Annotated in this window: 51 protein-coding genes (1 of these 51 only partly in view); 20 read left to right on the forward strand and 31 right to left on the reverse strand. The window is 64.7% G+C overall.

What is annotated here, in order from left to right; translation table 11 throughout:
• Positions 1 to 89 precede the first annotated feature (89 nt).
• The 4 genes from JQ592_RS17330 to neuB are packed head-to-tail and all read left to right on the forward strand — an operon-like array spanning position 90 to position 4572.
• Complete coding sequence (locus JQ592_RS17330; protein ID WP_211404024.1) at positions 90 to 1109, forward strand: NAD-dependent 4,6-dehydratase LegB; 1020 nt, start codon at positions 90 to 92, stop codon at positions 1107 to 1109.
• Positions 1102 to 2331: a LegC family aminotransferase gene (locus tag JQ592_RS17335; RefSeq protein ID WP_211404025.1), complete on the forward strand. Its 1230-nt coding sequence runs from the start codon at positions 1102 to 1104 to the stop codon at positions 2329 to 2331. Before JQ592_RS17330 ends, JQ592_RS17335 begins: the two co-directional genes overlap by 8 nt.
• Positions 2324 to 3502 (forward strand): UDP-N-acetylglucosamine 2-epimerase, encoded by a 1179-nt coding sequence (gene neuC / locus JQ592_RS17340; protein ID WP_211404026.1) that lies wholly within the window; start codon positions 2324 to 2326, stop codon positions 3500 to 3502. Before JQ592_RS17335 ends, neuC begins: the two co-directional genes overlap by 8 nt.
• A complete protein-coding gene (gene neuB, locus JQ592_RS17345) occupies positions 3499 to 4572 on the forward strand; it encodes an N-acetylneuraminate synthase (RefSeq protein ID WP_211404027.1) in 1074 nt (357 codons plus the stop codon). Before neuC ends, neuB begins: the two co-directional genes overlap by 4 nt.
• A gap of 68 nt (positions 4573 to 4640) precedes the next feature.
• On the opposite strand, the gene JQ592_RS17350 is transcribed toward neuB, so the two are convergent.
• Entirely contained in the window at positions 4641 to 5504 is an 864-nt protein-coding gene (locus JQ592_RS17350) for a class I SAM-dependent methyltransferase (RefSeq protein ID WP_211404028.1), read from the reverse strand.
• A 461-nt stretch (positions 5505 to 5965) separates the two neighbouring features.
• On the opposite strand from JQ592_RS17350, the gene JQ592_RS17355 reads away from it, so the two are divergent.
• From JQ592_RS17355 to JQ592_RS17400, 10 genes are all read left to right on the forward strand, one after another.
• On the forward strand, positions 5966 to 7015 hold the full coding sequence (locus JQ592_RS17355) for a nucleotidyltransferase family protein (protein WP_211404029.1): 1050 nt from the start codon (positions 5966 to 5968) through the stop codon (positions 7013 to 7015).
• A gap of 14 nt (positions 7016 to 7029) precedes the next feature.
• Positions 7030 to 7920, forward strand: a complete 891-nt coding sequence (locus tag JQ592_RS17360) for a Gfo/Idh/MocA family protein (RefSeq protein ID WP_246820471.1) — start codon at positions 7030 to 7032, stop codon at positions 7918 to 7920.
• On the forward strand, positions 7917 to 8633 hold the full coding sequence (locus tag JQ592_RS17365; RefSeq protein WP_211404031.1) for an acylneuraminate cytidylyltransferase family protein: 717 nt from the start codon (positions 7917 to 7919) through the stop codon (positions 8631 to 8633). Before JQ592_RS17360 ends, JQ592_RS17365 begins: the two co-directional genes overlap by 4 nt.
• Positions 8630 to 9451: an SDR family oxidoreductase gene (locus JQ592_RS17370; protein WP_211404032.1), complete on the forward strand. Its 822-nt coding sequence runs from the start codon at positions 8630 to 8632 to the stop codon at positions 9449 to 9451. The genes JQ592_RS17365 and JQ592_RS17370 overlap by 4 nt, the downstream gene beginning before the upstream one ends.
• Positions 9452 to 9464: 13 nt before the next feature.
• Positions 9465 to 10979, forward strand: coding sequence for a hypothetical protein (locus JQ592_RS17375; RefSeq protein ID WP_211404033.1), 1515 nt, complete (start codon positions 9465 to 9467; stop codon positions 10977 to 10979).
• 69 nt (positions 10980 to 11048) lie between these two features.
• Entirely contained in the window at positions 11049 to 12437 is a 1389-nt protein-coding gene (locus JQ592_RS17380; RefSeq protein ID WP_211404034.1) for a surface carbohydrate biosynthesis protein, read from the forward strand.
• Positions 12438 to 12440: 3 nt separating this feature from the next.
• The gene (locus tag JQ592_RS17385; RefSeq protein ID WP_211404035.1) at positions 12441 to 13844 is read left to right on the forward strand and encodes a capsule biosynthesis protein; all 1404 of its coding nucleotides are present in this window, start codon (positions 12441 to 12443) and stop codon (positions 13842 to 13844) included.
• Between the two features lie 11 nt (positions 13845 to 13855).
• Positions 13856 to 14605 carry a glycosyltransferase family 2 protein gene (locus JQ592_RS17390; RefSeq protein WP_211404036.1) on the forward strand — a complete coding sequence of 250 codons (750 nt, stop codon included), beginning with the start codon at positions 13856 to 13858 and terminating at the stop codon, positions 14603 to 14605.
• A gap of 158 nt (positions 14606 to 14763) precedes the next feature.
• Positions 14764 to 15726, forward strand: a complete 963-nt coding sequence (locus JQ592_RS17395) for a UDP-glucuronic acid decarboxylase family protein (RefSeq protein WP_211404037.1) — start codon at positions 14764 to 14766, stop codon at positions 15724 to 15726.
• Positions 15727 to 15768: 42 nt separating this feature from the next.
• A complete protein-coding gene (locus JQ592_RS17400) occupies positions 15769 to 17073 on the forward strand; it encodes a hypothetical protein (RefSeq protein WP_211404038.1) in 1305 nt (434 codons plus the stop codon).
• A gap of 115 nt (positions 17074 to 17188) precedes the next feature.
• On the opposite strand, the gene JQ592_RS17405 is transcribed toward JQ592_RS17400, so the two are convergent.
• From JQ592_RS17405 to JQ592_RS17485, 17 genes are all read right to left on the reverse strand, one after another.
• Entirely contained in the window at positions 17189 to 18382 is a 1194-nt protein-coding gene (locus tag JQ592_RS17405; RefSeq protein ID WP_211404039.1) for a glycosyltransferase family 4 protein, read from the reverse strand.
• Positions 18375 to 19307, reverse strand: coding sequence for an NAD-dependent epimerase/dehydratase family protein (locus JQ592_RS17410; protein WP_211404040.1), 933 nt, complete (start codon positions 19305 to 19307; stop codon positions 18375 to 18377). The genes JQ592_RS17405 and JQ592_RS17410 overlap by 8 nt, the downstream gene beginning before the upstream one ends.
• Before the next feature lie 18 nt (positions 19308 to 19325).
• Positions 19326 to 19889 (reverse strand): acyltransferase, encoded by a 564-nt coding sequence (locus JQ592_RS17415; RefSeq protein WP_211404041.1) that lies wholly within the window; start codon positions 19887 to 19889, stop codon positions 19326 to 19328.
• The gene (locus tag JQ592_RS17420) at positions 19886 to 20740 is read right to left on the reverse strand and encodes a methyltransferase domain-containing protein (RefSeq protein ID WP_211404042.1); all 855 of its coding nucleotides are present in this window, start codon (positions 20738 to 20740) and stop codon (positions 19886 to 19888) included. The genes JQ592_RS17415 and JQ592_RS17420 overlap by 4 nt, the downstream gene beginning before the upstream one ends.
• Before the next feature lie 8 nt (positions 20741 to 20748).
• A complete protein-coding gene (locus JQ592_RS17425; RefSeq protein ID WP_211404043.1) occupies positions 20749 to 21837 on the reverse strand; it encodes a glycosyltransferase in 1089 nt (362 codons plus the stop codon).
• Between the two features lie 3 nt (positions 21838 to 21840).
• Entirely contained in the window at positions 21841 to 23679 is a 1839-nt protein-coding gene (asnB, locus tag JQ592_RS17430) for an asparagine synthase (glutamine-hydrolyzing) (RefSeq protein WP_211404044.1), read from the reverse strand.
• Between the two features lie 3 nt (positions 23680 to 23682).
• Positions 23683 to 25236: a lipopolysaccharide biosynthesis protein gene (locus JQ592_RS17435; RefSeq protein ID WP_246820487.1), complete on the reverse strand. Its 1554-nt coding sequence runs from the start codon at positions 25234 to 25236 to the stop codon at positions 23683 to 23685.
• Positions 25237 to 25356: 120 nt separating this feature from the next.
• Entirely contained in the window at positions 25357 to 25956 is a 600-nt protein-coding gene (locus JQ592_RS17440) for a hypothetical protein (protein ID WP_246820472.1), read from the reverse strand.
• 233 nt (positions 25957 to 26189) lie between these two features.
• Positions 26190 to 26852, reverse strand: a complete 663-nt coding sequence (gene gspM, locus JQ592_RS17445) for a type II secretion system protein GspM (protein ID WP_246820473.1) — start codon at positions 26850 to 26852, stop codon at positions 26190 to 26192.
• Positions 26849 to 27886: a PilN domain-containing protein gene (locus JQ592_RS17450; protein ID WP_211404046.1), complete on the reverse strand. Its 1038-nt coding sequence runs from the start codon at positions 27884 to 27886 to the stop codon at positions 26849 to 26851. The genes gspM and JQ592_RS17450 overlap by 4 nt, the downstream gene beginning before the upstream one ends.
• Before the next feature lies 1 nt (position 27887).
• Entirely contained in the window at positions 27888 to 28802 is a 915-nt protein-coding gene (locus JQ592_RS17455; protein ID WP_211404047.1) for a general secretion pathway protein GspK, read from the reverse strand.
• Positions 28799 to 29503: a general secretion pathway protein GspJ gene (locus JQ592_RS17460; RefSeq protein ID WP_211404048.1), complete on the reverse strand. Its 705-nt coding sequence runs from the start codon at positions 29501 to 29503 to the stop codon at positions 28799 to 28801. The genes JQ592_RS17455 and JQ592_RS17460 overlap by 4 nt, the downstream gene beginning before the upstream one ends.
• Positions 29500 to 29895, reverse strand: a complete 396-nt coding sequence (locus JQ592_RS17465; protein ID WP_211404049.1) for a type IV pilus modification PilV family protein — start codon at positions 29893 to 29895, stop codon at positions 29500 to 29502. The genes JQ592_RS17460 and JQ592_RS17465 overlap by 4 nt, the downstream gene beginning before the upstream one ends.
• Positions 29873 to 30367 (reverse strand): prepilin-type N-terminal cleavage/methylation domain-containing protein, encoded by a 495-nt coding sequence (locus tag JQ592_RS17470; protein WP_211404050.1) that lies wholly within the window; start codon positions 30365 to 30367, stop codon positions 29873 to 29875. The genes JQ592_RS17465 and JQ592_RS17470 overlap by 23 nt, the downstream gene beginning before the upstream one ends.
• Positions 30330 to 30785: a type II secretion system major pseudopilin GspG gene (gene gspG, locus JQ592_RS17475; RefSeq protein ID WP_211404051.1), complete on the reverse strand. Its 456-nt coding sequence runs from the start codon at positions 30783 to 30785 to the stop codon at positions 30330 to 30332. Before gspG ends, JQ592_RS17470 begins: the two co-directional genes overlap by 38 nt.
• Before the next feature lie 23 nt (positions 30786 to 30808).
• Positions 30809 to 32020: a type II secretion system F family protein gene (locus JQ592_RS17480; RefSeq protein WP_211404052.1), complete on the reverse strand. Its 1212-nt coding sequence runs from the start codon at positions 32018 to 32020 to the stop codon at positions 30809 to 30811.
• A 5-nt stretch (positions 32021 to 32025) separates the two neighbouring features.
• Entirely contained in the window at positions 32026 to 33711 is a 1686-nt protein-coding gene (locus JQ592_RS17485; RefSeq protein ID WP_211404185.1) for a GspE/PulE family protein, read from the reverse strand.
• A gap of 123 nt (positions 33712 to 33834) precedes the next feature.
• On the opposite strand from JQ592_RS17485, the gene gspD reads away from it, so the two are divergent.
• A complete protein-coding gene (gene gspD / locus JQ592_RS17490; RefSeq protein ID WP_211404186.1) occupies positions 33835 to 36228 on the forward strand; it encodes a type II secretion system secretin GspD in 2394 nt (797 codons plus the stop codon).
• Positions 36229 to 36232: 4 nt separating this feature from the next.
• Complete coding sequence (locus JQ592_RS17495; RefSeq protein WP_211404053.1) at positions 36233 to 36820, forward strand: prepilin peptidase; 588 nt, start codon at positions 36233 to 36235, stop codon at positions 36818 to 36820.
• A gap of 166 nt (positions 36821 to 36986) precedes the next feature.
• Here the strand turns inward: JQ592_RS17495 and JQ592_RS17500 are convergent, their stop codons facing one another.
• Entirely contained in the window at positions 36987 to 37553 is a 567-nt protein-coding gene (locus JQ592_RS17500) for a tetratricopeptide repeat protein (protein WP_211404054.1), read from the reverse strand.
• Positions 37554 to 37695: 142 nt separating this feature from the next.
• A complete protein-coding gene (locus JQ592_RS17505) occupies positions 37696 to 41037 on the reverse strand; it encodes a M10 family metallopeptidase C-terminal domain-containing protein (protein ID WP_211404055.1) in 3342 nt (1113 codons plus the stop codon).
• A gap of 197 nt (positions 41038 to 41234) precedes the next feature.
• On the opposite strand from JQ592_RS17505, the gene JQ592_RS17510 reads away from it, so the two are divergent.
• Positions 41235 to 41549, forward strand: coding sequence for a hypothetical protein (locus JQ592_RS17510; RefSeq protein ID WP_211404056.1), 315 nt, complete (start codon positions 41235 to 41237; stop codon positions 41547 to 41549).
• Positions 41550 to 41687: 138 nt separating this feature from the next.
• Entirely contained in the window at positions 41688 to 42881 is a 1194-nt protein-coding gene (locus tag JQ592_RS17515) for a CaiB/BaiF CoA transferase family protein (protein ID WP_211404057.1), read from the forward strand.
• A 29-nt stretch (positions 42882 to 42910) separates the two neighbouring features.
• Here JQ592_RS17515 and JQ592_RS17520 read toward each other — a convergent pair whose 3' ends face one another.
• From JQ592_RS17520 to JQ592_RS17570, 11 genes are all read right to left on the reverse strand, one after another.
• The gene (locus tag JQ592_RS17520) at positions 42911 to 43183 is read right to left on the reverse strand and encodes a hypothetical protein (protein ID WP_246820475.1); all 273 of its coding nucleotides are present in this window, start codon (positions 43181 to 43183) and stop codon (positions 42911 to 42913) included.
• Positions 43184 to 43250: 67 nt separating this feature from the next.
• The gene (locus tag JQ592_RS17525) at positions 43251 to 44102 is read right to left on the reverse strand and encodes a leishmanolysin-related zinc metalloendopeptidase (RefSeq protein ID WP_211404059.1); all 852 of its coding nucleotides are present in this window, start codon (positions 44100 to 44102) and stop codon (positions 43251 to 43253) included.
• A 327-nt stretch (positions 44103 to 44429) separates the two neighbouring features.
• A complete protein-coding gene (locus JQ592_RS17530) occupies positions 44430 to 45299 on the reverse strand; it encodes an outer membrane protein (RefSeq protein WP_211404060.1) in 870 nt (289 codons plus the stop codon).
• Positions 45300 to 45707: 408 nt separating this feature from the next.
• Positions 45708 to 46532, reverse strand: coding sequence for an outer membrane protein (locus tag JQ592_RS17535; RefSeq protein WP_211404061.1), 825 nt, complete (start codon positions 46530 to 46532; stop codon positions 45708 to 45710).
• 168 nt (positions 46533 to 46700) lie between these two features.
• Positions 46701 to 48218, reverse strand: coding sequence for a tripartite tricarboxylate transporter permease (locus JQ592_RS17540; RefSeq protein ID WP_211404062.1), 1518 nt, complete (start codon positions 48216 to 48218; stop codon positions 46701 to 46703).
• An 11-nt stretch (positions 48219 to 48229) separates the two neighbouring features.
• On the reverse strand, positions 48230 to 48772 hold the full coding sequence (locus JQ592_RS17545; RefSeq protein WP_211404063.1) for a tripartite tricarboxylate transporter TctB family protein: 543 nt from the start codon (positions 48770 to 48772) through the stop codon (positions 48230 to 48232).
• A 164-nt stretch (positions 48773 to 48936) separates the two neighbouring features.
• A complete protein-coding gene (locus JQ592_RS17550; RefSeq protein WP_433996422.1) occupies positions 48937 to 49911 on the reverse strand; it encodes a Bug family tripartite tricarboxylate transporter substrate binding protein in 975 nt (324 codons plus the stop codon).
• Between the two features lie 143 nt (positions 49912 to 50054).
• Complete coding sequence (locus JQ592_RS17555; RefSeq protein ID WP_211404065.1) at positions 50055 to 50852, reverse strand: enoyl-CoA hydratase/isomerase family protein; 798 nt, start codon at positions 50850 to 50852, stop codon at positions 50055 to 50057.
• 57 nt (positions 50853 to 50909) lie between these two features.
• Positions 50910 to 52109 carry a pyridoxal-phosphate-dependent aminotransferase family protein gene (locus JQ592_RS17560; RefSeq protein ID WP_211404066.1) on the reverse strand — a complete coding sequence of 400 codons (1200 nt, stop codon included), beginning with the start codon at positions 52107 to 52109 and terminating at the stop codon, positions 50910 to 50912.
• Between the two features lie 115 nt (positions 52110 to 52224).
• Complete coding sequence (locus tag JQ592_RS17565) at positions 52225 to 53508, reverse strand: MFS transporter (protein ID WP_211404067.1); 1284 nt, start codon at positions 53506 to 53508, stop codon at positions 52225 to 52227.
• Positions 53509 to 53564: 56 nt separating this feature from the next.
• Positions 53565 to 54767 carry a pyridoxal-phosphate-dependent aminotransferase family protein gene (locus JQ592_RS17570; RefSeq protein ID WP_211404068.1) on the reverse strand — a complete coding sequence of 401 codons (1203 nt, stop codon included), beginning with the start codon at positions 54765 to 54767 and terminating at the stop codon, positions 53565 to 53567.
• Between the two features lie 133 nt (positions 54768 to 54900).
• On the opposite strand from JQ592_RS17570, the gene JQ592_RS17575 reads away from it, so the two are divergent.
• Both JQ592_RS17575 and JQ592_RS17580 read left to right on the forward strand, forming a co-directional pair.
• Positions 54901 to 55650 carry a GntR family transcriptional regulator gene (locus JQ592_RS17575; RefSeq protein ID WP_211404187.1) on the forward strand — a complete coding sequence of 250 codons (750 nt, stop codon included), beginning with the start codon at positions 54901 to 54903 and terminating at the stop codon, positions 55648 to 55650.
• Positions 55651 to 55753: 103 nt separating this feature from the next.
• Positions 55754 to 57671, forward strand: partial view of an FAD-binding and (Fe-S)-binding domain-containing protein gene (locus JQ592_RS17580; protein WP_211404069.1) — the 5' portion only. Its footprint extends 1058 nt past the window's final position; only the first 1918 of its 2976 coding nucleotides appear in the window; its start codon is at positions 55754 to 55756; its stop codon lies off the right edge, out of view.

Here is a 57671-nt window from a genome sequence, read left to right on the forward strand (position 1 = left end):
TCGGGTGCGGCTCTGTTGCGCGCGACCGCCAGTGTGCTATAGCGCCATCTTGTTGCGAATACTGGCTTAATCGCCTTCTGGGGTCCGGCATGGCAGATCTGAGGGACGCCCGCGTCCTCGTAACCGGCAGCGACGGCTTCATCGGTTCGCATGTCGTCGAGGAGCTGGTGAAGGCCGGGGCCCGCGTCAAGGCGGTCGTCTACTACAACTCCTTCAATTCCTGGGGCTGGCTGGACACGGTTCCCGCCGACATCATGAAGTCCGTGGAGGTGGTCGCCGGCGACATCCGCGATCCGCATTTCATGATCGCGGCCGCCAGCGGCTGCACCGACGTGCTGCATTTGGCAGCACTGATCGCGATCCCCTTCTCCTATGACGCACCCGATTCCTACGTCGAGACCAATGTGCGCGGCACCGTCAACGTGCTCCAGGCGGCGCGCATGGCCGGCGTGCGGCGCTTCGTGCAGACCTCGACCAGCGAGGTCTATGGCACGGCGCAGGTCGTGCCGATCAAGGAGAACCATCCGCTGGTCGGCCAATCGCCCTACTCGGCCTCGAAGATCGCCTCCGACCAGATGGCGCTGTCGTTCCAGGCCTCGTTCGACATGCCGGTCGTCGTCATCAGGCCGTTCAACACCTATGGACCGCGGCAATCGGCCCGCGCGGTGATCCCGACCATCATCAGCCAGATCGCGACCGGCAAGCGCAGGATCCGTCTCGGCGCGGTCAGTCCGACGCGGGACTTCTCCTTCGTCACCGACACCGCGCGCGGCCTGATCGCGGGCCTCACCGCGCCGGCCGAACAATGCGTCGGCCAGACCATCAATCTCGGCAGCGGTTTCGAGATCTCCGTCGGCGCGACCGTCGAGATGATCGCCGACGTGATGGGCGTGACGATCGAGATCGAGACCGACGAAGCTCGCCTGCGGCCGGCCAACAGCGAGGTCGAGCGGCTCTGGGCCGACAATTCCAAGGCACGCCAGCAGCTCGGCTGGGCGCCGGAATTTGGCGGGATCGACGGCATGCGCCAGGGCATCGAGAAGACGGTGAACTGGTTCACCAACCCGACCAATCTCAACCGCTACAAGGCTGACGTCTACAATGTCTGAGGCGACGGTGAAACCGGCCGTGACCAAAGCGCTCGCCTTCGATCCCAAGGGCTTCGATCCAAAGGCCGTGGTCGATGCCGTCCGGCGCGCCGCGGGCACGCCCAACGGCATCCTCGGTCTGCACGAGCCGGTGTTCGCCGGCAACGAGGTCTCCTATCTCGAAGAGTGCATCAAGAGCACCTTCGTCTCCTCGGTCGGCCCGTTCGTCGACCGCTTCGAGCGCATGCTGGAGGAGGTGACGGGCGCCAGGCGCGCGATCGCCGTCGTCAACGGCACGGCGGCGCTGCATGCCTGCTTCAGGCTCGCCGGCGTCGAGCCGGGCGCCGAGGTGATGTCGCCGGCGCTGACCTTCATCGCGACCACCAACGCGATCGCCTATTGCGGGGCGGTGCCGCATTTCATCGACAGCTCGTTTGTCACCCTCGGCATGGACCCGCGCGCCCTCGCCGCACGGCTCGAGGCGATTGCGGAGCGAACGCCTAAGGGCACGATCAATCGCGAGACCGGACGCCGCATCGCCGCGATATCACCGATGCACACGTTCGGGCATCCCGTCGAGCTCGACGACATCGCCGCGATCGCGCAAAGCTGGGGCATCGCGCTGGTCGAGGATGCCGCGGAATCGCTGGGCTCGACCTACAAGGGCCACGCCGTCGGATCGCAGGCGCGGCTCGCAGCGCTGAGCTTCAACGGCAACAAGATCGTCACCACCGGCGGCGGCGGCGCCATCCTCACCAATGACGAGGAACTGGGACGCCGCGCCAAGCATCTCACCACCACCGCGAAGCTGCCGCACAAATGGGCCTTCGTGCACGACGAGATCGGCTTCAACTACCGCCTGCCCAACCTGAACGCCGCGCTCGGCTGCGCCCAGCTCGAGCAGCTCGAGGGCTTCCTGGCGAGCAAGCGCCGGTTGGCTGCGGCCTATGAGCGCGCCTTTGCGGACGTGCCCGGCGTGCGCTTCTCGCGCGAGCCCGAGGGCACCACGAGCAATTACTGGCTGAACGCGATCCTGCTCGACGAGGCGTATGCCGGGCTGCGCGACGACGTGCTCACGGCGCTGAACGAAGCCGGCTTCGGCGCGCGCCCGGCCTGGACCCTGATGCACCGCCTGCCGATGTTCGCGCAGAGCCCGCGCGGCGATCTCGTTACCGCCGAATCGATCGAGCGGCGGCTGATCAACCTCCCCTCCAGCGCCAGCATCCAGGCCCGCGATGAGTGAACCAAGCCGCAAGATCTGCTTCGTCACCGGCAGCCGCGCCGATTTTGGCCTGATCATCTGGCCGATGCGGGCGATCCGCGAGACGCCCGGTTTGACGCTTCAGCTCGTCGCCACCGGCATGCATCTGTCGCCCGAGTTCGGATACACCATCGACAACATCCGCGCCGAAGGGTTCGACGTCGACGAGAACGTCGAGACGCTGCTCTCGAGCGATTCTGGTGTCGGCGTCTCCAAGTCGGTCGGGCTCGGCGTGATCGGATTTGCCGACGCATTCGCCCGGCTGAAGCCGGATCTCGTCGTCGTGCTCGGCGACCGCTACGAGACCTTTGCGGCGGCGCAGGCGGCGATGTTCATGCGACTGCCGATGGCGCATCTGTTCGGCGGCGACGTCACCGAAGGCGCGATCGACGAATCCATTCGGCACGCCATCAGCAAAATGGCGCATCTGCATTTTACTTCCAATGCCGATTCCTCGCGGCGATTGACGCAGCTCGGCGAAGATCCCGGCCGTGTCTTTACCGTCGGTTCGACCGGCATCGATTCGATCAAGCGGATGAAGCTGATGGACCGGGACACCCTGGGGCGTGAAGTCGGGATGTCGCTTGGCGCCCACAATATCCTCGTTACCTTCCATCCGGTAACCGTCGAGGCGGACGGCTCTGTAGAATCGCTGGATGAATTGCTTGCGGCACTTTCCGCCGTCGATCCGGACGTCCGCCTATTCTTCACGCTGGCCAATGCCGACGCCGAGGGCCGCGCGTTGAACGAGCGTATCAAGGCATTTGTATCGGACCGACCGCACGCGATCGCAGCGGCCTCACTGGGTCAGCTGCGCTACCTCAGCCTGATGAACCAAGTCGATGCTGTGGTTGGCAATTCCTCCAGCGGGGTCTATGAGGCGCCCTCGCTCAACACCCCGAGCGTCGATATCGGCGACCGCCAGAAAGGCCGCGAGCGCGCAGCTTCGGTATTCCACGCTGCGCCCGAACGGAATGCCATCGGTGCGGCCATCGCCCAGGCGCTGCAACGTGGACGACAGCCGACGGTCAATCCCTATGGCGACGGCGACGCGAGTCGCCGCATTGCCGACCGCATCGCCGCCATTCCGGATTTTCGCGTGCTGCTTAAGAAGGCCTTTCATAATATCCAAAGCCGCGAGGCGGTCCAATGACAGCGACACGCACCCTCATTATCGCCGAAGCCGGCGTTAATCATTCCGGCAGCCTCGATACTGCGTTGGCGCTAGTCGACGCGGCTGCGGATGCTGGCGCAGACGTCGTCAAATTCCAGACGTTTACCGCCGACGCGGTGGCCGGCCGTTCGGCCAGCAAGGCGCGCTACCAGCAACGCACGACCGGGGCCGGCGAGAGCCAGCACGCCATGCTGCAGCGGCTCGAGCTGCCGCATGCCGCGCACCACACGCTGGTCGCCCGGGCTACGCAGCGCGGCATCGAATTTCTCTCGACTCCGTTCGATCCGGTCTCGCTCAGCTTCCTGTTGTCGCTCAATCTACCGCGCATCAAGTTCAGTTCGGGCGACCTCACCAACGCGCCACTGCTGCATTCGGCGGCCCGAGCCGGGTCGAGGCTGATCGTGTCGACCGGAATGGCGACCTTGGGTGAAGTCGAAGAAGCATTGGGCGTGCTGGCCCACGGCTATTCCAATAGCGATGAGCCGCCCGGCATCCCCGCCTTCCGCGCGGCATGGCGCGATCCGGCCGCACGCACGCAACTGTCGCAACGCGTCAGCCTCCTGCATTGCACGACTGAATATCCCTGCCCGCCGGATGATGTGAATCTTGCGGCCATGGCGGCGATGCGTGCTGCATTTCAGATTCCGGTTGGTTACTCCGATCACACCGAAGGCATTGAGATATCCCTCGCGGCAGTCGCGCTCGGTGCCAGCATCATCGAGAAACATTTGACGCTCGATCGCAAAGCCGAGGGGCCCGATCACGCGGCGTCGCTGGAGCCCGACGATTTTGCGCGCATGGTAAGGGCGATCCGCCGCATCGAGGGCGCAATTGGCGATGGCGTCAAGACGCCAAGACCCTCCGAAATCGGCAATATTCCTATCGCGCGCAAGAGCCTTGTCGCGGCTCGCGCGCTGCAGGTTGGCGACGTGCTCGGGCCGGACGATGTCGCCAGCAAGCGTCCCGGTTCCGGTCGCTCGCCGATCGAATACTGGTCGCTGCTCGGCACCAAGGTCTCTCATCCCCATGATGAGGAAGACCCGCTATGAAGCCCGAATGATCCGGCCGTGGCCCGCGGGCAGAACACGTACTCTTGTGGCGTCCTCCGGACGCGGGGTCACGTTCCCTCGGATTTCCGGAACGCCATCACCTTGAGCGGCGCGTAATCGCCGATTCCGGACGGCAATGCTTGCGACATGAAACGGACGAAATGCGAGTTGCGACGGAATTCCGCACCGCAGGCGTTCAACGCAATGTCGTGAAGAACGCGCGACGTGAAATAATGCGTCGAAAAATGCTGCGGGGTGATTTCCCAAAACGGTTCACGGAGCGGCAACAGGCGTTTCGTTTCGAAGAAATCGTCCGGTAGATACAGATTGTGTTCCGCCGGCGGAATGAGGCTAAAGCCAAATTCCTGCCGCGCAGCATTCAGATTCGCCAGTGCCAACTCGAAGCACTCGATGAAAATCAGGTAGCCACCCGGCCGGACGATATCAATGATGTTTGCCAGCGCGGCTTGCTGGTCGCGCAGGTCAAGCAGGTTTATCAGGACACGTTGACAGACCACGATATCGGCCAAGTCGTCGTAAAATCGCGGCTGCCGAACATCTCCGGCACGAATCTCGACGCCGGGTCGTTGCGAGGCGAGCATTCGTTGCGAGTCGTTTTGCTCTATGCCGACGAGCTGGGACAGGCCCCGCTTTTCGGCCAAGGTCGACAGCGTGTAGCCGTTGCCGCAACCAACGTCGACAAGGCGCACCCCTTCCAGAGGCGGCGTGCGAGCAAGCAAGGCGCGCGCGGCAGCTTCGACGAACCCGTGAATGGCTTCCGTTTCAAGTGCGCGCAGCCGCTCATCTTCCATCGTCGACTGCGGCGACAGCCCGGCCTTGCCCGCGACGCTGTCGTAATGCGCTCGAATGGCCTGGTCATAGCTCGTGGTGTCCGCTCCACCGGTCGCGCCGGACTCGACACTTCGCGTCATCTTTCACCACCCTCAGATTTTCCGGCTTGGGCTTATAGCCTGCCGGGGGCGGGGGCAACCCCCGGCCGCGGCGTGCAGCTCATTTCGGGGGCGGAAATGCTCGTCCTCGCCATCCGCAGGTTCCACCTGTCGGCGACATCGGGGCAACGCGTATGAAGGCCCCCGTAGATATCCGTGACGCCGCTCATCAGAACCTCGAAATCCTCGATTTGCCGAAGTCGCCAGTGCGCTCACTCGCCACCTCATTGCCGAAAGAATGTTACGGCAGCCGGTGGCGCGCGACGGCGATCGAAGGGCGCGGCGCCGCGCGAGAGGCAAATCGGTTAAACAGAAATCGCGCGCCTTTATGGACCAATTGGCCGCCGTGCCGGCAGGGATTGACGTCCGGGCTGGCAGCCGCGATAAAACCGCCTTTCACGGAGCGGGCGCTGGATAAGCAACCTCTGTAAGGTCTCTCAAGCATGAAATCCTGGCGCAAAGCCATCATTGGACCGGAAGCGACGATCAACGAGGCAATTGCCGCGATCGAACGTGGCAGTATTCAAGTGGCGTTGGTGCTCGATGCGGCCAGCCGTCTCGTCGGAATTGTCACCGATGGCGACGTGCGACGCGGCCTGCTGCGCGGCCTTCCGCTCAGTGGTCAGGCGGCCGACGTCATGAATCGCGCCCCGATCTCCGCGCCCGCGAGCTTGTCCCGGGACGAACGTGTGCACCTGATGCGTCAGAAATTCATCAAGCAGCTGCCGCTGCTCGATGCTGGCGGTCAATTGCTCGGCGTCGAGACCCTCGATGAATTGCTCGAGACCGCACGCTACCCGAATCCGGTGCTGATCATGGCCGGCGGACTGGGCGAGCGCCTCGGAGCGCTGACCCGGGACCTTCCCAAACCGATGCTCAACGTCGGCGGACGGCCGCTGCTCGAAACCATTATCGGCAACATCGTGCAGCAGGGGTTCCGAAACATCTTCATTTCGGTGAACTACAAGGCCGAATTGATCGAGAAGCACTTTGGAGATGGCGCCTCGTTCGGCGCAACCATCCAGTATGTCCGCGAAACCGAGCGGCTCGGCACCGCCGGCGCGCTCGGTTTGTTGGAATCTCCGCCGGATATGCCCATCGTCGTGATGAACGGCGATATTCTCACCACCATCAATTTCGGCGCACTGGTCGACTTCCATAACAACTCGACGGCAGAAGCAACCATGGCCGTGCGCGAACACAAGGTGCATGTGCCCTACGGCGTCGTGACCTCATCCGACGGCTTTCTTCAAGCTATCCGCGAAAAGCCGACCGAGTCCTGGCACGTTGCCGCCGGCATCTACGTGATCGGACCTCGCGTTTTCTCTTACGTCGAACGCGGTGCGCGGATCGACATGCCCGCGGTGCTGGAACGCGTCATCGCCAAGAAAGGCCACGTCGCGATCTATCCGATCCGGGAATACTGGCTCGACATCGGCCGCCTGGAGGATTTCGAACAGGCGCATGCCGAATTTCCAGAGGTCTTCCAGTGATGTCTCCGCGCGCGATGGTCATCGGCCTCGGTTCGATCGGGCTGCGGCACGCGCGCATACTGAACGATCTCGGCTGCCAGGTCACGACAGTTAGCCGTCGCGGCGGCGGCGACCACGTGTCGATTGCCAGTGCAGTCGCCGCGGCGCATCCGGAGTATGCCGTCGTCGCCACGGAGACCGCAGGCCATCGCGCTTCCCTCGGCGAACTCGCCGATATCGGCTTTCGCGGATCGGTGCTGGTCGAGAAACCGCTGTTTGCAAACACAGGCTCTGCGCCCGACTATCCTTTTGCGGACCTGATGGTCGCCTACAATCTGCGCTTTCATCCTGTCATGACGGCGTTGGCCAATCAGCTTGCCGGGCGGAACGCAATCACGGTCTCGGCCTATGTCGGGCAGGATATCAGGGATTGGCGGCCCGGCCGCGATCATCGCACCACGGCTTCCGCCACGATCGAGGCCGGTGGCGGCGTACTGCGCGACCTCAGCCATGAGCTGGATTATCTACTATGGTTGTTCGGCCCGTGGCAGCGCGTGGCGGCATTGGGCGGAGCGTCCGGGGCGCGCCAAATCGAGGTGGACGATCACATCGACCTTCTGCTGGAGATGCAGGGGGCGCGAGCCGTGCAGGTGCACATGGACTATCTCGACCGGTCGGGAATCCGCAAGATCCGGATCAACTTGGCTGACGAGACCATCGAGGCCGACATTGTCGGTGGGCGTCTCACGGTGAATGGCAAGGCCACCGATTATGCGTGCGAGCGCGACGCGAGTTACAGGGCCATGCATCTTGCCGCCATCCACGGCGACAAGCCGATCTGCTCGCTGTCGGAGGGACTTGCCGTGATGGACTTGATCGATGCCAGCGAACGCGCGTTACAGTCCAAAGACTGGGTGTCCGCATGACGATGCTCTGCACCATCTGCGCACGCGGCGGCTCCAAGGGAGTCGTCGGCAAGAATGTCCGCGAGGTGCTGGGAAGGCCCTTGCTGGCCTGGACCATCGACCAAGCGCGCCAGACCGGCCTGTTCGAAGCCATCGCCTTCAGCAGCGATTCAGATCAACTGCTCGAAGCCGCATTGAAGGCGGGGGCCGACATTGCCGTCAAACGCCCAGACGCCATGGCGACCGACAACGCCCCTAAGCTTCCCGCGATACGTCACTGCCTTGAGCAGGCGATCGAACGGACTGGAGATATCCCAGATATCTTCGTCGATCTCGACGTCACTTCGCCGCTGCGGCTGCCCTCGGATATTGCCGGCGCGGTAAAACTGCTGCAACAGTCAGGCGCCCGTAACGTGATCACCGGTGCGCCGGCGCGCCGCTCGCCTTATTTCAATCTGGTCGAAGCAAGGGTCGACGGTACTGTCGGCGTTGCCAAGGCAGTTGATCCGCCGATCACGCGCCGTCAGGACGCGCCGCGTTGCTTCGACATGAACGCATCGATCTACGTATGGAGCGTCGCGGCGTTCCTCGAGCACCCTGCGGTGTTTTATCCGGATACCCGGCTGTTCGAAATGCCGGAGGAACGATCCATCGATATCGATTCCGATCTCGATCTCTTGCTGGTGGAACTGTTGCTTCGAAAGCGCCAGGAAACCACAGGGAGTAATCCATGACGACAAGTTTCAAGACCCTTTACGACCTCACCGGGCGGACCGCCGTGATCACCGGCGGCTGCGGCATATTGGGAAGCCGCTTTGCCGACGGTCTCGCCGAGTTCGGCGCCAACGTCGCGATTATCGATCTGGACCACAAGGCCACCGAAACCGCCGCATCCGAGCTGAGCGCGCGCCACAGCATTCGTGCCAAAGGCTATGCCTGCGACATCACGCAACCCGATGCCGTGCGCGAGGTGGCGAAGGCCGTCGAAACCGATCTCGGCCCGTTCTCGATCCTGCTCAACAACGCCGCCAGTAAGACCCGCGACATCGATGCGTTCTTTGCACCGATCGCGACGTTTTCGCTTGAGACATGGCGCGAGGCCATGGCCGTGAATCTCGACGGCATGTTCACGGTCGCGCAGGTGTTCGGCGGTCGGATGGCCGAACTCGGCTATGGCGCCATCGTGCAGACCGCCTCGATCTATGGCTTGATGGCCCCGGACCAGCGCATCTATGAGGGCTCCGAATATCTCGGCCGCGCCATCAACACGCCTGCGGTCTACACGGCGTCCAAGGCCGGGGTCATCGGCCTGACCAAGCACCTCGCGACCTACTGGGCGGCGAAGGGCGTTCGCGTCAACACGCTGACCCCGGGGGGCGTCGAGAGCGGACAGAACGAGACCTTCAAGCAGCGTTACGGCGCTCGCATTCCGCTCGGCCGCATGGCCCGTGCCGACGAGATGGTCGGCGCGATGCTGTTCCTGGTGTCCGATGCAGCGTCCTACGTGACCGGCCAGAACATCGCCGTCGATGGCGGGCTGAGCGCATGGTGAGCCGAGCCATGCCATGTTGAAGCAGTTGATCCGGAACACGGTCATTTCCAGCGCGGCCTTCGGAATAGCAGCCGTGCTTGGCCTGATCGTCATTCCGGTCATCATCCGAACCTGGGGCGTAACCGAATTCGGCCTCATCGTGCTGGCCCGCATCCTGCTGCCGAGCGGCATGATGGGGCTGCTCGATCTCGGCCTCTCTGAAGTCACGACGCAAGCGGTCGCGCGGGCGCGCGAGCATCGCAATTGGCGCGTTGCAGGCCAGCAACTCGCGCTTCTCACCGTGATGGCCGCTGTCCTCGCAGGACTGCTCGCGGTCGCGGTCTGGATCAGCGCACCCTATCTGACCATCGCGCTCCGCGTCGATACCGCTCACGCCGACAGGTTTTCGCAGATCTTGCGCTACACCGCGCTTGCCAACCTGGTGCTGATCCCCGCGCTGGTCTGGGAAGGCATCGTCAAGGGCTTTGAGCGCTACAACGTCCTGCGGCTGGCCGAGGTGAGCTCCACGATCGTCTATGTTGCCTGTACGATCTGGGCGGCCAACGCCGCAGCCTCGTTCGAGCTGGTGGCCTATATCTATCTCGCCAGCACCTTGATGCGTGCATGCCTGGTGTTCACCGCGGCCTTCGTCGCTGCCGTGCGCAAGATCAGGCTCGCGATGTGGGACGCGCCGATCCGGCGCGAGCTGTTCCACCGCTGTGCGCTGTTCGCACAGGGCAAGCTGACGAGCGGCCTGGCGCAGCCGCTTCAGCCTTTCCTGGTCGGCCTCCTGTTCGGGCCCAAGGGTGTCGGAGTGTACGATACGCTGGTGCGGCTGCCTCGGGTTTCCAAGATCGTCGTCAGCCTCCTGACGTCCGCCTTGCTGCCGGTGGCAAGCCGCCTGGACGAGCGCGGCAATGCTGCAGCGTTCCAGCGCCTCGGTGAATTCGGCCTCATCATCCTGCCCATGTTCACGGTGCCGCCGCTGATGGCGGCCGCCATGCTGTCGCGCGAGATCATGCAGGTATGGATCGGACCACAGATGGCCCCCTACGCCTTCTGGATGGGTCTGAGCTTCGTGGTGCCGATCTGCGTTCAATACATCGCCTTCGGCAACGTCATATTCCTGACCCGCACAGACGTACAGTCGCGCTTGAACCGGCTCTTGATCTATCAATTGGCGGTGTGGGCCGTGGTGACGGTTGCGACGCTGCACCTGTTCGACGAGCGGGCGCTGATCCTTGGCCAGGTGGTTGGGAACGCCGTCATTCTACCGTTGCAGATCGGGGCCGTGAGCCGCGGGTTGCAGCTTGACTCGTACCGCCTCCTTAGAGCACTCCTCGTCCAGGCCGTCATTCTCGTGGTCTTGGGCCTGCTGCTACTCGAGCTTGCAGACCATTTGGCAATCGACGGCTTCTGGGGCCTCGGGCTTGCGATCGCCTCGTTCTGCGTGGCGAGCTGGGCCATACAATATTTTCTCGTTCTCGAAGACCGCCAGCGGGCGATCTTCGCGGAATTGGGCCATCGCTTCGGCTGGGCGTCGACCTAGCTTGTTAACTTGCACCAGCATGTTCGGCAGATTGATGAACGCCTGGGTCGACACGAGGAGACGTAAACGTTGCGCATAGGCCTGGTGGTCGATCACCCCAAGCGTGACCTGCCGGGTGCAGTCATGCTCGGCTATCAACTCGCGCGGCGCGGCGTCTCGGTCGTGCTGGTGCCGATGTACGAGCAGGCCGTCGATGTCCCGCGGCTCGGGCTCGACGCGCTGGTCGTCAACTATGTGCGCCCGGTCAATCTCGACCTGATGCGCAACTTCGCCAAGGCGGGCCTTGCGCTCTACGTGCTCGACACCGAAGGCGGCGTGCTCGCCGAGAAGGGCGGCAATTCGCCGCCGGCGATGGCCGCACACGTCAAGGGCAGCGGCTACGCCGACATCCTGGCCGGCTATTTCTTCTGGGGCAGCCGGCTCCACGACGCCTTCCTGGCGGCAGGAACCATGAAGCCGGAGCAGCTTCACCTCACCGGATGCCCGCGTTTCGATTTTGCGGCGCCACGCTGGCGCGCGCTGCTTGACGGCGAGCCGCGCGGTTATCTGCTCGTCAACGCCAACTTCCCGCTGGTCAATTCGCGCTTCACCGGCAAGCCGGGCGGCGAGCGCGAGGCGATGGTGCGGGCCGGCTGGGACGGCGCCTATGTCGACCGCTTCATCGCGGACCTGAAGCAGGTGTTCACCAACTACCTCGCCGAGATCGACCGGCTCGCCGGCGCGCGGCCCGACCGCACCGTTCTCGTGCGTCCGCATCCGTTCGAAAGCGAGGATGTCTATCGCAACGCGCTCGCGCGCCACGCCAACGTCCTGATCGACGGCACCGGCAGCGTGCTCGACCGCATCCGCAACGCGGCCGCGGTCGTGCATCTCAACTGCGGCACGGCCGTCGAATCCGTCCTGCTCGGAAAGCTGCCGCTGCAGCTCGAATATCTGAACACGCCGACCACCGCCGGCCATGCTGCGCTGCCCGCGCGCGTGAGCCGTTCGGTCAATTCGTTCGACGAGCTGCTTGGCGCGATCGACCATATCGAGCGCGAGACCGAGACCTTCGATTTCGCGCGCGTTCACGCCGCCGATATCGCGGCGTTCTTTCATCTCAACGACGGACAGGCCGCCGAACGGGTCGCCGATGTCCTGACTGCTGCAGGCAGCTCGCGCCGGCCTTACGTCTCGTTGCTGGCGACCGTGAAGGGCACGCGCGACAAGCCGAGCCTCTGCCAAATCGTCAAGGGCGCCGCGAGCGCCGTGCTCGGATCGGCAGTCACCGAGCGGCTGCGCAGCCGGTTCAATCGCGCCCGGCGCGACAAGCGGATCGAGCCGGTCTTCGTCGGGACCCTGCTGCAGCGCATCGCAACGCATGACGGCGCGAGCCCGTCGCAGTTCACCGCACGGCGCGCGCGCTGCGCGACCACGGGCTTGCCGCTCGCGAGCATTGCCATCGAACCCGCCCGATAGACCATGGCCACATCTGCAAGAACCATCCTCATCACCACGCTCGCCGAATACCAGACCCGGTTCTGGATTCCGGTCGCGCAGCGGCTGCGCGCGGCCGGCGATGAGGTCGAGCTGCTCGCCTTCGACGATCGCAGCGCCGAGATGTCGGCGACCGCGGGCGTGCCGGTCACGAACATGTACCGCGAGGGTCTGAAGACCGGTCCCTCGCCCGACGATCGCGGCGCGTTCGATGCGCGCGTCGCCGCCTACGGGCTGGACGGGACCAATTTCCTGTTCAGCCATGAGCGCTTCACCTTCGGCATCCGCGATACCGCCGCGCTGCGCCGGCGCTTCATGATCTATGCCAATGCGATGGAGACGGTGCTCGACCGGCTGGAGCGGCAAGGCAAGCGCGCCGAGCTGGTGCAGGAGCTGGGCGGCTTTCTCTCGGTGATCGCGAGCTTCTACGCCGCCCGGCGCCGCAGCATCCGCAACTGGTTCATCGAGCCTTCGTTCTTTCGCGGCCGCATGTACTTCACGCCCGACAGTCTCGGCGCGCCCGACGTGATGCCGACGCCGGCGGACACGGTGTCATCGGAGGTGCGGGCCTATCTCGACGATACGCTGACGCAACGCGCGATCGTCATCCCCAAGAAGGACCAGCATCATTATTCGGCGGCCTTCAAGAAGGTCGTGAACCTGCGCAACGCCCGCCGCCTCACCGAGAAGCTGTGGGACCAGTTCGCGCTCGGCAAGCATCAGGAGTTCGGGCACAATCTGCGCCACGCCCGCGTGCACGCCGCGATGGCGCTCAATGCGACGCGGCTGCGCAAGCTCTACAAGCCGATCCCTGAGGCACCCTTCGTCTACTATCCGTTCCATGTCCCGGCCGACATGGCGCTGACGCTGCGCTCGCCCGACTATCTCGACCAGGTCGCGACCGTCGACTTCCTGCTGCGGACCATCCCGGACTCGCATGTGCTGGTGGTGAAAGAACACCCCGCCCAGATCGGCGCGATCTCTGCCGACCGCCTGTTCGAGCTGGCGCGCCGGTTCGACAATTTCGTGCTGCTGGCGCCGCAGACCAACAATTACACCGTGCTCAACCGCGCCGATGCCGTCATCTCCGTCAACAGCAAGTCGGGCGCCGAAGCCTTGCTGCTCGGCAAGCCGGTGGTGGTGATGGGCGATGCGTTCTATCGCTCCTGCCCGCTGGTCTACGCGGTCGATCGTCTCGCGGACGTGCCCGCGCGGCTGCGCGAGGCGCTCTCCGCCGGGCCGTTTGATCCGGCCAGAGGCGCACCCTATTTCGAAGCGGCCTGGCGCAGGTCTTATCCAGGCGAGCTCTACATCAGCGATCCCAAGCTGCTCGATACGTTTGCGGCCTCCTTGCGTGCCGCGATCGCTGAGCCCGCCCGCGCGAATTGAACGGACCCGACATGCCGCTCGTCTCGATCATCACCCCATCCTGGAACGTCGAAGGCCTGATCGAGGAGACCATCCGCTCGGTGCAGAGCCAGACCTTTGCCGATTGGGAGCTCCTGATCGCCGACGACTGCTCGACCGACAGGACGCCTGAGATCATCGCCGACATCGGCGAGCGCGACCCGCGCGTCAAGCTGATCCGGCAGGCCAAGAACGGCGGGCCCGCGCTGGCGCGCCAGGCCGCGATCGACCGGGCGCAAGGCCGCTACCTCGCCTTCCTCGACAGTGACGATCTGTGGCTGCCCGAGAAGCTCGAGCGGCAGCTCGCCTTCGCGAAGGCGAAGCAGGCCGCGCTCAGCTACACCGCTTTCCGCCGCATCAACGAGACCAACACGGTCACGGGGCGGCTGATCGAGGTGCCGGCCTCGCTCAGCTATGGGCAGCTCCTGAAGAACACCGCGATCGCGACCCTGACTGCGATGGTCGACCGCGAGATCGCAGGTCCCATTGCGATGAAGAACGAGGGCTACGACGATTTCTGCCTGTGGCTCTCGATCCTCGTGCGCGGCCACACCGCATACGGCCTCAACGAGGACCTCGCCCGCTACCGCGTCAGGGGCTCCTCGGTCTCCAGCCGCCCCGTGCGCTCGGCCAAATGGGTCTGGCAGATCTACCGCAATGTCGAGCACCTCTCCCTGATCCGGTCGGCTTGGTGCTTCGCCCATTGGGGCGCACGGGCCTGGTTGAAGCGGCGGGAGTTCTAGACGCATCGCCCCCCCCCGGCTGGAAAAAATGCGAAAACAACCCCATGCACAAAAGAGGTAATTAAATACCTCTATGCAAGCCCACTTGACTATTGGCGAGTCCAGCCGTTGCCGATACCACTCAGCCCGCTCCCGCCGCGGACAATCTGGAACCGATCATGCCGTTTGAAAGCTACAAGAACAGCCGCGTCCTCGTAACCGGGGGCGCCGGCTTCATCGGATCGCACATCTGCGAGCGACTGCTCGATGCCGGCGCCGAGGTGGTGTCGGCGGACAATTATTTCACCGGCAGCCGGCGCAATATCGCCCATCTGATCGCAAATCCGCTGTTCGAGGCGGTCAGGCACGACATCACCTTCCCGCTCTACATCGAGGTCGACGCGATCTTCAACCTGGCCTGCCCGGCCTCGCCGATCCACTACCAGCGCGACCCCGTGCAGACCACCAAGACCTCGGTGCACGGAGCCATCAACATGCTGGGCCTTGCCAAGCGGCTGAAGGCACGCATCTTCCAGGCCTCGACCAGCGAGGTCTACGGCGATCCGCTGATCCATCCCCAGACCGAGGACTATTGGGGCAACGTCAACCCGATCGGCATCCGCTCCTGCTACGACGAGGGCAAGCGCTGCGCCGAGACGCTGTTCTTCGACTATTGGCGCCAGCACGGCCTGCCGATCAAGGTCGCGCGCATCTTCAACACCTACGGCCCGCGCATGCAGCCCAATGACGGCCGTGTGGTGTCCTCCTTCATCGTCCAGGCGCTGAAGGGCGAGCCGATCAGCGTGTTCGGCGACGGCGGGCAGACCCGCTCGTTCTGCTATGTCGACGATCTCGTCGAGGCGATCGTGCGGCTGATGGTGACGAGCGAAGACATGACCGGTCCGATCAACATCGGCAACAATTCCGAGTTCACCATCCGCGAGCTCGCCGAGAAGGTCATCGAGCTCACGGGATCGCGCTCCAGGCTGGTGTTCAAGCCGTTGCCGCAGGACGATCCCCGCCAGCGCCAGCCCGACCTCACCAAGGCAAAGGCGCTGCTGAACTGGGAGCCGAAGATCGCGCTCGAGGACGGCTTGAAGGAGACGATCGCCTATTTCAAGCACTCGCTCGAAATCGCCTGAACCCGCTCGCAAATCCCCTCGTCCGCAGCGAGCCTGTCCACCATGAGCGCACCGTCCGACCTCATCAGCGACTTTCGGAGTCGCCTGGATTCGAAAGCCGCACTGACCGCATTGGTGCTACTGCACAGTGCCGTCATCTGCCTGTCACTGATCAAGGTGGCGACCTTTCAGTCCTACATCGAATTCGACCCGACGCGCTTGTGGATCGCGGCTATCGTCGCAATCGGCTTTTCCGTCGTCTCGCTGCTATTCGTCTTCGCCCGTTTCTCCTTCGGCTATTTCGTCGGATATTACTTCTATACGATGATCCTGGGCTTCCTGTGGATCGACGTCTTCTCCGAGTACAGCTACCCGCGACTACATGCCGGACTTTCGGCAGCCTTGGCGCTGCTGCTCTTCCTGCTGCCCATGCTGTTCATCAAGGCCCCGATGCGGCAGTTGGTGGTCCTGTCCAACGCTCGTTTCGAGCATCTGCTCACGCTGATCCTGGCGATCTCGGTGGTCACCATTGCGGTGGCATCGACCTACAACTTCCGCCTGGTATCGATGGCGCGCATCTACGACTACCGGGACACGATCGAATTTCCGGCAGCGCTGCGATATCTCACTGGCTGGGTCTCCAGCACGTTATTGCCATTCGCCTTCGCCTGCTTCTGGCTGCTCGGCCACCGCTGGCGTGCCGGCCTGGTGCTGGTCCTGCTCCTGTTCTTCTATCCCATCACGCTGACGAAGTTTGCGTTCTTCACGCCGGTCTGGCTGATCGTGCTGACCGTCCTGTCCCGGCTTCTGAAGGAGAGAGCATCCGTCATCGCGTCGATTTTCGGGCCGATGCTGATCGGACTGCTCGCGATCTGGCTGACGGACGCCAACCTGAACAGCCTGCCCGGCAAATATTTCGACATCGTCAACATCCGGATGATCGCGACGGCATCGAGCGCACTCGACATCTACAATCACTTCTTCGCCAGCCATCCGCTGACCTGGTTCTGCCAGATATCCGTCGTCAAGCCGCTGGTACATTGCCCCTACCAGCAGCAGCTGTCCGTCGTGATGCAGGAGACCTATGGCTTCGGCAATTTGAATGCGTCACTGTTCGCGACCGAGGGCATCGCCTCCGTCGGCCTCTATCTCGCACCGTTGAGCGCGCTCGTATCGGGCTTCGTGCTGGCGCTCGGCAACCGTGCGTCTGCGGGACTGCCGCCTCGCTTCGTGCTGATATCCGCCGGAACGCTACCTCACGTCCTGCTCAACGTGCCGCTCACGGTCGCGCTTGTCACGCACGGCACGGCCCTTCTCTTCTTGCTCTGGTATGTCATTCCTCGAAGCGTCTTTGCACAAGAACGCTAAAGCATGATCCGGAAAAGTGCGAAGCGGTTTTCCGAAAAGATCATGCGTCAACAACAACCTAAAGCGCGATGACGATTCTTAGATCTCATCGCGCTCTAGTCGCGCCGCCCACATCCTAGGCGGCCCGTGACGCCATCACATCCTGGGTCAGCCGGATGAAATCCGCCACGAACGCCTCAACGCGCTGCTCGAGATTCGGCAACAGATTGCGGACGGTCGCAGGCCCGGCCGCCTGCGCAACCTCAGACATTTGATCGGCCAGCGTCTCGGCATCGCGGATGCCGAAATATCGCGCGCGTCCCCCGGTCTGTTCGCGATGAACGTCGATATCGGACAGGATCATCGGGACGCCGAACGACTTGGCTTCCTCGACCGTCGTGCTCCACCCCTCACACTCCGAAGGATTGATGAGAGCGATCGACGCGCGCAGGAGGGCATAGACGTGATCCAGCGGAATCATTCCGAGGTGCCTGAAATTCGCCTCGAGACCGCGCGACCTGACTTGCCTCATGGTCGTTTCGAAGAGATCGGGCTCACGGGAGTCCTGCGTATTGCCGGATGCGGCGACGACGACGTCCAGCCCGCGGCGTTTCAAGAGATCAAGCGCATCGACGACGATCCGGTGATTCTTGTGCCGCCAGAACTGGTTCGGCAGATAGAAATAGCGTGGCGGCAGGCCGTGGCTTGCGATGACGTCGGACGGATTCGTGGTCAGGAGGCTGGCTGGCGGCTCGGTCGCAAACCGGACCACGGAGACGCCGTTCGACAAGCCCGGATAAAATCTCTTGAGATCAGCAAGCGCGCTCTCGCTGCTCAGCATGATGTGCCGGCCGGACGCGATCTGGATACGAAAGCCGAGATCGCGCCGCCAATAGGCACTGCTGGAGAAAAGCTGCGGGAGCAGGCGGTGCTGGAAATCCGGGAACCAGGCGATCGCCGGGAACGGCAGGCGCCAGCCAAAGAAGCGCGCGGATTCGAACACCACGTCGATCTTGCGAAGCTCGAATTCGGCGACGGCGGGTCCGTCCAGACCAAAGGCGATCGCGCGGGCAAGATTCGTCGCACGGGCAAGACCGGTCGCGGCGTGATCGAATACCGGCGAGCGCACGACCTCGACGCCGGGAATGCCGCCCAGCGCTGCAATCTCTTCAGGCTCGTCAGCCGTTCCGGCAAACAGCACGGGCGTCACCGCCCCCGGCGCGTATCTGTTGAGCGCCGCGAACAGATTGCGTTGATAGTTGTAGCCTCCCGCCCACAGGCGACGCGGAATGTTGGTGAATGCGATCCGCAGCGGCGCACGCTCAGGCACGAGCTTGGCCCTTGAACCATGCGACGTAGTCGGCGAGACCCCGTTCCAGCGGAATGCGCCAATCGAAATTCATGCCGAGCACGCGCGCGTTGTCGGCCAGCAGGCTGGTCGGATCGCCCGGCCGCGCGACGCCGGAAAACTGCACGGCCGTTTTGCTGCCCCAATGCCCGATCAGTCCTTCGGCAATGCCGGCCACGCTCACGCCGCGTCCCGAACCGCCATTGATCACGTCAAAATCGGCCTGCCACGTCCCCTCCGCGACGCGCGCGAGCAGGCGAACGACGTCGCGAACGTCGGTCCAGTCCCTGATCTCGGCGCCTGTCCCTCCGAGATTCAGCGTGCGCTGCTCGTTGCGCAGCCGCGAGCAGATGTCCCAGAGAAGCTGCTTGCGAAGGCTCGGACCATAGACCGAAAACAATCGCACGACGGCGCAGCGAATGCCGAAGCTCTGGGCGTAGCTTTGACACAGCTGCTCCATCATCAGCTTGTGGTGGCCGTAGGGCGACATCGGCGCCAGTGCCGCGCTTTCGGGGATCGGCCCGGCGTGATCGGCCCCGTAGACGGCAGCGCTCGATACGACGATCAGCCGGCTCTTAGGCGCAAAGCTTCGGAGCCATTCCAGCAAACGCGCCGTGCTGGCCACGGTCCGCGAAAAGTCTTCGAACGGGCGCTCTATCGACAGCCCCACGGACGACCCGCCGGCCAAATGTAGGACGTGCGACGGCAGTCCGTGCGCGGCGGCAAGCGCGTTCAGATTGGCGGCGTCGACTTCGCCGTTGATCCAGGTCTGCAAGCCGAGCGCGCGCGCATCGGCCGGATCGAGGGCTCCATGGCCAACGCCATGGACGGCATGCCCTCCGCCCGCCAACTCACGGACGAGATGGCGGCCGATGAACCCGTTCGCGCCGGTGACCCACATGTTCATGCGCCCGATCCAGACAATTTAGGCATCGAGGATCGATCTTATCACGCGCGCCGGATTGCCGGCGACAACCGTGCCTTCGGCAACATCCTTGGTGACGACCGCACCGGCAGCCACAATGGCGCGCGCGCCAACCTGCACGCCGCGCATGAGAAACGCGCCGGCTCCGATCCAAGCATCGTCACCGATCGCGACAGGGCGCTCATCAAGATCCAACTCGCGCGGGTGACCCGACGTGAATATCTCGCGAATCTGCTCGTGGCGCGCCTCCGGGTCGATCGGGTGAGTCAGATTATCGAAGATGTTGACCCCATGCGCGATCAGCACCCTGTCTCCAATTCGCACTGATGCCGCGGACCATATCCGCGAGCCCTCTCCCACATAGCACCAGGTTCCCAACTCGATCCGCCCCCCATGTGCGAACGTCAGGAGTTCCCCACGAATGATACTGTCGGCGCCGACGACGATACAGTCGTTATCTCCGCGGATATTTCGAATGCGGGCCGTGCGCATCAGTTTCGCACGCGGCCCGAGGCGGCAGGTCGCGCGACCAAGCAGACGTTGCAGATGAAAATCGAGGTTCATCCGAACAGCTCGATGCACGCGATTGCGCGGGCGCAGCCAGCCTTGTCGTCGAGCTGACCACGTCCACTGTGCGGGTCATATGCCGTAGCTCCGGTCACGTCAGCCTCCGAGGCCCGACGCCAGCCCGCACGATCGTAGCCGAAAAACTCCAGTTCGAACGAGGTGGCTCCAAACGCCTCGATCAAGGTGCGGATCATGTCCGCGTCGAATAGCTGAAACCAGTTGAAGTTGTCGTATCGCCCATAGGGTACGGTGATCAGGCAACGCCCACCCGGCGCCAGAATACGGCGAAATTCGCGGACAGCATCGACGAAGCCGTATTTATTGGTCTCGGATTTTGCCGGGTCGTTGGTATAAAGCATCGTGTTGTCGAGCCCAACATGCTCGAGCGTCGAAATGCTGATGATGGTGTCGAATGCGGCCGCACCGAATCGGGTCTTGCGAAAATCTCCGAAGACGTAGGAGTACCCCTGGTGCCAGTAGCATCGCTTTTCCGGAGCCAGCGTCATCATGGTCAAGTCAGCCTTGCGCAGGGGATCGCGATCGAGAATGTAATCGTGATTGAGCGTCGAGCCTGCGTCCAGGATCTGCCCCAGCCTGGCATCGCCCTGCCGAAGGCGGTCGAACAGCCACGGATACTCGACAACCCGCTCGTCGATGCCGATCCCAAAACCCTCCGGCAGTGGGCGCCCGCGCTGCACCGCTGCGGCATCGATCGCCGCCTGGATGCTCACCTTCTTGGTCGTGTAGTAGCCGAGCGACCAGGGCCGACGTCCGCTCAAGGCGTAAACCGGCAACGCCATCGCATCACCGAGTTCCTTGAGCCTGAAGATCATCCCGTCGACGTGCATGTCCGTTCCTAGAGGTTGTCCAAGAGCTTTCCAAATAGAGCCCATTGCCGCGCTTTACTATACAAATCTCGAACGGTGCGCCGACCCCTTTCCGCCTTCATTTTGGCCTCGCTCCAGTTATTAAGACAATTCTCAATCCGGACAACACAGTCACTGCCTGTCTCATAGACCGAGATCGTCTCGTCGGGATCCATTCCATCGGGATAGCGACCGGCATCGGATAACAGAAGCGCCCCACACCCCATTGCCTCGAAGCAGCGCATGTTGCCCCGATCAATGCCCGCCATGTCGATGGCACCGTTGAGCACGATTTTCGCCGCCCCCATCAGTTCATAAAGCTGCCTTCCGAACACGGGCGGCTGCGCGATGCTAGCCACGACATCCGGGCGCCGATGGCTTCGCAGGGGCATCCATCGTCCGATGGCGCTTTCCGCAAGCCGCGTCAGCCGTGAGGCGTCGAGACGATAAACGACATTGAAGCGGTCAGCTAGACCGGCAACACTTTCAAGTATCTTCGCACGCGCTGCATGATGCCGCGAGTAACCGCCTGCGAACAGCACGTCGATCGGCCGCTCGTCATGGCCGTATTCATCCATCACCGGATCGTGCGCCGGAAAAAAGAATTCAGCCCGGCATCCCTTCGCGCGCCAGGATTCCAGGATCGACGGAAAGTTTCCGAGCACTGCGCCATAGGCGGTGAGATCCGCGTTGCCCGACGGCGCAGCGCGCCAGCACAGCGTCTTTCGCACACAGCCCGGTAGCTTGGCCACGAAGGCGCTCGGATAGCGCACCGGATCGAGATTGTAGAAGACATCGGTCCGGTGATGCTCGATCTGGGCGAGCAGGATCGCCTCAAGTGCAGGCTCGCCCGCCATGCCCTGCTCGCGCGCCCAACGCCGCTGCAGAATCTCGTCGTCGCCGTTGGTGAAGAAGGCGTCGGGTGACCCGTCGAGCACCGGCTGCAGGAAATGCGCTGCGCCGAAGCGATCGTCGAGGAACACGTCGCGCCGCTCCGCAAAGTGCGTGGTTTTCGCCGCGAGCTGGTTCAGCCGCGCGACATAGGATGGGTAGAGGCCGCTATTCTGGAACAGACGCATCGCTCAGGCGTACCTCGCCAACATCCATTTCATGTTCAGGTACGGCCAGATCCGCCCGACCGACTCCCAGTCCCAGGACTTCGACGCCGTCAAGCGGCTGACAGCTCGGCGCAAGGCCGCTTCGTCCACCAGCTCGGCAAAGGCCGGCACCTCGCGGTCGAGCAGGTCTGCCGTCCAGCCGGCCAAAGGTCCGTTCAGCCATTCGGGCATCGGCGAATTGAAGCCGACCTTGCGGCGCGCGGTCCGGATCGACTCCGGCATCAGGTTGGCCATCGCCCGCCGGGCGACAGCCTTGGTATAGCCATCTGCCGACTTGCTGCTTTCCGGAAGCGCCATCGTGTAGGTCACGAGGCGCCAGTCCATGAAGGGCATACGGACCTCGACGCCGTGGGCCATCGAGAGACGATCGAAGTTGCGCAGGATCGTGGGCAGCACCGTGCTGTGAAACATGCGGTAGAGCCGCCGGTTCAGGCCGCCCCATTCACGTGGCAGCACATCTTCCTCGGCGACCAGCGGAAGCGGGCTCGGAATGTCGCGCAGGCCGCCCCGCAGAAAATAAACGCCCTGACGTTTCAAGGCGAACACGCGCAGGAGATCCACGCCGCGACGCGCCAGCGGCGATCGCGAAGCCAGATCTTCCGCTGCATTCCGGATCCGGAATGAGGCCGCCCGGCCTTCCTGCAAATAGGCACCCATCAACTCGTCCGCCCCGTGGCCGTCGAGTGACACGGTCACGTCGTTCTGCCGCAATTGCCGATAGATCAGCCATACCGCGCTGGGCAACCCGATATAAATGTCGTCGAGATCGTCGAGAATCCGATCGAGATCCGTCAACGCATCGCCCTGTCCGATTGCGAGGAACGTGGGCTCGACCTTGGCCCAGGCGGCAGCCTCCTCAGCCATCGGCCGCTCGTCGTTCAATGCCCCCGGGAACGTCGCAACAAAGGCATGGCGCCATGCGCTACTGTCGCGCGGCCCCATGCCGGCCTGCTCATGCGCCGCCATGGTGCAGATCACCGCCGATGAGTCGAAGCCTCCGGACAGGCACGTTCCGATCGGCACGTCGCTGCGCATCCGCAGCGCCACGGCATCCTGGAACAGCTCGCGAAAGCGGGCCACACGCTCGGATTCCGTGGCCGGCACCGGAGGCAGATGATCGATCGTCCGCCACCAGCGCCTGACGCTGAGCTTGCCCTGGCGCAGCCACATGCAATGGCCGGCCTGCAGACGGCGAACCTGCCGAAACAAGGTGCGGTCGCTTCCCTCGACGCCGAAGGCGTCGAGCAACAGCCGCCGCGCCACCTCCAGATCGACGGAAGCATCGATCAGTCCGCTGCGCACCAGCGCGCGCTGCTCGGAGGCGAAGACAAATCGCTCCGGCGACATGGCATAGAGCAGCGGCTTGATGCCGAAGCGGTCGCGCGCGAGAAACAATTCGCCCGTAGCCGTGTCGAAGATCGCCAGCGCCCACATGCCGTTGAAGCGCGGCAGCATGTCTTCCCGCCAGGCCTCCCAGGCGGCCAGGATCACTTCGGTATCGGATTCGCTGCGGAACACCGCGCCCCGCGCCTCCAGCTCGCGGCGCAGCTCGAGAAAATTGTAGATCTCGCCGTTGTAAACGATGACGTGACGGCCGTCCGCAGACAGCATCGGCTGATAGCCGCCCTCGCCGGGATCGATGATCGCAAGACGACGATGGCCGAATGCGAGAGTCCGGTCCTGGCTGAACCACGTTCCTTCCCCAAACGGACCGCGATGCGCGATCAGGCTGGTCAGCCGCGAGATGTCGGCCGGCTCGACCGCATTGCCGCGCAAATTGACGATTCCGGCGATTCCGCACATGTCCTAGATGGCCTTCAGGGGCACGAAGCGATTGAGAATGGCCCGCAAGTCCTGCAAGCAGGCTCTTCGATACGGTCCCAGCTGCGACGCGGCAACTTCGACGACAAAGATGATCGCAGCCGTCGCCGACGCGACGACTCCCACCGACCACCAGGACGGTGCCAGGTGAAATGGGGCGCGGTCGAAGCCGGTGCGCAGCGCCAGCGCCGTCGCGATCCCGATGCCGAGCGGCATCAGCACGCAATGGATGACGCGCGGCCAAATGCCGGAAAGGTCAAAACTGCGGCGCAACAGCACGACGATGGTCGCCATCTGCGCGATCATGCCGGCGCAGGCGCTCCAGCCTGCGGCCTGCCATCCGAAGCTTGGCAATACGGTCGCACTGGTGCCGAGGGTGACGATACCCGTGATCAACGCGATCAGCGCGTTGTAGCGCGAGCGCCCTTGCGCCAGCAGATAAAAGCCGAACACGTTCGCACTCGATCCAAGGATACCGGCTATCGACAGGACGACGAGCACCCGCGCGGACTCGGCCGCGACCTCGGCACCGGTCCAGACATGCAGCAGCGGACCGGCCACGGGGATCAAGGCGCCCAAGGCACTTGCGGCAAGGACATTCAATATCCACGACGATCGGAACAGCAGATCGACCTTGCGATCCTCGCTCTCTTTTTGCAGCGTGCTGAAGAACGGAAACAGGATCTCACCGACCTTGAGGATGCCGATATAGGTCGCCTCCTGGAGGCGCTGCGCCACGCCATAGAAACCGACGAATTGTGGTTGCAGCAGCGCGCCAAGCAGATACCGATCGGCCTGCGCCGCAAGCAGCGCCCCGCCCTGCGCAGCCACCTGCCAGATGCCGAACCGAGCGAGCCTTGCGAAGGCATCGCGATGCAATGCCGGCGGTGCAAGCCATTGACCGATCGCGCCGCGGGACCAGGCCACAGCCATCAAAAGACCGCTCGCAAATCCCAGCGCCTGGCAACCAAGAAACGTCGACGCATAGGGTGAGACGGGGATCAGCAAGAGCATCGAGAACGTCGAGACCACGGTGCTGGCAATGCCGACCAGGGCAATCCGGCGATAGTCCTGACGCGCGGTGAACAGGGAAACGAAGACCGCCGATACGCACTGGCATAGCCAGCCAATGCCGGCCAGTGCGAAGGCCCATCCGAGGTCGTCAGCGGCCGGACCGGCCAGATGAAATCCGAGACGCGCAAGCGGGGCCCCGGCAACCAGAAAGAAAACGCTGATCGGGCCGCCCGCGCCGATCGCGAGCATCACCGCGGTCGCGAACAGGCGCCGCGCATCTTCACGATCGGATGGTTCAAGTCGCTGCGTAAGCTCGCGCGCCGTCGAAAGTCCGAGCGCGTTGCTGAACACCAGCGCCGGCGCAATGCATGCGGTGACGAGACCCGCCACGCCGAACGCAGCGAGGCCGAGGTGAACGATCACGAAAGGCAGGATGGCCAGGTTCAGCACCACGGCGACCAGAAAGGCCATCGCATTCCAAGCGGAGTTCCCCAGCAGATCGGGCGGTTTTTTTCTCGAAGTCATGCCAGCCACCCGGCCCTGCCCTCACCAAGCCTTTGCCACCTCGTCAATCAGGGTTCCCCCCAGCAGCGCGAATTCGGGCTAGCAGCCAGTGCACGGATTGTCGATAGCCTGGGGAGGTAACTATCGTTCGGCATCCACGGGGGAACCTGCCGGGGCCGCTGCCGGATCGGCCGGGCGCTGGAGCGCCAGAACCTCGCTGCGATCGCCCTGCTTGAACGTCACCTCGCGCGGTTGGACCTCCGTCAGCGACCAGCCGCCGAACGATTCGCCCTGCCGCAGGCGCACGACCTTCTGGTCGATGCGGTTGACCAGGATCGCGATGGCGTCGCCCTCGCCCACCACGGCCCCCACCAGCAGTAGCGGCGGCGGCGCCTCGATCGGCTTGGGCGGCGGGACTGCTTGCACCTCTTCGACCGGAGCCCCCGCGACCGCGCGCGGCGGGGGCCGGCGCGAAGCCGAGAAGATCGGGCGCTCCTGCGTCGCCGTCAGCGCCGAGAGCGGCACCGACCATAGCGGATTGCTGCGGGGGACCGGTTTGCTCACAGCCTGCGCCGGCCGCGCAATCGGTCTTACCGCCCCGACATCGACGCTTTCGGCAGGACTGCCCGCGGCATCATCAGGCAGGATGTCCGTGCGCGAGGACGTGGCAGCCCAGCTCGCGGCACCGCCCAGCACCATCCACAGCGCAGCCAATCCCATCGCTCGAAGCCACCCGGACATCGAATTTCCCTGCATGGTCCCTTGCGACCGAAGGCGGCGCCGGCGCGCGGGCAGGCCTTCAGGGGGCAAACTAGGCCCGATGGCCCCGACCATCAACCCGCCTCAGATCGGCCCAATCCGACCGAAAGGCGCATCCGGCTCCAATGCTCGCCCAACGGGCCGGAACCCGACCCATTCCCGCCATGCCGGCAAGGGCGTATTCAAGTACAGCTGGTGAGCTGGCGGCGCCCCGCCTATCTCCCCGCCTGCCACTGGCCGGACACGCCCAGGATCACTCTGACGCGGCCGGTGGGGGCATCGCCGAGCGCGGTGGTCTGCGGCACCTGGACGTCGAGCTGGTCGACGAACAGGAACGGCATGCCGGCCTCGAGGTCGTACAGCAGCTTCTGCAGCGCGGGCCGCTCCAGCTCGCAGCTCACGACGAGGCCGACGAAGCCGTCCTTCAGCTGCGCGCCAGTGACGTCGACCTGCGAGGACTGCACCGAGCCGCCGACATTGCCGACGGCGGCTGCAACCCGCTGCAACAGATTGGCGCCCGCGACCGTCACGGTCGGCCCTTCCAAGAACGGCGTGCCGGGATGCTCGGCCGGCGACGTCGCGGCGTTCCTGGCGCCGCCCTTGCGGCCACGCAGCTGATCGAGCAGGTCGGAGCTCTCTGCCAGCGCCTGGCGGTGAGCGATGACGTCGGCGATCGAGAGGCCGGCCATCAGCAACAGCCCGCCGGCGATGGCGATGTAGAGCGAGACCGCAACCAGCGGCGAGCCCGTAAGCGCCCGCGTCACGGCGTTTCCGCTCGCAACCTTGCTGCCCATGACACTGTTCTTGACACTGTTCTTGACACTGTTCTTGACACTGTTCTTGACACTGTTCTTGACACTGTTCTTGGCACTGTTCATGGCGCGTTCCTCGGTTCAATCTGCGCCTCGATGTGGAAGCGCTCGCCGGGATCGGAGGGGCTGCGGGTGGTCGGGGCGTAGAAGGTCGCGTGGGTGAAGTGCTGGGACTGCTCGATCAGCGGGATCAGCGAGGGCGCATCGCGGGTAATGCCGCCGATCTGAATCTTGTTGCCGGCAACATGCAGCTCGGTGACATAGGTGTGATCGGGCAGCAGCCGGCTCAGCGACTCCAGCACGATCACGCTCGCCGGTGTCTCGTATTTGCGCCGCTCGAGCAGCGCGAGCGGCGAGCGCTCGCCGCCGTCACTGCCGCGCAGCGCGGCGCGGCGCTGTGTGATCTGCCGTTCGAGCTCGCTCTGCTGCGTGCTGAGGCTGCCGGCCAGATAGCTTGCCGCGACCGAGCCGGTCACCGCGGCGACCGCGGCAAGCGCCAGAACGGCTTGCAGCGTGCGGCTCAGCCGGACGGGATCGACGGCGCCGCGCGATTTCTGCTCGAACACCTTGATGCGCGGGCCATCGGCCGCCTCCGTCACGATCGCGATCGCCGAGGGATGGAAGCCCATGAGCGCCTCGACATAGCCCATCGCCAGCCGGCGCGGCGCCGCGGCGATCTCGGTGGTGATGCTCTCGCTGCCATGCGCCACCGGCGGACTGCACCCGAACACCGCCTCGGTGGCGCTCCACGGCGTCAGCCGGTCGATCTGAGCCCGCACGATGCCGTCGAGGAAATCGGCCGCACGGGCCGGCAGCTCCAGGGGGCGAAACAGGAAGCGCGTCGGCTGCAGCACGATCTCGACGCGGCTGCCGCGGACGATCTGGACGAGATGGGCGCCCACGAACTTGCCGTCCTCGAAGGTGATCTCCTTCGGCGCGTTCTCCGACTTCACGGCCTCCAGCGCAAATGCGCCGGTCGCGGTCTCGACCAGCCGCACCAGGCGCGGCGCCACCACCCGCTCCAGGGCGGCCACGATCGTGCCGGCCACGGTGCCGGTCCAGGCGTCGAGAATACCGCGAAGGGAATTGAGCGAGCTCATCTCACAGAGGCTTTCCGGCAGAGCCGTCGAAGGCGTTGTGCCATGACAAGACACGATAGGGTTCATCGCCACTTTCGAGAAGCAGGATGACGATCTCGGCCGAGCTGCGGCGATGCGACGGCGCCTCGACGGCGATCGTCATCCGATATGCCTTCGAGCCTTCGATCGTCGCATCGGCGCTGCCGGCAAGTCCGACCAGCGAGCGCGGGTCGACCTTGGGATCGGCGCGGTCGCGCAGCACCTGCTGCAGTGTCTCCGGCGTCATGCCGGGGAGCGCCGCCACCACCTGCGGCGCGGCATCGAGCACGTTCACGGTGCGCATGTTGCTGAACACGGTGACGAACGGCATCACGCGCTCCACGACCGCGGACGGGATGCCGCGCACGAGCCACAGCTCGTCGCTGTGCGGAAACGGCGCGTGACGCGGCAAGTACGATGCGCCGAGCGTGCGATAATAGGAATCCTCCGGATTATCCTGTCCGGACTCCGTCGACGAGCGCCAGGCCAGGATCCGGTCGGCGTAGACGGGCGCATCGCTCGCGGAGACGCCGAGCGCCGTCATCAGCCCCGCGAGCATCGGCTTCGGCGCCATGTTGAGGTCGACCCTCGCAGCCTCCGAGCGGAACGTCACGCTCACCCGGCCGGCCCCGACGCGGGCGTTGAAGGTGCCGCTGGTCGGACGCGCCGCTTCGTTCTGCGCCGTCAGCCGGTAGGCGGTGAGCTCGAGCCCCGCGTTCACCAGCGCGTCGGCCTGCAGCCGGTCGGCGTTGACGGCGACCGTGACCGCGGTGTTGGTGACATAGGTCAGATAGATCAGCGCCAGCGCGGCCAGCGCCGCCAGCATCCAGAGCACCGCGACGACGATGAAGCCGCGGCCGTCACCAAACGTCGCATGGTCGGGCCTCGCGCCGCTCACAACTGCTGCTCCTCTTTCGCCGGCTGTTGCGGCCGGGTGCCCGCCGCCACGCAGGTCACCGGATTCTTGGCCCGCGCGCATTCGGCCGGTGCCGTGATGTGCGGGACCACCGCGCCCGACGCCGCCAGCACCTGCCCGCTGGCGCCGTCACGCACGGTGATGCGGATGCGGGCCGGCAGTTGCGGCTGGCCGCGCCAGGTCGGCTGCCACTGACCGTCCTGCCCAGCATAGGCAAAGCTGACCCGGAACGGCGCCCGGATCAGCACGACCTGGTCGAGGAAGCGGATCTGTCCATCCGCAGGCATCGGCTGGAACGGCGCGCGCTCGCGCACCAGCGCAAGCCCCTGCGCGTCGGCCTTCTCGATCAAGCGGATGAATTCGAGCCCGGGACGCGCGCTCGGACCGAGCGCGGTGCGCAGGAACGTCACCGACAATTCGGCGCCCTCGAACAGCGGCGCCTTGGCATCGCCGTTGACCGTCATCTGCTCGGCGACCGACAAATCGGCGATGATGCGGTCGAGCCCGGTCGCGAGGCGCTCGGCCCGCTGCACGCGGGCGATGCCGCGGTTCCAGTTCGGCAGCCATTGCGCCGTCACCGTCGCAAGGGCCGCCAGGATGACGGTCATCAGCAGCGTCGCCAGCAACACTTCGAGCAGGGTGAAGCCCGCCTCATCGGCGAGTGCGCGGCGGAGGCGTTTCATTGCGCGGCCCTCGGCACCAGCTTCACCGTCGTGACCTGGATCGCGGCGCCGTCGGCGCGCTGGAGGCGCAGATTGACGGCCAATGGCACGAAGCGATCTGTCTCGGGATTGCCACCCGTCACGCTCATCGGTGTGACGTCGACGCGCCAGCGGCTGCCGGCAAGTTCGCCACTCTGCCGCCCCGGTTTCAGCAAGGACCGCGCCGACAGGTTCGCAAGCAGGGTCTCGGCCGTGCCGGCGAGGACGAGACGCTGGTCGATCGCACGCGTACCCTTCACGGTCGTGGCGATGACCGAGCCGATCGTCCCGAGCACGACGGCGATGATCGCAAGCGCGACCAGCGCCTCGATCAGCGTGAAGCCGGCGGCGTCAGAGCAGCTTCTGCGGGACAATCTCGACGCCTCCGGTCAGCCAGTTGACGCGCACCTCATAGCCCATGCCGGGCCGCGCCAGCGCGATCGTTCCCCCGCACGACATGCCCGACGGAAAGAAGTCGATCGATCGCCCCGTTGCGCGATCGGCACAGCGCGAGGCCAGCATCGCCTGCATCACCACGTCGCCCGGCAGGCGGATGGTGCGCCCGGTGACGCCGGAACGGATCGCGCGCGCCTCGGCGTCCACCTGCGTCGTCACCCTGACCTGCCGGCGTAGCGCCGCGCTGCGGTCTGCCTTCAGCAGCGCCGCAGTCTCGACCGCGTAGCTTTCCAGCCTCGCCCGGGTCGTCGAGCGTGGAAGCGCCGGCAAGATGATCGCCGCGAGCAGGCCGATGATCGCGAGCACGCACAGGATCTCGATCAGCGCGAAGCCGTGCGCATGGCGGAGGGCTTCAGCGCGAGCCGCTGACAATGTCGGCTGCCGTTCCACTGCCGCCTTCCTGGCCATCAGATCCGAGCGAAATGATCTCGTAGGGTGCGCTCGCGCCCGGCGAACGATAGACGTAGATGTGACCCCACGGATCGCTCGGCACCACGCCGCCGCGCAAGTAGGGCCCGTTCCAGCCGGACTGGTTGGTGTTGCGGGTCAGCGCCGCGAGGCCTTCATTGGACGTCGGATAGCGGCCGAGATCGAGATAATAGAGATCGAGCGCGCTGGAAAAACTCTCGATCTGGATCTTCGCCGCCTTCGCCTTGGATTCGCTGAGATAGTTCAGCACGCGCGGGCCGACCAGCGCCATGATCATCCCGATGATGGTGATGACCACCAGCATCTCGACGAGGGTGAAGCCTGCTTCCCCTCGGCTGTCGCGCCGCCGACCGCGGCTTGCTGATGGATGTTTGGTCACTTCGAGCTTCTCCCGTTCCCTGCCTATCCGACAATCTGGCTCACCGACATCAGCGCCGTCATCACCGAGGTGATCAGGCCGCCGACCACCAGCGAGATCGCAATGATCGCCGCCGGTCCGGCGATGCCGACGGCGCGGTCCAGCGTACGCTGCAACTTGGCCTCGTAGAATTCGGCAACCCGCCCGGACAGCATCGGCAATTGCCCGGTCTCGTCGCCGAGCCGGAGCATGCGCACCGCCATTGCCGGCAACGCCGCGGTCTCGGCCAGTGCATCGGAAAGTTTCGAGCCATGGCGGACGCGGTCGGCGGCCTCGCTCCAGACCGTGGATGGGCCTGTCGTGGCCATCATGTCGATGAGGATGCGCAGCGTGGTGGTGAGATTGACGCCGCTGCCGAGCAGCAGGCCGAGATTGCGGCAGAACAGCGCCGTGCGGTACGCGCCCATGATGTTGCGGATCGCAGGCAGCCGCGTGATCGCATGGGTGATGCCGCGGCGGATACGCTCCTGCCGCAGCAGAAGCCATGTCGCGGCGATGACGGTCGCAAGGCCGGCCAGCACCATGTCGGAATTGCCGCGCAGGAAGGTCGAGATGTTGAGGAAGACACCGACGACCGGATCGACCTTGGCACCGAAATCCTGCAACACCGATGCGAACTGCGGCAGCACGAAGGTGAGGAAGAACAGCAGCACGCAGCCGGCCGCGCCGAGCACGAACAAGGGATAGCGGATCGCATCCGAGAGCCGGCGCCTCAAGGCCTCGCTGCGCGCGCGTTCGCCGGCCAGCACCTCCAGAACCTGATCGAGGGACCCCGAGGCCTCGCCGACCCGCACCAGCGCGATGTACATCGGCGGAAACAGCCCCTCGTGCCGTGCCAGCGCCTCGGCAAAGCTCTCGCCCGAGACGACGCGGGACCGGATGTCGGCAACGACCGGCCGCAGCCGGCCGAAATCGGGATCGGCCGCGAGCAGCTCCAATCCGTCATTGATGCGGGCGCCGGCCCGCAAGAGCAGCGCGAGGTCGCGCGTGAAGATGGTGACGTCTTCCGGCTTCGGCCGGTTGAAGAGGCTGGTCACGCGGCCGGCCGCGCCGCCCTCCTCCGGCGTGACGTTGTCGACCAGGACGAGGCCGAGCCGCTCGATCCGCTGTGCGACGTCGCCAGGCGCGGGCGCGGCGATGGCGCCGGAGACCAGTTCGCCGTTGGCGTTGAGTGCGCGGTAACGATAGTTCGGCATGGGTGTCAGCGCACCGTCGTGACGCGGAAGACCTCGGGCACGGTGGTGAGCCCGGCCCGGCATTTGGCGACCGCGTCCTCCAGCATGGTCGTCATGCCGCCCCGCATCGCGGCGGCATCGATCGAATGGGAATCGGTCTGCGGTCCGACCAGCGCGCGGACCTCGTCGGACATTTCGAGGATCTCGAACACGCCGTTACGGCCGCGATAGCCGGTGCCGCCGCAGCGCTCGCAGCCGCCGGCCTCGTGCACGACCTCGCCACATCTGAAGCCGATCACCGCAAGGCGCGGGTCCTTGGCAAGATCGGCCTCGGTCAATGCATGCGGCAGCTTGCAGCGGTCGCAAAGCATGCGCACCAGGCGTTGCGCCACCACCGCGCGCAGCGTCGACTTCAGCAGGAAGCCCTCGATGCCGAGATCGATCAGGCGCGGCACGGCAGCCGCCGCCGTCTCAGTGTGCAGCGTCGTCAGCACCAGATGGCCGGTCAGCGCGGCATGGATCGCGATATGGGCGGTCTCGGCGTCGCGGACCTCGCCGACCATGATCACGTCGGGATCCTGGCGCACGAAAGCGCGCATGGCCGAGGCGAAGGTCAGCCCGATCGACGGCTTGACCTGGGACTGGTTGATGCCGGGGATCTCGTATTCGACGGGATCTTCGATGGTGAGGATCTTTCGCGTCGGCTCGTTCAGGATCGACAGCATGATGGCGAGCGTCGTGGTCTTGCCGCTGCCGGTCGGACCCGTCACGACGATCATGCCGTGCGGCATCGCCAGAAGGCGCGTCATCACGCTCTCGTCGCGTGCGGCAAGGCCAAGCTTGCTCATCTCCAGGAGGCCGCGGTCGCGCGGCAGCAGGCGGATGACGGCGCTCTCGCCGTGTTGCGTCGGCATGGTCGCGACGCGGACGTCGATCTCGCTGCGCCCGACGCGCACGCGCGCCGCGCCGTCCTGCGGCAGCCGCCGCTCCGCGATGTTGAGGCTGGCGAGAATCTTGATGCGCGAGATCAACGCCTGCGGCGGGATGCCGTGCGGCGACGGCAGTGCGCGCAAGAGGCCGTCGACGCGCATGCGCACGGCGAGTCCGGCGCGGAACGGCTCGACATGGATGTCGCTCGCGCGCAAGTCCACCGCGCGCTCCAGGAGATCGTTGAGCGCGCGCACCACCGGCGCACCGCTGGCGAGATCGCGCAGGCTTTCGATGTCGTCGTCGGACTGCTGCTGCAATCGGACGCCTTCGTCCGCATTTGCTTCGGCGGCGCCGGTTCTTTGGTCGAGAGCTGTCGTAATATCTTCATATGACGCGACGACAATGTCGACCCGCGTGCCGAAGACAATCTCGGCGGCGCGGATGGCGGCGGCATCCAAAGGATCGGCAATCGCTATTCCATAAGTTCCGCTCGAAGAGCGGAATGGAAATATGGTCGATTCCCGCAGGAATCTATGTGAGAAGCCGTCGAGGCAAGGCGTGATTGACAGTAACTGCGGAAGACCCAGCCGCGGCAGTCGAAAATATTCCGAGACCTCGTCAGCGAATTCGGCTGACGAAAGGTCCATTTTCTCCCACAGCTCGCGGAGCGACCGACCAGATCCGGCATCTGTCGGACCAACGAGGTGCGCAAGCGCGCGCGACGGTAACGAGTGCTTTGCGAGAAGATGCTGTTTGAAGGTGTCGACCGCGACGTCTTGCATGCCCTTCACCGCACCACGCTTGTTAGCAACACATCCATCCGTCTCGCTCACGACCATGGAGTCCACGATAGGTTTACTAGCAAGAAATGGTAGCGACGCAAATTTTGGCGCATACGATCCATGATGGATCAGACACAATTTTCGGCCACTCGAAGCGATGGCTGTCATATTTCGTTCAAACTACTCCAGCCGCTTTTGCGCCTCCGCTCCGCGTTGCCTGGAACGCTCATCCTGTTGTCGTCCGCTTTCCTGCTCGGGGCGTGCATCGTCACCGCCGATCAGTCGATCGAAGCGGACCCAAAGGATCCGCGTGCCCAGGACATCGCCGACAGGATCCGCTCCCTCGACCTGCAGCCGCGTCAAGCTGCGGATGCGGGCGCGGGCAGCATTGCCCAGGCGAAATCGTCCAAGCCCGCGATCTACCTCAGCGATGGCGCAACGCCGCAAGGTGGCGCACTGGCCGAGCGCGACGATGGCGGCGGCAGCGGCTACGACCTCAATTTCGAGAATGCGCCGGTCGCCACCGTCGCAAAGGTCATTCTCGGTGATGTGCTCAATGTCGGTTACACGATCGACCCGCGCGTGCAGGGGACCGTGACGCTGGCCTCGGTGCGCCCCGTGCCCAAGGCAGACGCGCTCTACGTGCTGGAGAACGCGCTACGCATGTCCGGCGTCGCGCTGGTCCGCGACCGCACCGGCTATCGGCTGCTCCCGGCGCCGGAAGCCGGCCCCGGCGGCATCGACCGTTCGATGAATGCTTCGGCTGGCCAGGGCGTCACGGTGGTGCCGCTGCGCTATGTCTCGGCGCAGAACATCTTCAAGCTGCTCGACGCCTTCGGCGTGAAGGCCTCGACCATGCGTCCCGACAACGCCCGCAACACGCTGATCGTCAGCGGCAGCGGCAGCGACCGCGCGACCGCGGTCGACACCATCCTCTCCTTCGACGCCGACTGGATGCGCGGACAATCCGTCGGCATCTTCCCGGTGCGCAATTCCTCGCCGGAGCCGGTCATCACCGAGATCGAGAAGATCATGGATTCCGGTGAAGGCGGCATGAGCCAGAACGTGATCAAGTTCCAGCCGATCTCGCGGCTCAACTCGATCCTCGTGGTGAGCCAGAAGCCGGAATATCTCAAGCGCGCCCAGACGTGGATCGCGCGGCTCGATCGCTCCGACACCGACGGAGTGAACCTGAAGTCCTATCCGCTGCGCTACGGCAATTCCAAGCTGATCGTGGCGCTGCTGAACGAGATGCTGCTCAACCAGGGCTCGGCGAGCAGTTCGACGCTCGACAATGCGTCGAGCCAGATTGCGCCCGGCGCCGGGATGTCGACGATGTCCTCCGGCAATCCCGTGGCGTCGCTCAGCGCACTGCCCACCGCTGCGGCGGGTGCGGCAACGCCGGTCACCACGCCTCCGGGATCATCGCTCAGCGCCCGTCCCGCTCCGGCCGTCGCCGCCGCAACGCCGGCGCAGGACAATAGCCTCGGCGGACTCTCGGGCGGCGGGGCCAAGCCCGGCCTCAACGGCATTCTCCAGAACGTGCGGATCACCGCCGACGTCACCAACAATGCCGTGCTCGTCTACGCCAATCAGGAGTCGCAGCGCATCGTCGAGCAGACCATCCGGCAGATCGACCGGCCGCAGCGCCAGATCGCCATCGAGGCGACGATCGCCGAGGTGACGCTGAACGACCAGCTGAACTATGGCGTGCAGTTCTTCCTGGCGAGCCAGAAAGGCTCGATCTCCAACACCATTTCGGGCATCAGCAACAGCGCCACGATCGGCAGCGACACCGAGCCGGCGAGCAACGCGGTCAATGCCGCCGCCGGCGCCCTGCTCGGCCGTGCGCTGCCGGGCTTCAACTTCCTGATCGGCTCCGAGAACTCACCGCGCGTCGTGCTCGACGCATTGCACGGCATCACCAACGTCAAGGTGCTGTCGAACCCGTCGCTGGTGGTGCTGGACAACCAGACCGCGACCCTGCAGGTCGGCGACCAGGTGCCGTTCTCGACGGGCACCGCGACCGTGCTGACCGCCAACAACACCGTGGTCAACACCATCGACTACAAGAACACCGGCATCATCCTGCGGGTGCTGCCGCGCGCCAACGCCAACGGCAACGTCGTGCTCGACATCGAGCAGGAGATCTCGAGCGTGGCCGCCGGCAGTGCCAACTCGTTGACGCCCACGATCTCGCAGCGCCGGGTCAAGAGCTCGATCGCAGTGACGAGCGGGCAGACCGTGCTGCTCGCCGGTCTGATCAGCGAGACCGAGAACAGGCAGCGCCAGGGCCTGCCGATCCTGGATTCCATTCCCGGCATGGGCGATGCCTTCTCGCATCAGACCAATGCGCGTGCGCGCACCGAGTTGATCCTGTTCATCCGCCCGACCGTGATCAAGGACGGCGTCGATGCTCACGTCATCGCCGAGGAGATGCGCAGCAAGATGAACGGTCGCATTGTCGGGACCAGCAATCCCGTGGTCACCGTGAGCCCGCCCGGGGTGGCGCGCTGACGGCGTGACGGACCAGGTGATGAACGACGGCACCGGCGCCCCGCTCGCGCTCGGCATCGCCCTGCTGCTGGGGGTGTTCGCGAGCCTCGTCACCGCGCCGGGGGCGGAAGGCCTGTACGGCGCCTTCCTGGCTGCCCTGATGCTGGCGATCGCCGCGTACGATGCCCGCCACTACCTCATCCCGAACGAGCTGACGGGCACGGCTTTCGCGCTCGCCTTGCTCCGCGGCGGGGCGTTGGTGCCCGATCTCGGCCTGGAGGCGCTGCTCTGGCCGCTCGCCCGTGCCGCAGCCGTGGCGCTGCCGCTGCTGCTGCTGATGTCGCTCTACCGGCGCTGGCGCGGCCGTGACGGGCTCGGGCTCGGCGACGTCAAGCTCGCCGCTGTGTGCGGCGCCTGGCTCGATCTTGTGACCGTGGCCGCGGTGATCGAGCTTGCGGCGCTGCTCGCGATCGCCGTCTATGCCGCCAATGCTTCACTTCGAAAGAAACCGCTGCGCGCCACCGCCTTTCTGCCGTTCGGATTGTTTCTGGCACCGGCGATCTGGCTCGGTTGGCTGGGCGAGACCTGGTACGCGAACTGGCTCGGCGGCTGACCCGGCTAAGGCGCGATAATCCCGGGAGGAATCGTCATTCCGGCGCACGCGGGAGGCGCCGCGCCGGCGGTCGCCGTCTACTGTGCATGGGGTTGTTTTCGCACTTTTTTGTTTGGGGCTTCGTCCGGGGTGCGGACGGCCGGGGAAGCCCGGCATGGGAGGGCCGTCAGTGCTCGCGGCTCGGCGCCCATTCCAGCGCCCGCAGGCGGGCCTCGGCGATCTCGCCGCGCGTCATCTTGGTGGTGACGGCATCGCGGATCCGGGCCCGCGCCTCTCGCGCCGGCGCCGGCGCTGCGGCCGTCGACAGGTTGAGCCATTTGGAGGCCTCGACGATGTCCTGCGGCACGCCAAAGCCGCGGTCGTAGAGCAGGCCCAGGGAATATTGGGCACGACTGTCGCCCTGCTCCGCCGCGCGGCGGTACCACATCGCGGCCTCCGTATAGTTCCGCGGAACGCCGCGCCCGGTCTCGAACAGGAAGCCGAGATAGGTCTGCGCCGGCGCGTTGCCGCGCTCGGCCAGCGGAATGAAGATGCGGGAGGCCGCCGCATAGTCCTGGCGCTGAAACGCGGAGACGCCCTGGCGAAGCGACTGGGCCTGGGCCGGCGCGGCGAGCGTCACGAGCATCACGAAGATGGCAGTGCCCGCCCATCCTGTCCGTCGCGAAAAACCGCGCAACCGTGCTCGCGACACCTCGCGGCAAAAAACCGGATCCTGGCTGTCGAGAGTCACCATCCCATCCGCACTCCCTGGATATGCAGGCAGACTAGTCCGCGGCCATGCCGAAATCCAGAGCGGGTGCCGGCACAAAAAAGCTCGGGGCGCCTGCGCCCGGAGCTCATCGATTGGATCTCACCTGCACTACGAGACCACTCCGTCAGCCGAGCAGGAAACCCGAACCGTGCAGGTTGTGAAGCACGTCCATCACAAGATCGATCACAGCCGCGTCGTGACTGCCCGCCAGTTGAGTCGACGGCTCTGACGTGGTGTGCGGATCGGCTGGCGCCGGCATAGGATCGGGGAGCTCGGACGGGATGGTCGGCGAGGACGCGCCCTGGGTGAAGTTGAATGCGAAGCTGTCATTGGGGGTCGCTGTCGCTAGGGGCGCGGCGCCGACGGTGCCGTCGCCATTGAGATCCTGATGCAGTGTCGGCTCCAGCGCTTTCAGGGACGGATCGCTCCCCAGTACCACCGGGGCCGCGGCGAGCGTGGTCAGGAAGTTGCCGTTGCTGTCGGTGCTCCAGACGGAATAATTTCCGCTTGAGGAGTCCTTCCACACCACGTCGTAGCCGCCGCCCGTCACCTGCTCGGCGGCAATGACCGACCACGTGCTGTAGTTGGCTGCGATCACCGCCGCGCCGGCGTATTTCAGGGTCGGGCCGGTGCCTGTCGAGAGGTCGTCCAGGTAATAGTTGCCGCTGTAAAGGGCCGCTGCTGTCGATCCGAACGTCTCGATTATGGCGCCGCTGATGACAGGCAGGCCGATCCTGCCGTCGCCGTTGAGGTCCTGATGCAGCGTCGGCTCCAGCGCTTTGAGCGATACATCGGTCCCCAGCATGTCGGGCCCCGAGCCGAGAGTCGCGACGAAGTTGCCGGTGCTGTCCGTGCTCCAGACCATATAGTGCGCGTTCGCCGAATTCTTCCAGGCCACGTCGTAGCCCCCGCCCGTCACCTGCTCGGCGCCGATGACCGACCACGTGCCGTAACTGGACGCGACCACCGCAGCGCCGGAATATTTCAGGGTCGGTCCGGTGCCGGACGAGATGTTGTTCAAGTAGTAATTGTCGGAGGAAAGGACTGCGCTGGTCGATCCGAACGCTTCAATCGTGACGCCGTTGACGACAGGGACACTGACAACCCCGACCGTTCCGTCTCCATTGAGATCCTGATGCAGCGTCGGCTCCAGCGCCTGCAGAGCCGCATCCGTTCCCAGCATCTCGGGCGCCGATCCGAGAGTCGTGACGAAGTTGCCGCTGCTGTTCGTGCTCCAGACCGAATAGTGTGCGTTCGCCGAGTTCTTCCAGACCACGTCGTAGCCGCCGCCCGCCACCTGCTCGGCGCCGATGACCGACCACGTGCTGTAATTGGCCGCGATCACCGCCGCGCCGGCATATTTCAGAGTCGGGCCGGTGCCGGTCGAGAGGTCGTCCAAGTAATAGTTACCGCTGTACAAGGCCGCTGCGGTCGATCCGAACGCCTCGATCGTAACGCCGCTGATGACAGGTGAGCCGATCCTGCCGTCGCCGTTGAGATCCTGATGCAGCGTCGGCTCCAGCGCTTTCAGCGATCCATCAGTTCCCAGCATCTCGGAGGCCGATCCGAGAGTCGTGAGGAAATTGCCCGCGCTGTCCGTGCTCCAGACCATATAATGTGAGTCCGCCGAGTTCTTCCAGACCACGTCGTAGCCGCCGCCCGTCACCTGCTCGGCGCCAATGACCGACCACGTGCCGTAATTGGACGCGATCACAGCAGCGCCGGAATTTTTCAGGGTCGGCCCTGTGCCGGTTGCGAGATCGATCAGGTAATAGTTGCCACTGTTCAGGACCGCCGCGGTCGATCCGAAGGACTCGATCATGACGCCGGGGATGACAGGCAGGCCGATCGTGCCGTCACCGTTGAGATCCTGCTGCAGCGTCGGCTCCAGCGCTTTCAGCGCTACATCAGTCCCGAGCATCTCGGGAGCCGAGCCGAGAGTGGTGAGGAAGTTGCCGGCGCTGTCCGTGCTCCAGACCGAATAATGCGCGTTCGCCGAGTCCTTCCAGACCACGTCGTAGCCGCCGCCCGTCACCTGCTCGGCGCCGATGACCGACCATGTGCTGTAGTTGGCTGCGATCACCGCGGCGCCGCCATATTTCAGGGTCGGGCCGGCGCCAGTCGAGATGTTGATCAGGTAGTAGAGGCCACCCGTCAGGGCCACGCTCGTCGAGCCGAACGTGTCGATCCCGCTTGGCAAGAGGTTGGTGCTGGCGACCGTGCCATCAGCAAACTGGAAATTCTCGACGCCGGTGACCGTATCGGTGCCGTCGGGCGCGCCACTGCGCTGGTCGGTCACGGTGAACGTCTGGGTGGTCCCATTGTACGAGACCAGATAGTTGGCCCGGCTGCCGGAATACACCGCGGTGTCGGTGCCCGAACCGCCATTGATGGCGTCGTTGCCCGCACCGCCGGTGATCGTGTCATTGCCGCCGCCGCCGTTGAGCGCGTTGGCGATCGCGTTGCCCACCAACGTATCGTTGCCGGACCCGCCGATGGCGTTGTCGATGTAGGAGCGCGCGTCGCCGTTGTAGAGATAGGCGTTGTAGACGTTGCCCGCGGCATAATGGCCGTTGCCGAGATTGGCGAGCTGCGTCGCAGAGAACAGCGATGAGGCGCCGGGATTGAGGTTGATGCTCAGGTTGGTCGTGTAGTTCGACAGATCGTAGGTATCGACGCCGCCGCCATCCCACACCGTTTCGTAGATGCGATTGGCCGAGCCGCCGGCGCCGCCGCCCGGCGCGAGCTGCCCGACGCCGTTGACGAACTCCTGACCCGTCGTCGCATTCCAGGTATAGACCGTGCTGCCGCTCTGGGTCGTGTAGTTCGCGCCGTACATCGTCTGCAGCGCGAGGATATCGTTGGCCATATAGGTCTGCGGATATCCGTAAGATTCATTGGTGTAGCCGCTCGTCGTCGACGCACCGACATAGCTGCGATAGCTCATGACGGTGTATTCGCTGTCATCATGCGCGCTCGGCACCGCGACGTTGGCGGGGCCACCGGCCTCCTGGCTGTGCTTGAGGCCGAGGGCGTGGCCGAGCTCGTGCAGCGCAGTCGTGAAATAGTAGTTGCCAAGCTTGGCCAGCGAGTAATTGTACTGGGTGCCGAACCATACATCGCCGCCGGACGCATAATTGCCGGGATAGTAGGCGTAGGAGGTCGGATTGGCAGACGGCGACTGCGCGATCATGATATCGCCGCTGCCGGTCCCGTTGTACTGGATCGTGGCGTTGGTGTAGCCGAGGATCAGCCCGATCGCGTAGTTGATCGCCGCCTGCATCTGAGTGGGCGCCGAAGCGAAACCTGACAAGGTCGGTTCGCTGCTGCCGCCGGTGTAAGGATTGGCGTAGTCGCTAGGCGCGTCGGGAAAGCTGTAGCTGATCGTGCCGGTCCATTTGTAGCCCGACAGCAGGCCGTCGATCTCGGCGTTGTTGGTGGCACTGACGAAAACCGAGGTAGCCAATGAACTCTCCGGAGCAATGCATCGCGCGCGATTCGATGCGCAGGGGCATGATTCTAGCTAGAGAGTTATACGTTTGGTTTAATTTTGGCGCGGGGCCATCAGTCGGGCCGTAACGCCGTGTCAGCCATCAACTCCCGTAATGATACGGAGCGGCGAGGCATTCAGTACCGCGCCTAGCGTGTTCCGTAAAGGAAACTATGAAACTGTGCCCACTTTCGGCCGGTCTGATCGGAACCTTGGCGATGCTCGCCGGGCCGGATCGTCTGCCCATCGGAGAACAGCCTGTCATGGCCTCGAAAGCCAATGCGGACGAAAGCAGCAAGGGGAACACCAAGGCGGGGCGCGCCCCCTCGATGCCAATGGCCCGCGATCCTTCCGCCGCGGTGACGGAGGAATTCGAAGCCGCCCGTCGGGCGGGAACGCGAGAGGCGTTCGAGCTCTTCATCGCGCGCCATGGCGATGACCCGCTGGCCGAGCAGGCGCGCGCCGAGCTGAAGCGCCTGTCGCGCTGATCCCTCGCGCAGCGCGGCACGTCAGGCCAGCCCCGGTCAGGCCTGCATTTTGACAGGCGGCATCCGCGTCGAGGCAGACTTGCCGCCTGATGTTTCGGCACTATGGTGGCTCCGCAATCTGTCCCGGAGCCTTTCAAGATGCCTTTTCCGCATGCCTCGGAAGCCCTGTCGCGCTTCACCGTGCTCGATCTGACACGTGTCCGGTCCGGGCCCACCTGTGTGCGGCAGCTCGCGGACTGGGGCGCCAACGTCATCAAGATCGACGCACTGACCGAGGATGCCGGCGGCGAGCAGCCGGGCGGGCCTCGCCGGGGTTCCGACTTCCAGAATTTGCATCGCAACAAGCGGGCCATGACCTTGAACCTGAAGGACGAGCGCGGGCTCGCCGTGTTCAAGCGCCTAGCCGCCAAGGCCGACGTCGTGGTCGAGAATTTCCGGCCCGACGTGAAGAAGAAGCTCGGCATCGATTATGAGAGCCTCGCCGCGATCAATCCGCGCATCGTCTATGGCAGCATCTCCGGCTTCGGCCAGGACGGCCCCTATCACAAGCGGCCGGGCTTCGATCAGATCGCGCAAGGCATGGGCGGGCTGATGTCGATCACCGGCGCGCCGGGGGAAGGACCGATGCGCGTCGGCATTCCCGTCGCCGACCTCAGCGCGGGCTTGTTCTGCGCCATGGGCATCCTCACCGCGCTGCTCGAGCGCGAGGTCTCGGGCAAGGGCCAGTGGGTGCAAACCTCGCTGCTGCAGGCCCAGATCTTCATGCTCGACTTCCAGGCCGCGCGCTGGCTGATGGAAAAGGAAGTCGCCAAGCAAGCCGGCAACAACCACCCGACCAGCATTCCGACCGGCGTTTTCAAGACCTCGGACGGGTACATCAACATCGCCACGACCGGCGGGCGGATCTGGGAGCGCTGTGCGCAGGCAATCGGCGCGCCGGAGCTCTACAGTCATCCCGACTATGCGACGGCCCCCGCCCGCTCCGGGAATCGCGACGCGCTCAACGCCGAGATCGAGAAGCGCACCGTGACGAAGTCGACCGAGACCTGGGTCCGCGAGCTCAACGAGGCCGGCGTGCCCTGCGGGCCGATCTACGCCATCGACCAGATGTTCGAGGACGCGCAGGTCAAGCATCTCGGCATCGCCCAGGACGTGCCGAACGACGAGGGCCGGGATATCCGCCTGGTCGGCCAGCCCGTGACGCTGTCGCGCACGCCGAGCAGGATGGTGGCGCGACCGCCGGAATTCGGCGAGCAGACCGACGAGGTGCTGAAGGAATTCGGCCTCAGTGCGGAGGAGATCGCGGGGCTACGGAGCGCCAAGGTGGTGTGAAAGGGCGGCCGCGCAAGAACCGCTTGCGTCTAGATCTTGCGCAAACCGTCGAACCGCGTGTCGACATAACGGCCACCTGCATCGACAACCCGGCAAAGCTCTCCGCCGTCATGGTAGAGCAGAACGACCTTGGCACCTGCTTCGAATTGTCCGGCCGGCGGCCCGCTCGGCAGACCGCGCGAGGCGTAGAACGGCTGGGATCTCGCCACCTCGTGGGTGAACTGGTTGGGCGGCGGCGAGATCAGACAGTCCGACGGGATCAATGACGAATCCGGCAGCACGATCGCTTCGGGTCGCTTCATGCCCTCCATGATCCGGTATCCCTGAATTGCGCAAGCCTTGGCAGCGCCTTGGCCTAAGAATCCTGACTCAAGAGCCGAGGCTGTCCTCGGGCAACGTGATCGGAATCCGCCGGAGCACGATGCCTCTCGTGTTGTCGGCATGCGCCGCAGCTATTCCTGCTTCGGCCATGTGGAGGTGATTGGGCAGGTGATACGGCTGAGCGGCGTCCATGTTCACCTGATAGCCGAGATCCTGCAGGCTCGCGATCGTCATCCGGCTCATCGGATTGCCGCCGTCATTGACGAAGCCGGTCATCATCTCTGCGCCGAATACAGTGTCGCGCCAATGCGAGTCCACCGTCCCTTCACCGCCCGTGTTTTCGACCGGAACGGGCAGTGGCGTCGCGGAGCCGCGGAGCTTGCCGTATTCGTGCATGGCGTTGGCGCCGTGGAATGTCGGATTGCGCGTGCGGACTCCCTTCAACAATCTCTTGTTCGTCCAGATCGTTCCGATGCCGATCACATGGCCCATCTCGTGCGTGATGACGTCGTTCAGGGAGCCGTCGGCTTCCATGGCGGCGAGATCGGCCGTGTCGAATTGCATGTCGCCCGTCGCCGGGAGGAACGCGGCGGCCCCGGCGCTCTTCGGGCGCAGGCGATCCGGCCCCGCCTGGCCGAGAACATTGCCGGGCCCGTCGATGTCGGTGCCTTGCGCCGTGATACGGAGATTGTTGATCCTTTCGCCGCCGACCGTGACGTCAGGCAAATCTCCGACGATGGCGTGTGTCCACCGGTTTGCCGCAAGCTTGAAAGCGGCCTTTTGCTTGTCGGTCAGTCCGCCCAGGAAGTGAACCTCGATGGTGTAGCCTCCGGCGGCTGCGGCCGCGACCGCGTGTGAAATCTCAGCGCCTTTGCGAGCTCGATAGCGTTCAATAGCCATGACATTCTCCAAAAAAATGAGATCAATAAATTTCTATCTACGCTTGTATTTTGATCCCGATTAGCGTCACTGACAAGTGAGAGAAAGCGTCATGGGGCCTGACGGTTTTCACCCCAAAAGCACGAAAGCCCGGCGCGACCGCCGGACTTTCGATTCGCAGGTGCTTCCTGCGAGGACGTCGCTCAGGTGCCGCTGAAGCGGTAGTTCATGCCGAAGCGCAGGATGTTGTCGGTGACATGCGAGCGCTCTCGGCGAGCTCGAGAGCGCAGAAACGACAAAGCCCGGCGCGAGGCCGGGCTTTGCTTCTTATTGACGCCTGTGTTGATCTCAGTACTTGGCAACCACCGGGCCGGCGAACTGGTAGTTGATGCCGGCGCGCAGGATGTTGTCCGTGAAGCGCGACGAGGTATTGACCGCGATCGCAGAAGCCGGCGCGAGCGAGAACGGACCAGCGGAGTAGCGGCCGAGATCCATGTAGAGATATTCGAGCTTCGCACTCCAGTTCTGGGTGATCTTGCCTTCGACACCCGCGCCGACGGTCCAGCCAACGCGCGTATCCGAGCTTGAGCCGGTCGCGGCGACAACGACACCGGCAGGCGTGAAGCCGGTCATGGTGCCTGTGGTCTTGATTTCACCGAAGGCCAGACCGCCCGTGCCGTAGAACAGCACCTTCGGGGTCGCCAGGATGCCGACGCGGCCGCGGACCGTGCCGAACCACTCGAGCTTCTGGTCGATCGTCAGCGTGGTGCCAACCAAGGCGCCAGGCGGAAGGAAGGTCAGCCCGGGAAGACAGGCACCACCGGCAGGCGCGACGCCGCCGCAGTTAAAGAAGGCGCTGCCCTTTTCACCCGACCACTGCAGGTCACCCTCGACGCCGAACACCCAGTTGGCGCTCTGCCAGTTGTAACCGGCCTGACCGCCGGCGACGCCGCCGTTCATGTCGAACGATGCGCTAGTGATGGAGCCCGCGGGAGGCGCGATCACCGCACCGGTCGCCGTGTTGTTGTAGGTGACGTCAGTGCGCGAACGGCCCCAGCTGTAGCCGCCGTTGGCGCCGATGTAGAAGCCGGTCCAGCTCCAGACCGGTTCGACCATGACCGGTGCCTTGACGTAGGGCTTTGCAGCAAGATCGGCCGCCAGGGCGCCCGTCGCGAACAGCGACATCGCCGCTGCCATTCCAATCACAATCCGCTTCATGGAAATTTCCCCTTCAGCACAATCTTGTGATCAACATATACCCGTCCCCCTGCCCAAATGCTGTGCCGCGCCAGCAACATCCGGAAACAATCGCGCGGAGGTGGCGCCGGGACGAGACGCCACCATCTTCTCCCAAACCATTGATACGGAATGACTTTTTATTCCGCAGCGGAGCGCGATGTCGTCCTGGTCCGCTGCGTCGATCCGACACGGCCCAACCAGCGGTCGATCACCGGCCAAAGCAGCAGCAGAATCGCTGGCGTCGTGACCGAGCCGGCCAGCCCGTTCGACCAGCTTCAGGTCTCCGCTAACGCTTCTGGCTCCGCACCGTCTTCGGAAGACCGCGACGGAAACGACAAAGCCCGGCTCGAGACCGGGCTTTGCTTCTTGTTGACGTCCTCGTTGATCTCAGTACTTCGCGACCACCGGGCCGCCAAATTTGTAGTTCACTCCGACGCGAAGGATGTTGTCGGTGATGCGCGAGCTGTAGTTGCTCGTCAGCACGCCGCCACCGAGGGCTCCGATAGCGGTGGTGAACGAACCGCGGGTGCGGCCAAGATCCATCCAGAGATATTCGAGCTTGGCGGTCCAGTTGCCGCTGATCACGCCCTCGACGCCGGCGCCGACCGTGTAGCCCACGCGCACATCGGAGTTGGAGAACACAGCCGCGGCCGCACCGATGGTCTCCGTTGTCTTCACCTCTCCATAGGCCAGACCGCCCGTTCCATAGAACAGCACGGTCGGGGTCGCCAGGATGCCGACGCGACCGCGGACCGTCCCGAACCAGCTCAGCTTCTGGTCAAGCGTGACAGGCACGGCTGGACCGGGGAACACGGCGATCACGCCGAACGTAGGCGTACAAACACCGGTGGGACAGGTGAAGACGCGGCTGCCCTTCTGATCGCTGCCTTGGATGTCGGCCTCGACACCCCAGACCCAGTTCTGCGTCTGCCAGTTGTAGCCGATCTGGCCGCCGCCGATGACGCCGTCCATGTTGGCGCGATCGCTGCTTGCAAACAGCACCGCACCCGCGGGCGTCGTCAAAGTGGAATCGTCTCGGGAGCGGCCCCAGCTGTAGCCGATGTTGCCGCCGATATAGAAGCCCGTCCAATTGTAGACAGCCGCGACCATCGGCGGGGCCTTGACGTAGGGCTTTGCCGCGAGATCCGCAGCCAGAGCGCCCGTCGCGACCAGCGACATTGCAGCCGCCAGTCCAATTACAATCCGCTTCATTGCAATTCCCCTCCACACAAAAATATTGATCGGAATATACGCCGCCGCCTCCCCGAGGGCTGTGCCACACCAGCAACATTCGGCAACAATCGCGCGGCTTCCAGCGCCCCGACCCGAATACCGGGCGAGCTCTATACCTTTGATTTAAAAGGAAGTTGTCCTACGGCGCTAAGGCGATGTCGCCCTGGTCCGTGTCGTCCACCCCACACGCGCAAGTAGACCGTCGATGACCGGCCAAAACAGCAGCACGATCGCCAGAGTCGTGATCGAGCCGACCAGGCCGTTCGACCAGAACACCCCGAGGTTCCCGCCGGAGCCGATCATCGACAGTCGGAAAGCATCCTCGGCACGGTTGCCGAGCACGAGCGCCAGCGTGAAGGGCGCCAGCGGAATGCCGATCTTCTTGAAGACGTAGCCGACGATTCCGAAGCCCAGCATCAGCCAGATGTCGAACATCGCGTTCTGGATCGCATAGGCGCCGATCGCGCAGGACACCACGATCATCGGCGCCACCGCCGCGAACGGCACGCGCAGGATCGAGGCGAAGATCGGCACCGTCGTCAGCACCAGCACGAGGCCGACCACATTGCCGAGATACATCGAGGCGATCAGGCCCCAGACGAAGTCCTTGTGCTCGACGAACAGCAGCGGCCCCGGATTGAGCCCCCACACCATGAGGCCGCCGAGCAGGATCGCCGCGGTGCCCGAGCCGGGAATGCCGAGCGCCAGCATCGGCAGCAGCGCCGAGGTGCCGGAGGCATGCGCGGCCGTTTCGGGCGCGAACACGCCCTCGATGCGGCCCTTGCCGAAGCTCTCGGGCTCCTTGGCGAAGCGCTTGGCCAGATTGTACCCCATGAAGGAGGCCGCGATCGCACCGCCCGGCGTGATGCCGAGCCAGCAGCCGATGAAGGAGGAGCGCAGCAGCGTCACCCAGTATTTCGGCAGGTCCTTCCAGACCCCGAGCACGACGCGGAGCGAGATACTGGCCGCATGTCCGCGCAGCGCGAGGCGCTCCTCCATCGTCAGCAGGATCTCGCTGATGCCGAACAGGCCGATGACGGCGACCAGGAAGTTGATGCCGCGAAGCAGGTCGGCCGAGCCGAAGGTCATGCGCAGATTGCCCGACACCGTGTCCATGCCGACGCCGGCGAGCAGCAGCCCCAGCGACATCGAGATGACAGTCTTGTGTTTGGCTTCGCGCCCGAGACCGACAAAGGAGCAGAAGGTCAAGAGATAGACCGCGAAGAACTCGGGCGGGCCGAATTTCAGCGCAAAGGACGAGATCATCGGCGCGAGGAAGGTGATCAGGAGCACCGCAACCAGCGAGCCGACGAAGGAGGACGTGAACGCCGCCGTCAGCGCCTCCGCCGCCCTGCCCTGCTGGGCCATCGGATAGCCGTCGAAGGTAGTCGCGACCGACCAGGCTTCGCCCGGGATGTTGAACAGGATCGAGGTGATCGCACCGCCGAACAGCGCGCCCCAATAGATGCAGGACAGCATCACGATCGCCGAGGTCGGGTCCATCGTGAAAGTGAGCGGCAGCAGGATGGCGACGCCGTTGGGGCCGCCGAGCCCGGGCAGCACACCGACGAAGATGCCGAGCACCAGCCCGACCATCATCAGCACGAGCGTCTTCCCGGTGAGCAGGACGGCGAAGCCGTGAAGCAGGAGACCGAGGGCTTCCATCGCGATCCGTCCTAGCGCCCGAGGGCCGCTTCGAGCGGCCCCTTCGGCATGATGACGTCGAAGGCGACGTCGAAGGTGACGAACATGATCGCCGTGAACACGAAAGCGGTGAGCAGCGACTTCCACAGCGCGATCTTGCCGACGAGGCGCATGAAGCCTGCGATCAAAAGGAAGCTCGCGACATAGAGGCCGAGGAACTGCATGACGAGGCAGAACAGCAGCGTCGGCACGAACACCGCCATCACGCGGCGGGCCTGGGCGCGCGTGACGAAGCTTGCGGACACCACACGCCGCGCCAGCAGCGCTGCAATCAGCCCGTAGAGACTGCCGCCACCGAGAATGACGGAGAGATAGAACGGGAAATAGCCCGGTTCGGGCCCTGTCGCATCCCAGGACGCGCCGGTGCGCCAATTGTCGTAGCCGAGCGTGACGGCGAGCGCGAGAAGAAGGAGACAAACGATGATCTCGATCGTGCCGGAGGAGACGACGGAGGGCGAGTCGTCTTCAGGTGCGGTCGGATCGTCAACGACGATTTCGATATCGGTTTGGGACATGCTTTGTCAGGGACGGAGTGCGGCCAATTCCCCCTCTCCCCGCTTGCGGGGAGAGGGTTGGGGTGAGGGGGAGTCTCCACGGGGACGGTGAGCATTGGACTCGCGGAGAGAGCCCCTCACCCCAACCCTCTCCCCGTAAGAACGGGGCGAGGGAGTCGAGCATCTTACTTCGCGACGAATCCGGCTTCCGTCATCAGCGCCTTGTTGGTGGCATCGTCCTCCTCGAGGAATTGCACCATGTCCTTGCCGGTGAGGAAGATCGGCTTCAGCGCCTGCTTCTCCATGTAGTCCTTGTATTCGGCGGTCTGCGTCACCTTGTGGAACAGTTCGACGTAGAACGCCTGCTGCTCAGCTGTGACCTTGCCGGGCAGAAACATCGCGCGAAGCATCAGGTACTGGACGTCGACGCCCTGCTCCTTGCAGGTCGGGATGTCGGCCCAGGACTGGGTGTCCGTCACCTTGCTGGTGTAGGAGATGCGCTCCTTGTCGAACACGCAGAGTGGACGCACCTGGCCGGCGCGCCAGACCTCGAGATTTTCTGATGGATTGTTGACGTTGGCTTCGGTGTGGTTGCCGACGAGCTGGGTCGCGGCCTCGCCGCCGGACTTGTAGGGCAGATAGGAGAATTTCGCGCCGGTCTTCTGCTCCAGGAACACGGTGAGCACGTGATCCTCGCGCTTGGAGCCGGTGCCGCCCATCTTGAACGGCGAACTCGCCGCCTTCGCGGCGTCGACGAATTCCTTCACCGTCTTGGGGCCGGCGCTGTTGTCCCACAGCACGAACTGATCGAGCGCGATCACCGAGACCGGGGTCAGTTCGCGCCAGTTGAACGGGATCTTCGCCGACAACGGCAGCATGTAGATCAGCGAATAGGCGATCAGCACCTTGTTCGGGTCGCCCTCGCTGGACTTCATGTACATCAGCGCTTCCGCACCGGAGGCGCCGCCCTTGAGCGAAACCACCATGGGCTGCTTCATCAGATTGTTCTTCTGGATCGCGGCCTGCATCATCCGCGCCATCTGATCGGAGGCGCCGCCCGCACCCGCCGCCACCACGATCTCGACCGGCTTGGTCGGCTCCCAGCCGGCAAAGGCCGGCGCGCTCAACAACAAGGCCGTCGCAGCCCCGACGGCTTTCACTGGAATTCGCACGAGTTTCGTCCCCTGGTTATTATTGGCGTTGTGATGCCGGGAAATCTTACCGATGCATTGTGCGGACTAAAGGTTGTGAGTTCAAGCCGGCGGACATTCCGCCGCATATGACTTTCGGCTGACGAAGCGCGCTACTTGCCCTTCCAGACAGGCGCACGCTTGTTGAGGAAGGCGTCCATGCCCTCGCGGAAATCCTCGCTCATATAGGCCTTGAGGATCAGGTCCTCGCCCTCTTCGCGCGACAGCGTGCGGCGGATGCGGCGCACCGCTTCCTTGGTTGCTTCCAGCGTGAGCGGCGCGTGGCCGGCGACGAGCTTTGCGGTCTCGTCGGCACGGCGCTGCAGCGTCTCGACGTCGGGCACGATCTCGTTGAGCAGGCCGAGGGCGAGGGCTTCCGGCGCCTCGACCAGGCGCGCCTTGAAGATCAGATCCTTGGTACGGGCAGGACCGACCAGCGCGACGACGCGGCTGATGTTGGACATCGACAGGCAGTTGCCCAGCGTGCGCGCGATCGGAAAACCCATCCGCGTCGTCTCGGTGCCGATGCGCAGATCGCAGCAAGCCGCAATGCCGGCGCCGCCGCCGGTGCAGGCGCCGGCAATGGCCGCGATCACGGGCACGCGGCACTGCTCGAGCGTGCCGAGCACGCGGTCGATCCGCGCCTCGTAGTCGAGCGCGTCCTGCGCGGTCTTGAACGCACGGAACTGCGAGATATCGGTGCCGGAGGCGAAGGCCTTGTCGCCCGCGCCGGTCAGGATCAGCGCCTTGATCGAACGGTCGGCGTTGATCTCCTGGCAGATCTCCGCCATGCGGTCATACATGGCGAAGGTCATGGCGTTGCGCGCCTGGGGGCGGTTGAAGGTGATCCGCGCGATGCCGTCCGTGACGGAGTAGAGCAGGTCTTCGTTGGTGGTCGTCGGTGCGTTCATCGCGCGCTCACTTTCTTCACTACAGTTCGATCAGGCCGCCGTTAGGCGACCTGATCCTTAAGCAACTTGAGCTTTGGCCATCGGCACCACGTCGCGTCCCTTGAGGACGTCCATGGCTGCCAGCACGCCACCGCTCCGGTGCGGGATCTTTGCAAGATCCAGGCCCATCTCGACGCCGGCGAGCGTACCCATCAGCATCAGGTCGTTGAAATGGCCGATATGGCCGATGCGGAACACCTTGCCCTTGACCTTGTTCAGGCCGGTGCCGAGCGACATGTCGAAATTTTCCAGCACCACCTTGCGGAAGGCGTCGGCATCAAAGCCCTCGGGCACGCGCACGCCGGTCAGCGCCGGCGAATGCGCGGCGGGATCGGCGCACTGCGTCTCCAGGCCCCAGACCTTGACCGCCGCGCGCGTCGCCGCGCTATGGCGCTTGTGGCGAGACCAGACGTTCTCCAGCCCCTCCTCCTCCAGCATCTTCACCGCCTCGCGCAGGCCGTAGAGCAGATTGGTCGCGGGCGTATAGGGGAAGGTGCCGAGCTTGTTGAAGCTGATGACCTCCTGCCAGTCCCAATAGGAGCGCATGCCCGGATTGGCCTTCGCGACCGCGAGCGCCTTCTCCGAGACGGCGTTGAAGCCGAGGCCGGGCGGCAGCATCAGCCCCTTCTGCGAGCCCGCAACCGAGACGTCGATGCCCCAGGCATCGTGCTCGTATTCCATCGAGCCGAGGCCGGAGATGGTGTCGACCATCAGCAGCGCCGGATGTTTGGTGCGGTCGAGGATCTTGCGCACTTCGGCGGGCGGCGTGGCGCAACCGGTCGAGGTCTCGTTGTGGACGACGCAGACCGCCTTGATGGTGTGCTGCTTGTCGGCGGCGAGGCGCTTCTCGATCTCGGCGAGATCGGCGCCATGGCGCCAGTCGCTCGGGATGAAGTCGACGTCGAGCTTGAACTTGTCGGCGATGCCGCGCCACAGCACGGCGAACTGGCCGGTCTCGCACATCAAGACCTTGTCACCGGGCGAGAACACGTTGACCATCGCCGCTTCCCAGGCGCCGGTGCCGGACGAGGGGAAGATGATCACGGGCTGCTTGGTGCGGAACACGCGCTGCATCGCGGCAAGCACGGCAAAGCCGAGCTCGGCGAACTCCGGACCGCGATGGTCCAGCGTCGGCATGTCCATCGCCCGCAGCACGCGGTCGGGCACGTTGGTCGGTCCTGGAATCTGTAAGAAATGCCTTCCAGTATGCACGGTCATAGGCGTCCTTCCCGGTCTAACCTTATTTTGAAGGCCGCCGAATAGCACCATTTGACCGGCTTGTCCCCTCTCCAAAGGGCGACTCCCATGCATAAGCGTCGGGCCTCCGCCGCCCCTATTCCGCGGCCACCATCTTTCCGGCCGGCCCCCTGCCCTCGACCTCCGCGAACGGCCGCTCCGGGTGCATCAGGAAGGCGGAAAAGGCGCCGAGCAGCAGCAGGCCCATCGACATCAGGAACGGCAGGTACCAGTTGCCGGTCGCATCGATCACGAAGCCCGCGACCAGCGGCGAGACGATCGCGGCGAAGGCCGAGCCGGTGTTCATGATTCCCGAGGCAGTGCCCGAATATTTCGGCGCAATGTCCATCGGGATCGACCACATAGGGCCGATCACCAGCTCGGCGCAGAAGAAGCCGGCCGACAGGCACAGCGCCACCACGGTGATGTCGTGGACGAACAGGATCGGCAGCAGCGAGAGCAGCGCCCCCGTAAACCCTGTTACGGTGACGCTCAGCCGCGCCAGGCGGACATTGCCGGTGCGATCGAGGATCCTGTCCGAGATCACGCCGCCGACGCTGTCGCCGACCACGCCGGCGAAAAAGACCCCGGAGGCGAACAGCGCCGAGTTCTTGATGTCGAGATTGTAGTTGTTCTTGAAGAACAGCGGCAGCCAGTTCAGGTACAGCCACAGGCACCAGCCGTAGCAGAAGTAGGTGAGCGTCACCGGCCACATCCGCCCGAGCAGTGGGCCCCAGGGCACGCGCGGCCGCTCGCCGGTCGGGCGCGGCGGCAGTGCGGCGAGCTCGGCCTCGGTGATGGAGGCGTGCTCCTTCGGCTCGTTGCGGAAGTACCAGACCCACACGACGCCCCAGATGAGGCTGACGAAGCCCAGCACGACGAAGGCGCCGCGCCAGGTCAGCCACAGGATCAGCAGCGCCACGACCGGCGGCGTCACGGCATTGCCGAGCCGGGCGAAGGAATGGGTGAGGCCTTGCGCGAAACCGCGGCGGTTGGCCGGCGTCCAATATTGCATCGCGCGCGTTGCGGTGGGGAACGTCGCGCCCTCGCCGAAGCCGAGCGCGAAGCGCGCGACGAACAGTGCAGCGAGACCGTTGACGAAGCCGGTCATGATGGTGGCGACCGCCCAGATCATGCCGCACCAGAAGAGCGTCTTGCGCGGCCCGAAATGATCGCCGACCCAACCGCCGATCACCTGGAACAACAGATACGGATAGGCGAAGGCGGAGAAGACGAGGCCGAGCTGGGTGTTCGACAGGCCCAGCTCCTTCTGGATCTCGCTCGCGGCCGTGCCGATGTTCACCCGGTCGACATAGGTGATGAAATACATCGCGCAGAGCATCGCCAGCACGACATGCGTGGCCTTGAACCGAACCCCCATCTCACCCCTCCCGTATCGCTGTTGTTATGATTGCTGCCCGCCTGTCCCGCGCGATTTTAAGTGCCGACCACTTTCAGGTGCGGCGATGCGTTGCCTTGCGGACGCTGCTCCAAGAGCTTCATCGCGACGTCGACGCCGCCGGAGCGATGCGGCACGCCGGCAACCGAGAGGCCCATCTCGACGCCGGTGAGCGCGCCGAGCAAAGTGAGCGCATTGCATTCGCCGAGATGGCCGATGCGGAAAACTTTTCCGGCGACCTTCGACAGCCCGGAGCCGAGCGACATGTTGTAATTGTCGAGCACGACTTTCCGGAACTGATCGGCATCATGGCCGGGCGGCATCAGCACCGCCGTCAGCACCGGCGAGAACTCTGAAGGCTCCTGGCAGAGCACTTCGAGGCCCCAATGATTGACGGCGGCGCGCGTCGCGGCGGCAAGCCGCTGATGCCTGTCGAAGACGTTGGCGAGCCCCTCCTCGAGCAGCATCGCGATCGCCTCGCGCAGGCCGTAGAGCAGGTTTGTCGCCGGCGTGTACGGGAAGAAGCCCTTGGCGTTGGGCTTGAGCATCTCCTCCCAGTCGAAATAGGAGCGCGGCATCTTGTTGGTCTTGGACGCCGCCAGCGCCTTCTCCGAGATCGCGTTGAAGCCGAGGCCGGGCGGCAGCATAAAGCCCTTCTGCGAGCAGCTGACGCTGACGTCGACCTTCCACTCGTCGTGGCGATAGTCGACCGAGCCGAGCGAGGAGATGGTGTCGACCATCAGCAGCGCGGGATGGCCCGTGCGGTCGATCGCAGCGCGGATCTCGGCGATGCGGCTGGTCGCGCCGGTCGAGGTCTCGTTGTGCACGACCATGACGGCCTTGATCGTGCGCGCGGTGTCCTCAGCGAGCTTCGCCTCGATCACGGCCGGATCGGCGCCGCGGCGCCAGTCGCCGGGCACGAAATCGACCTCGATGCCGAAGCGGCCGGCCATCTGCCGCCAGAGCGTGGCGAAATGGCCGGTCTCGACCATCAGCACCTTGTCGCCCGGCGACAGCGTGTTGACGATCGCGGCCTCCCAGGCGCCGGTCCCGGACGACGGGAAGATGATGACCGGCCCCTTGGTCTGGAAGATCTTCTGGCTGCCTTCGAGCACGGTGCGGCCGAGCTCGCCGAACTCCGCGCTGCGGTGGTCGATGACGGGCATGTCCATGGCGCGCAGGACACGCTCGGGGACCGGGCTCGGGCCCGGAATCTGAAGGAAATGGCGTCCTTGGTGCATGAAAACCTCCCTGTCGGCGGGTTATGGCCGGCTCTGCCGGCTATTTTGCATTCATTTTTTGTCCTTTCAATCGAAATTTGGTATTCGATTGTGGACGTCGACGCGATCAAACGGGCAAACTACTGTGCTGCAAATGAAATCCACGATTCCCGACACCGGGGTTCCGATCACCCCGCCCGCCGGCAATGGCGGCGACCGCCAGGAAAACCGTCCCGAGGCCTCGCTCCATGGCGAGATCCTGCTGCGGCTGCGCGACTACGTGGTCGAAGGCAACATCGCCGAGGGCGCGCGCGTTCCCGAGCGGCAGCTCTGCGAGATGCTCGGCATCTCCCGCACACCGCTGCGTGAGGCGCTGAAAGTGCTCGCCGCCGAGGGCCTGATCGAGCTATTGCCCAATCGCGGCGCACGCGTGCGCCAGCTCAGCCAGCGCGACCTGGAGGAACTGTTCGACGTCATGGCGGGACTGGAAAGCCTGGCCGGGCGCCTGGCCTGCGAAGCCATTACGGACGCAGAGATCACCGCGATCGAGCAATTGCATTACGAGATGTACGGCCATTATCTGCACCGCGACATGCACGGCTACTTCCAGACCAACCAGCGCATTCACGAGAGCATCGTCGCGGCCGCGCGCAACGAGACGCTGAAGACGGCCTACGCCAACTTCGCCGGCCGGATCCGCCGCGTCCGCTACTCCGCCAATTTCGCCCGCAAGCGGCAGCGCTGGGCGGAAGCGATGCGCGAGCATGAGGCCATTCTCGACGCCCTGCGCCGCCGCGCCGCCAGCGAGCTCAGCGACATCCTGTTCCAGCACCTACGCAACAAGCGGACGGCCGCGATCGAGCACCTGACCGAACCCCAAGAGGACGCGCCGGCCACGCCTTGAGGGCGTCCGACTTGCTCATTTTGAATTCATAATATAATCGGTCTGGAACCATAATGAATAACTCAGCAAGGCTGAGCCTTACTGGGTCAGTCCGGGATCAGGGATGACAAACGCCTCCTCGCTCGAACGGCGCCTGCGGTCGGAATTGACCGGCGACGTCCTGTTCGACGGCTTCAGCCGCGGCCGCTACGCCACCGACGCCTCGTTCTACCAGATCATGCCGGCGGGCGTGGTGGTCCCGAAGACCATGGACGAAGCCTTGAGAGCGCTGGCGATCGCGCGCGATGAGGACCTCAAGGTCACCCCGCGCGGCGGCGGCACCTCGCAATGCGGCCAGACCGTCAATGACGGCCTGGTGGTCGATCTCTCCAAGCATCTCAACCGCATCCTGTCGCTCGACGTCGAGGGCCGCACCTGCGTGGTCGAGCCCGGCATTGTGCTCGACGACCTCAACCGGCAGCTCAGGAAGCATGGCCTGTGGTTTCCGGTCGACGTCTCCACGGCCTCGCGCGCCACCATCGGCGGCATGGCCGGCAACAATTCCTGCGGCGGCCGCTCGCTTCGCTACGGCACCATGCGCGACAACACGCTGTCGATGGAGGCTAGCCTCGCCGACGGCACGCTGAGCCGTTTCGGCGAGGTCTCGCGCGATCTCTCCGACGTCGAAGCCAGCGACAGCACCCGCGCCCTGTTCCGCGACATGCTCGATCTAGGTACCCGCGAGGCCGACGAGATCGCCGCGCGCTTCCCAAAGGTGCAGCGCCGCGTCGGCGGCTACAATTTGGACGCCCTGGTGCCGCGCAATGCGCCGAACAACATGGCGCATCTGCTCGTCGGCTCCGAAGGCACCCTCGCCTTCACCACCAAGGTCGAGCTGAAGCTGTGGCCCGTAATCCGCAACAAGGCGCTCGGCGTCTGCCATTTCGGCAGTTTCTACGAGGCGATGGATGCGGCTCAGCACCTCGTCAAGCTCAAGCCGATCGCGGTCGAGCTGGTCGACCGCACCATGATCGCGCTCGGCCGCGACATCGCGATGTTCAAGCCCATCATCTCCGCCGCGATCAAGGGCGATCCGGATGCTGTGCTGGTGGTCGAGTTCGCGGAAGAGGATCAGGCCGACAACCTCGTGCGTCTGAAGCAACTCTCCGAGTTGATGGCCGATCTCGGCTTCGGCTGGAATAACGACACGCGCAAATGGGGCGGCGTGGTCGAGATCACCGAGCCGGCACTGCAGAGCGGCATCGCCGATTTCCGCGCCGCCGGCCTCAACGTCATGATGTCGATGAAGCAGGAGGGCAAGCCGGTCTCCTTCGTCGAGGACTGCGCCGTGCCGCTGCCGCATCTGGCCGACTACACCGCGCGGCTGAACGAGGTGTTTGCCAAACACGGCACCAGCGGCACGATGTACGCCCACGCCTCGGAGGGCTGCCTGCACGTCCGGCCCGTGCTGAACCTCAAGCTGGAGAAGGACGTCAAGGCGATGCGCGCCATCGCCGAAGAGGCCTTCGCACTGGTACGCGAATACAAGGGCTCGCATTCCGGCGAGCATGGCGACGGCCTGGTGCGCTCCGAATTCCACGAAACCATGTTCGGCGAGCGCCTCGTCGCCGACTTCAAAGAGGTCAAGCAGCGATTCGATCCCGCCGGCGTCCTCAATCCCGGCAAGATCGTCGACGCGCCCAGGATGGACGACCGCTCGCTGTTCCGCTTCAAGCCGGACTATCGCGTCGCGGAGCTCAAGACAAAACTCGACTGGTCGGCTTATCCCGGCGCCGGCGGCGGTTTCCAGGGCGCGGTCGAGATGTGCAACAACAACGGCGCCTGCCGCAAGCTCGAGGGCGGCGTGATGTGCCCGTCCTATCGCGCGACGCGCAACGAGAAGGACGTCACGCGCGGCCGCGCCAACACGCTGCGCCTCGCGATCTCCGGCCAGCTCGGCCCTGACGCGCTCGCCTCCGACGAGATGATGGAGACGCTGAAACTCTGCGTCTCCTGCAAGGCCTGCCGCCACGAATGCCCGA

The organism is Bradyrhizobium iriomotense, assembly GCF_018129405.1.
GTDB lineage: Bacteria > Pseudomonadota > Alphaproteobacteria > Rhizobiales > Xanthobacteraceae > Bradyrhizobium > Bradyrhizobium iriomotense_B.

Excerpts from the sequence above, each read along its gene's own strand:
- JQ592_RS17330 (WP_211404024.1), top strand. The coding sequence starts at position 90 with ATGGCAGATCTGAGGGACGCCCGCGTCCTCGTAACCGGCAGCGACGGC.
- JQ592_RS17335 (WP_211404025.1), top strand. The coding sequence starts at position 1,102 with ATGTCTGAGGCGACGGTGAAACCGGCCGTGACCAAAGCGCTCGCCTTC.
- neuC (WP_211404026.1), top strand. The coding sequence starts at position 2,324 with ATGAGTGAACCAAGCCGCAAGATCTGCTTCGTCACCGGCAGCCGCGCC.
- neuB (WP_211404027.1), top strand. The coding sequence starts at position 3,499 with ATGACAGCGACACGCACCCTCATTATCGCCGAAGCCGGCGTTAATCAT.
- JQ592_RS17350 (WP_211404028.1), bottom strand. The coding sequence starts at position 5,504 with ATGACGCGAAGTGTCGAGTCCGGCGCGACCGGTGGAGCGGACACCACG.
- JQ592_RS17355 (WP_211404029.1), top strand. The coding sequence starts at position 5,966 with ATGAAATCCTGGCGCAAAGCCATCATTGGACCGGAAGCGACGATCAAC.
- JQ592_RS17360 (WP_246820471.1), top strand. The coding sequence starts at position 7,030 with ATGGTCATCGGCCTCGGTTCGATCGGGCTGCGGCACGCGCGCATACTG.
- JQ592_RS17365 (WP_211404031.1), top strand. The coding sequence starts at position 7,917 with ATGACGATGCTCTGCACCATCTGCGCACGCGGCGGCTCCAAGGGAGTC.
- JQ592_RS17370 (WP_211404032.1), top strand. The coding sequence starts at position 8,630 with ATGACGACAAGTTTCAAGACCCTTTACGACCTCACCGGGCGGACCGCC.
- JQ592_RS17375 (WP_211404033.1), top strand. The coding sequence starts at position 9,465 with ATGTTGAAGCAGTTGATCCGGAACACGGTCATTTCCAGCGCGGCCTTC.
- JQ592_RS17385 (WP_211404035.1), top strand. The coding sequence starts at position 12,441 with ATGGCCACATCTGCAAGAACCATCCTCATCACCACGCTCGCCGAATAC.
- JQ592_RS17390 (WP_211404036.1), top strand. The coding sequence starts at position 13,856 with ATGCCGCTCGTCTCGATCATCACCCCATCCTGGAACGTCGAAGGCCTG.
- JQ592_RS17395 (WP_211404037.1), top strand. The coding sequence starts at position 14,764 with ATGCCGTTTGAAAGCTACAAGAACAGCCGCGTCCTCGTAACCGGGGGC.
- JQ592_RS17400 (WP_211404038.1), top strand. The coding sequence starts at position 15,769 with ATGAGCGCACCGTCCGACCTCATCAGCGACTTTCGGAGTCGCCTGGAT.
- JQ592_RS17410 (WP_211404040.1), bottom strand. The coding sequence starts at position 19,307 with ATGAACATGTGGGTCACCGGCGCGAACGGGTTCATCGGCCGCCATCTC.
- JQ592_RS17415 (WP_211404041.1), bottom strand. The coding sequence starts at position 19,889 with ATGAACCTCGATTTTCATCTGCAACGTCTGCTTGGTCGCGCGACCTGC.
- JQ592_RS17420 (WP_211404042.1), bottom strand. The coding sequence starts at position 20,740 with ATGCACGTCGACGGGATGATCTTCAGGCTCAAGGAACTCGGTGATGCG.
- JQ592_RS17425 (WP_211404043.1), bottom strand. The coding sequence starts at position 21,837 with ATGCGTCTGTTCCAGAATAGCGGCCTCTACCCATCCTATGTCGCGCGG.
- asnB (WP_211404044.1), bottom strand. The coding sequence starts at position 23,679 with ATGTGCGGAATCGCCGGAATCGTCAATTTGCGCGGCAATGCGGTCGAG.
- JQ592_RS17435 (WP_246820487.1), bottom strand. The coding sequence starts at position 25,236 with ATGACTTCGAGAAAAAAACCGCCCGATCTGCTGGGGAACTCCGCTTGG.
- JQ592_RS17440 (WP_246820472.1), bottom strand. The coding sequence starts at position 25,956 with ATGTCCGGGTGGCTTCGAGCGATGGGATTGGCTGCGCTGTGGATGGTG.
- gspM (WP_246820473.1), bottom strand. The coding sequence starts at position 26,852 with ATGAACAGTGCCAAGAACAGTGTCAAGAACAGTGTCAAGAACAGTGTC.
- JQ592_RS17450 (WP_211404046.1), bottom strand. The coding sequence starts at position 27,886 with ATGAGCTCGCTCAATTCCCTTCGCGGTATTCTCGACGCCTGGACCGGC.
- JQ592_RS17460 (WP_211404048.1), bottom strand. The coding sequence starts at position 29,503 with ATGAAACGCCTCCGCCGCGCACTCGCCGATGAGGCGGGCTTCACCCTG.
- JQ592_RS17480 (WP_211404052.1), bottom strand. The coding sequence starts at position 32,020 with ATGCCGAACTATCGTTACCGCGCACTCAACGCCAACGGCGAACTGGTC.
- JQ592_RS17485 (WP_211404185.1), bottom strand. The coding sequence starts at position 33,711 with ATGCAAGACGTCGCGGTCGACACCTTCAAACAGCATCTTCTCGCAAAG.
- gspD (WP_211404186.1), top strand. The coding sequence starts at position 33,835 with ATGGATCAGACACAATTTTCGGCCACTCGAAGCGATGGCTGTCATATT.
- JQ592_RS17500 (WP_211404054.1), bottom strand. The coding sequence starts at position 37,553 with ATGGTGACTCTCGACAGCCAGGATCCGGTTTTTTGCCGCGAGGTGTCG.
- JQ592_RS17510 (WP_211404056.1), top strand. The coding sequence starts at position 41,235 with ATGAAACTGTGCCCACTTTCGGCCGGTCTGATCGGAACCTTGGCGATG.
- JQ592_RS17515 (WP_211404057.1), top strand. The coding sequence starts at position 41,688 with ATGCCTTTTCCGCATGCCTCGGAAGCCCTGTCGCGCTTCACCGTGCTC.
- JQ592_RS17520 (WP_246820475.1), bottom strand. The coding sequence starts at position 43,183 with ATGAAGCGACCCGAAGCGATCGTGCTGCCGGATTCGTCATTGATCCCG.
- JQ592_RS17525 (WP_211404059.1), bottom strand. The coding sequence starts at position 44,102 with ATGGCTATTGAACGCTATCGAGCTCGCAAAGGCGCTGAGATTTCACAC.
- JQ592_RS17530 (WP_211404060.1), bottom strand. The coding sequence starts at position 45,299 with ATGAAGCGGATTGTGATTGGAATGGCAGCGGCGATGTCGCTGTTCGCG.
- JQ592_RS17535 (WP_211404061.1), bottom strand. The coding sequence starts at position 46,532 with ATGAAGCGGATTGTAATTGGACTGGCGGCTGCAATGTCGCTGGTCGCG.
- JQ592_RS17540 (WP_211404062.1), bottom strand. The coding sequence starts at position 48,218 with ATGGAAGCCCTCGGTCTCCTGCTTCACGGCTTCGCCGTCCTGCTCACC.
- JQ592_RS17545 (WP_211404063.1), bottom strand. The coding sequence starts at position 48,772 with ATGTCCCAAACCGATATCGAAATCGTCGTTGACGATCCGACCGCACCT.
- JQ592_RS17555 (WP_211404065.1), bottom strand. The coding sequence starts at position 50,852 with ATGAACGCACCGACGACCACCAACGAAGACCTGCTCTACTCCGTCACG.
- JQ592_RS17560 (WP_211404066.1), bottom strand. The coding sequence starts at position 52,109 with ATGACCGTGCATACTGGAAGGCATTTCTTACAGATTCCAGGACCGACC.
- JQ592_RS17565 (WP_211404067.1), bottom strand. The coding sequence starts at position 53,508 with ATGGGGGTTCGGTTCAAGGCCACGCATGTCGTGCTGGCGATGCTCTGC.
- JQ592_RS17570 (WP_211404068.1), bottom strand. The coding sequence starts at position 54,767 with ATGCACCAAGGACGCCATTTCCTTCAGATTCCGGGCCCGAGCCCGGTC.
- JQ592_RS17575 (WP_211404187.1), top strand. The coding sequence starts at position 54,901 with ATGAAATCCACGATTCCCGACACCGGGGTTCCGATCACCCCGCCCGCC.